The following is a 57671-nucleotide window of genomic DNA, read 5'->3' as shown; positions in this document are numbered from 1 at the left end:
ATTATGACAACAGAAAAACCAATTATCGCAATTCCAATGGGTGACCCGGCTGGTATTGGCCCGGAAATCACGGTGAAATCATTAACGAAAAAGGAAATTTATGATGTTAGTAAACCGCTAATTATCGGGGATTCAAAGGTAATCGAGCGTGCGATTGAAATCGTCAATGCAGACGTAACAATTAACGAAATCACTTCCCCGGAAGATGGGAAATATGAGTTGGGCACAATCGATGTCATCAACTTAAACAATATTGATATCGACAAACTTGAATATGGTGAAGTATCTGTTCAAGGTGGACAAGGTGCTTTCGAATACATTAAAAAATCTGTTGAGCTTGCTTTAGCTGGTGAAGTTCATGCTTTAGCAACAACACCAATTAACAAAGAATCGTTAAAAGCTGCAGAAGTACCATATATCGGTCATACAGAAATGCTTGAAGATCTTGCAGGTTCAAATGACCCGTTAACAATGTTTGAAGTACGAGGCATGCGCATCTTCTTCTTAACGCGTCACCTATCATTGAAAGATGCAATTGGTCAAATGACGAAAGAACGTGTTGCAGACTACTTAGTACGCTGTGACAAAGCATTACAACGTTTAGGTGTAGAAAATAGACGTTTCGCTGTGGCGGGATTAAACCCACATAGCGGTGAAGGCGGACTATTCGGTATGGAAGAAGTAGAAGAAATCAAGCCAGGTATTGAGATGGCTGTTGAGGCCGGTATCGATGCAGTAGGTCCAGTTCCTGCCGATTCTGTGTTTTTCCAAGCTTTAAACGGTAAGTATGATGCGGTGCTTTCGTTATATCACGATCAAGGACATATCGCTGCGAAGATGACAGACTTCCATAGAACGATTTCTATTACAAATGGTCTTCCATTCTTAAGAACTTCTGTCGATCACGGCACTGCTTTCGATATTGCAGGTAAAAATATTGCTGAGAGTATTAGTTTAGAAGAAGCAATCAAGCTTGCAGCACAGTACGCACCAAATTTCACTAGCTACAATATGTAATACCATTGGATTCTAGTAGTCATAGCAGACTATTAGAATCCATCTTTACACAATACAATAAAGGGGTTATTCGGATGGATGTTTCAGGCACACAGCTTATTGCTGGATTATTGCTAGGTATAATTGTCTTAATATTATTAGTATTGAAAACAAAGATCCACGTTTTTTTAGCTTTGCTAATTGCTGCGTCTATTGCAGGTATTATCGGGGGGATGGCTCCTGCAACAGTAGCAGATACAATTACAGCCGGTTTTGGTAGTACATTAGCTTCCATCGGGATTGTAATCGGGTTAGGTGTTATGATGGGCCGTCTATTGGAAATTTCAGGTGCGGCAGAAACACTTGCCTATTCACTCATTAAATTTGTCGGTAAAAAGAAAGAAGAATGGGCATTAGCGGTTGCCGGATTTATCGTTTCTATTCCTATTTTCGTAGATTCGGCATTCGTTATTTTAAGCCCTTTAGTTAAAGCGCTTTCACGAAAAACAGGTAAATCCGTTGTTGCATTAGGTGTGTCATTGGCTATCGGTCTTGTCATTACCCATTCATTAGTTCCACCTACTCCTGGTCCACTCGGTGTTGCGGGAATTTTCGGAGTTGATATCGGTATTATGATCGGGTTAGGTATATTATTCGGGATTCCCATGTTAGCTGCGGGTATACTTTATGCTAAATGGTTAGGAAATAAAATCTACCAGATTCCAGATGATACTGAATCCGGTTTTATTCGTCCAGATGCAAAGATGGCATACAATGAGTTTGTCGCATTAGCGGATGAGCGATCAAAAGAATTGCCTTCTTTAGCCCGTTCATTTATGCCGATATTAATACCTATTGTTTTAATTTTTTTAAATACTACATTAGGAGCGTTAGAGTTAACAGACGGATTTTATAGTTATTTAATTTTCTTGGGTAAACCGATTATCGCCGTATCTCTTGGGTTAATTGCTGCGATTTATTTATTAACAAGCAAATTAAATCGTTTAGAAACACTTGAGCGCATGGAAGAAGGTATTCAAACAGCGGGTGTTATTTTACTTGTAACAGGTGCCGGTGGTGCATTTGGATTCGTTTTACGCGAAAGCGGTGCTGGTGATTTCATTGCAACGAAAATTGCAGATTTACCACTCCCTGCTGTATTAATTCCGTTTTTAATTGCTACGATTGTCCGATTGATTCAAGGTAGTGGTACTGTAGCGATGATTACAGCTGCATCTATTTCGGCTCCTATTTTAGTGTCGATGGATGTCAATATGGCTTTGGCTGCTCAAGCTGCTGCAATGGGTGCCCTCATTTTCTCTTACTTTAATGATAGCTTGTTCTGGGTTGTAAACCGGATGCTAGGCATAAAAGAAGTGAAAGAACAGATTCTCGTCTGGTCTGTACCTACAACAATTTGTTGGTTCGTAGGATTAATTACATTACTAATCGCTAATGTTATTATTTAAATGATTGTTTGAAGGCTGTTCAGAAAGGTAATTCTTTCGAGCAGCCTTTTGCTATTTTTATTTCTCCCCTCCTCCAACACATAAAAATTTCGCCTCTCGAAAAGCTCCCAAAAAATGTTATAATCCGAATAAGATTCATTTTCACTACTATCACAACCGGTTGCACTCAGTTTTGAGTTGTTTAACAGAAAGGACTAGAAATGCTAGCAAGATTTTTTACGTATTATAAGCCGCATAAGCGATTGTTCATCATCGACTTTTCGTGTGCGGTATTTGTGGCCGTTCTGGAATTGCTGTTCCCGATGGCTGTGCAATGGTTTATCGATGATCTGCTCCCGACAAACGACTGGGGCATGATCACAAAAATCAGTGCGCTTCTTTTACTGACGTATATTTTAAGTACGGCAATGAACTTTATCGTGAACTATTTAGGCCATAAGCTCGGAGTCAATATCGAAACCGATATGCGCCAGCAGCTGTTCAATCATGTGCAGCGCCAACCTTATACGTTTTTCGATAATATGAAAACAGGTCATTTAATGAGTCGTATTACGAATGACTTATTCGATATCGGAGAGTTTGCGCACCATGGTCCGGAAGATTTGTTCATTGCAATGATGACCTTTATCGGGGCATTCACAATTATGTTCAATATAAACGCGACTTTGGCTACAATAATCCTGATTTTCGTTCCGTTTTTAATAGCGGTCATGTATTGGAGCAATAAACGAATGAAAAAAGGCTGGAGCGTTATGTACAGTGAAATTGCGAACGTCAATGGCCGTGTGGAAGATAGCTTTTCGGGTATTCGCGTCGTGAAATCTTTTACAAATGAAGAATTCGAAACGAACCGCTTCAAAGACCAGAACGCCCTATTCCGTAAAGCGAAAATTTACGCGTACAAAGTAATGGCGGGCACACATTCAAGCATTTATATTTTAACTCGTTTACTGACTTTACTTGTACTTGTCGTTGGGGCATGGCTTTCATTCAATGACCAGTTGTCTTACGGGGAATTTGTCAGCTTCGTGCTATTTACAAACGTTCTGATTAAACCGATTGATAAAATCAGCGCATTGCTTGAAATGTATCCAAAAGGAATGGCCGGTTTTAAACGTTTCTGTGATCTGCTTGACCAGGAGCCGACGATTAACGATCGTCCAAATGCGATTGATATCGATCATTTAAACGGCGATATTGAGTTTAAAAATGTAGACTTCAAATACGCAGACAGTAAGCAAGTACTGAATAATCTATCATTTAAAGTGGAAGCAGGAAAAACGGTTGCCTTTGTCGGTCCATCCGGTTCCGGGAAAACGACGATCAGTGCGCTTATCCCCCGCTTTTACGATATTACGGGCGGTGCGATTACAATTGACGGGTACGATATCCGCGATTTAACACAGCAGTCACTGCGTAAACAAATTGGAACAGTACAGCAGGATGTATTTTTATTTACAGGTACTATTCGTGAAAATATCGAATATGGTAAATTAGGCGCAAGCTTCGAGGATATTAAAGCAGCAGCCGAGCAGGCGAACTTGCTAGAATTTATTGAGAATTTACCAGATGGCTTCGAAACGGAAATCGGTGAACGTGGTCTGAAATTATCGGGTGGACAAAAGCAGCGCCTTGCGATTGCACGTATGTTCCTAAAAAACCCGCCAATTTTAATATTGGATGAGGCGACATCCGCACTAGATACAGCGACTGAACGAATTATCCAGCAGTCGTTGAATGATTTGGCGAAAAACCGTACGACATTAATTATTGCACACCGTTTAGCGACAATTCGTGATGCCGACTATATTTTCGTTGTCACACCAAATGGAATTGAAGAGCAAGGCACATATGACGAGCTTGTCGCAGAAGGCGGTATTTTTGCAGGGCTTCATCATGCATAAAAATTAAAATTAAGATGAGGTGGATGATTGCGGTCATTCACCTTTTTTTCACCAAAATGGAGGGGGATTTTTAATGAGTATTCCAGTAATTGATTTACATTGTGATGCATTATGGCGCATGCAGCAGGACGGCCACCGGTTTAATGATGGTCTGCTTGATGTAAATGCAGATAAACTGCGTGCAGGTAATGTGATGGCACAGGCGTTTGCGATTTATGTTTACCCAACGTTAACATTGGAGGAAAAACGGGCCGCTGCTTTTAAACAAATTTCACACTTTCAGCAGGAAGTGCTAAGTGAACAAGTTGTGCATATTAAAAAGTGGACGGATTTGGAGAAACTACAGCCAGGACAAACTGGCGCTTTTTTAACGATTGAAGGCGTCGATTTTTTCGGAGGCGATATTGAGTTTTGGCATCAATTCCGTGAGCTAGGCGTGTTGTCGATCGGGCTTACATGGAATTACTCTAACGAAGCTGCAGACGGTTTACATAGTACATCACAGATTGGCGTCACACCGTTTGGCAAAGAAATTATTAAGCTGAATAATGAGCACCGGCTGTTCACCGATGTCACCCACCTGCATGAACGAAGCTTTTGGGATGTCATCGAGCATGCCGATTATGTAATTGCTTCTCATTCAAATGCCATGGCTGTTTGCAACCATGAGCGCAATTTGAACGATGCACAGATTAAAGCGATGATTGAAAAAAACGCGCCGATTCATGTTGTGTACTACCCCGAATTTATAAACGGTACAAACACAGCGAGCATGACGGACTTGATTCGTCATATTGACTATATTTGCTCACTTGGCGGGAAGCATTTGATCGGGCTTGGATCTGATTTTGATGGAATCGATGCGAAGATTCCCCATCTTGAACATTCTGGAATGCATCAAAACCTCGTTAATGAGCTGTTAAAGCATTACAGTGAACAGGACGTACTTGGTTTTGGGTCTGCGAATTTCTTAAAGCACTTACCGAAATAGACTGTAACGTCAGGTCCTCTTCGGTTTCGTGCTATACTAAAGAAACTTATGAATGAGAGGACGTTTTACTATGAACGGCAAAAACCGAAGCGATGTCTATCCAGGCTTGGAAGTGGATATCGTATTGAAACAAGACCAGCGTACAGGCAAAACAACACGCGGTGTCGTAAAAGACTTACTGACAAACAGCAGCTCCCACCCACATGGTATTAAAGTAAGACTGACTGATGGACAAATCGGACGTGTGTGTCAGACTTACCCGAAGTAAACTTGAAGCAGAACTACTCCCCACCTACTTTTTAGGCTGGGGATTTTTTGTTACATAAATTCCTTCAACATCACATCGAATTTTATAAAACTCCAAAATTAGTGGATGTGTATTTTCGCTCGTGAATCTTAAATTTTTTAACCTTCTTTTGCCTAGCCTTCTATCAAACATAGCAAATGCCCGTATCAATATATTTTCAGAAGATAATGCTTCCTCAATGGATAATGAACTATATTCCATAAAGGGCTCATAAAAGTGATAACTGCTGAAAATATTCTGATCAATCATCATTTCTTCTGATTTGTCGGATGCTTTTATTAGTGCTTGTCGCTCAGGAGATTGAAACATCACTTCCCAATTCGAATTAAATGGAATGCCTTTTAAATTCTCTTCCTTTTTTATTTTGCGGTATGTTTCTTCATATCTTGTTTGATAGGTAACATCCGAAGCACTTATTATTTCTTTCTTATCAAATGTAATCCAGACCCTGCTTGGTTCATCATGAAATTTCCGGTAGACAGTCGCGTTTATTTTAATTCGTCCTTGTAACTTTTCACATATAAAGCCTTCAAGTATAGATTTAGTTTTACTCCATTTAATAACCAATCATCCTTTCTGAAAATTAATAATTAGCTAATAGAATTATAACTTTCATAACGGCTTCATCCTAACATCAACTTTAAAATTCTCATTTTCAAGATAGAGACAGAAAAGGAGCAAAAGATTCCACACTAAGAATCTCTTGCTCCTTTTCGTATATTTTTTATCTTTGAGTATCCAATGTATCCCAGAAACTAGTATCTGCCGTTTCAATTGAACGATCTGCTATCGCTCGAACCGCAGCATCGAGTGTTGTAATCGTCTGCTTGATTAAGTAACCATTACTTTTTTGACCGATAACTGCCGATTCATTGAAATGATCGGACATTCCGCGCATTTCAAAAAGGAGTGTCGCAATATCATATTGAACTGCAGCACCATTACGACCGATATTCTCACCATTGCCGCCATTATACTTCGCTAAATGCCCCCATCCCGTTGAATCAACGGCATTAAATACAACAGAACCTAGTTTTTTCGATTTCTCTAATACTTCCGGCTTCACATTTTCATTTGTAGGATAAAGCATAGATCCTGAAACGAGTTTCCCGTCACGTCTTGCCTGAGTTCCTTGATGATGCAGGTCAATCATGTAGTCGATATCATACTTTTGTAAAACATTTTTATGAAGAGCCTGCGTTTCCGGGTGCACTTTATCAACATGGTCACGGTTTAAGTCGGCCCCTACCGCATTGTATCGCGTTAAATTTCGTCCACCGTCAGCGATATAATCATCAAGAGAAAAGTCGACATCCCCCATTGCACCATCTGCATTTAACATAGGTACAATAAGAATATTGACCTTATCCAGCACACCCTTTGTTTTACCTGTGCCAAGATGTTTGATAAACTCCAATGCGCCTTCTGTCGTTAATTGTTCATTCCCGTGCTGTTGCGTCAAAAATAGGATTGTCGGGTTATTTGGATTTGTAATATATTTTGCCAAGTAAATATCTCGTTTTTTTACCGTTTGTCCGATCACTTCAAGCTGCATTGCATCTTGTTTCGCGTCTTGCTTCTTAAGATAATTCACCATTTCATCGTAAGTATATAGGATTGACGTTTGAATCGATTCATTTCCACCATAATTCGGCCCTTCACCTACAGCATAGGCAGTTAATGAAGCTGGTGCCACAGCGCCCAGTGCCAAAATGCCGGTTAAGGATAGTGCTAATGCTTTCTTTTTCATAAGACCCCTCCATTATGTTAATTTTCAAATTATTGAAATAATAATTTATACTTTAAGAATATCTATCAATTTGTTAATCGTATATAGAGGGAATCTATCAATTTACTTGCATTCAATATAGAGCGATTGTTTTAATTTTCCATTAATGGTGTATATTTATTTACTCACTCTTTCGCTGTTCGTTTCACTTTTTATAGAGTAAAAGTCACTTAGCTGTTGCCCGGAAATAAAAAAGTGCACAAAAAGCTAATCTGCTTTTTGCGCATTATCTTTATAGGTTCACTTCAAAAATTGCCTCTGTTTTTTCCTGTACTTCCTCTAGTGTTACCCCGTCCTGAAGCTCCACCAGCTGCATCTTGCCATCTTGAAAATCAAAGACCGCCAAATCAGTAATTAACCGGTGAACAACACTTTTGCCAGTCAACGGCAGTGAGCATTCACGTTTTACTTTCGACTCACCGTATTTGTTCGTATGTTCCATAATGACGATGACTTTTTTCGCACCGACAACTAAGTCCATCGCCCCTCCCATTCCTTTAACTACTTTTCCGGGAATCATCCAGTTGGCCAAGTCTCCCCCTTCGGAAACTTCCATTCCACCTAGAATCGCCAAATCAATATGCCCGCCGCGAATCATCGCAAAGCTTTCTGCGCTATCAAAATAGGTTGCGCCTACTTTTGCTGTGACCGTTTCCTTCCCGGCATTGATTAAGTCTGCATCAACTTCTGCTTCTGTCGGGTACGGCCCGATTCCGAGCAGCCCGTTTTCTGACTGCAGCATCACGTTATAATGCTCAGGAATTTCATTAGCGATCAAAGTTGGCATGCCGATACCTAGATTTACATAGGTTCCGTCCTGTATTTCCTTCACTGCGCGTCGGATAATTTTCATGCGTGCATCCATTATGCTTCCTCCCTTACAGTGCGGCGTTCAATGCGTTTTTCAAATGACTCGCTATGGACGATATGCTGCACATAAATGCCAGGCAGATGAATTTCGTCAGGATCCAGTTCCCCTGTTTCGACAAGCTGCTCCACTTCGACAATCGTCACTTTACCTGCTGTCGCACAAAGCGGGTTAAAGTTGCGCGATGTTTTACGGAACACAAGATTTCCGGAACGATCCGCTTTCCATGCTTTTACAAGCGCAAAATCCCCAGTAATCGCGCGTTCAAGCAAGTATGTTTTGCCGCCGAATTCCTTTGTCTCTTTTCCCTCTGCGATTGGCGTACCGACACCTGTTGCCGTATAAAATCCTGGTATGCCCGCACCGCCAGCACGAATGCGTTCCGCCAATGTGCCCTGTGGTGTCAATTCCACTTCCAGCTCGCCGTTTAAATATTGCTGTTCAAATGTTTTATTTTCCCCTACATATGACGCGATGATTTTCGTAATCTGCTTGTCTTGCAAAAGAACGCCGAGCCCGAAATCATCGACACCACAGTTATTGCTGACAACCGTCAAATTTTTTGTACCTTTATCTTTTACTGCCTGAATTAGATTTTCCGGAATACCGCATAACCCGAATCCCCCTACTAATAATACAGCTCCATCGTCTATTGCCTGAATCGCCTGTTGTACAGAAGCTACTACTTTATCCATGTCCTTATCCCCTTTCACATCCATACAAAATATTCTACAAAAAGACTAAATTCCCTTTAAAAATTTGTTTTTCTTAGGCGGGTGGTGGATTTTCTAATAAATCTTGAAATGTTCTAATATATTTTTATTTGTTCTAATAAAATGCCTGTTTTCTAATATATTACCGAGATGTTCTAATAAGTCCGCGCTTTGTTCAAATATCCTCAGCGCATTTTCTAATATCCATCGGCGTTGTTCTAATAACCTGCTCAACTGTTCTAATAAAATCGTTCCCCGTCTTCCCCTGCCCCGTCATGCGGAAAAAATTGAAGGCTTCTTGCCCTGAATCGAACCCATCTTCTAATAACCTCGCCAGATTTTCTAATAACACCTCAACTTCTTCTAATAACTCATTCAATTGTTCTAATAAATCCCCAACCCCACAAAAAAAGCCAAACTGCCCTAATTGAACAGTCTGACTTTGCTTTTAGTTTTGTTTTTCATGCGGTGCCTGATAAATGCCAAGTTCCTTTGTATTTGGATCGCGAACAATGCGCTGGTCGTCTTGTAACGGAATAATATCCGGATCATCGACATCACTGCTGCGGCCAAAATCTCCTGCAACTGTTGTATTCGGCAATGCTTCGTACTTTTTCTCAGGCTCAAATGGGACAGGGCGTTCATCCATTACCTCTTTATTAATGAGGTTTGATGGATTGGAACGGTTCGTAATCCAGTCATCGAGCGTATGGCCTGTCCAATCTTCTTCATCAAATGGGTCGGTACCTGTTATGAGCAGTTTTCCGCCCTCTTCAATGATCTTTTCGTATTCCAGCCGCTTATTATCAGGTAAACCGAGGCGGCGAATTTTCTCTTCAATCGGCGATTCATTTGTCAATGCGGTTTTCACTATGCTGCGGACACCATTTGTTGTAATAAGCGATACTTGCTGATCACGTGCGATGGAGTGAAATTCGTCTACATCCTTTGTTAATAAATAAATATGTGTACCTTCCAACTCATTGTCCGGTCTACGTAATTCCTGGAGTTTCTCTAGCAATTCCTGTTTCGTATAGGCAACATCAATTTTCTGCTTCGGCTCATCAAAAAACATTTGCATCCCTCCATTAAATTATTCGTAAGTACCTTTTCCCCATATCCCCCATACAAAACTTATTTTAAAATAGCATCCAGTCGTTCTAACGCTAAATCGAAATGCATTTTTTCGCTCTATTTGATTATTTACTTACTCAAAAACAACATTTTCTCCTCTCTACTCAACACCTTAAAATATTCTGTTGATTGCTTCATATGCCGATTCCTTTTAAACTAAACACAGTAATCAACAAGTTGTTCAATACTTTTTCAGGAGGAATTATATATGAATAAAAAATCAAAAATTATTTTAGCTACTTCACTTGCCATTATTGCTTTTATGATTGGAAAAGCGTTTATTTTAGATGAGTCCAGCAAGACGTATTTAATCATCTTCTCATTTGTTGGATTAGGGTTAGCTATGCTGCGTCTTTTTATTAATGGGATGATTAAAAAGATGAAAGGTAAACCTGTCGGAGTAAAAGTATTATTCTTTGCCGTTCTTCTTGGCTGTGGTATTCCGTTTCAAAACTGGTTCCGTACAGATATCCTGCTTTCAATGAACCGCGAGTACTTAGTGCCTTGTATAATCGTAACTGTTGCTAGTGTATTTTTCATGACAGTTCTTTCCGGCGTAATCTCTAACCGTAAACGTGCACCAAAGTCAGAAGAGCTTTCTATTGAAGAAATAGCCATATAAAAACAGCAAAATCCCGTTACAGAACTACTTTGTACGGGATTTTTTCACTTATCTCAAGTTAGTGTTTCGATTTTCTCATAAATTTCTTTCAGCATAATATCATAACGATCCCTGTTTAAATAAAAATTGAAAACATAAATCCCTCTTTTTCTCTCTGCAAATTCTTCCCCTATCGGTATTTCATTATGTAAATAAAGTGTTGAATGTGAACCGTTTATAAGTTTTTGAAAATGCAGTGTATCATACGTTATGTTTTCTTTTGTAAAAGCAAAATGCCCTTTTGCTGCATCATAATAGACGATTGGAATGATTGCCTCTTTATAAACTTGAATGTATTCATCCTGGGATGCCTGTCCAAATACAGTTGGCGTAATAAAAAGTGCATCAAATTGTAAAGTGGCATCCGTAACTGCTTCTTCAAGTGCGTCGAATGTAATTTCTACAATTTCTATATTTGTATTGTAATGATCTTGAAATTCCCCTAAAACAGCAATTTTTAACGGCATTCCCTCATACGCGACTATTTCCTCCGAACACCCTGCCAATAATAGAAGCCCGAACAGAAATAATACTCTTTTCATACATATCTCATCCTTTCTAAGATGAATTGTATAATAGGTTGCGATTAATCCATGCAAATTATTCGTCAGGGAATAATTAAAGGAGCTGCCAACACAATGCGGCAACTCCTTTTGCTAAATGCACAAGGAAATCATCGTTTCCTCATGCATTCCATCATATTTATTGCCCAAATTCCGTTACGAATTCAGAAAGCTCTTTTCGTGTTCTTACATTTGGCACATTATCGTAATAGCCGAACTGGAACATTGAAATGACACGTTCATGTGGCTTTGCGTTTAATGCTTCACGGAATTTCGGGTTATCTAGGAAGCCCGGTGTTTTCCAGCAAGTACCGATGCCTTTTTCCCATGCAAGTAGCTGCACATTTTGTAAATAGCAAGCGGCTGCCGCATAGTCTTCCAATCGTTCTTTTTGACGAACATCTTCTGTCACAAGCACAAATGCGTATGCACCGGCCAATGTGAATTTTTTCATTTGGATCGCAAGGGCATCTTCTGAAAGCTCCTGCCATTTTGGAACTGCCATGTCTCGTAGCAGTTCATGTACTTTTGGCAGCTGCTCCTCTGCACCTACTACAATGCGCCATGGCTGACGGTTGCCGTGGTTCGGTGCCCATTTTGCATCATCCAAAATTTTCATTACTGCCTTTTTGTCAACTTGCTGTCCATTAAATAGTTTAATCGAACGGCGTTGCAATACTGCGTCTCTTACTGATAAAGTCATCGCCAAATCCTCCTTCAATTACTACTATTACATTAGCATGAATGATCTCTATTTAACATATAACATGGTGTGAATTCTATATAAAAAAGTTCATTATCAGGCAGGCAATCACAATACGGTAAAGTAACGGCCCTAAAAAGCAGAAAAACTCCGCTTATTTCACCGCTCTCCCCACAATAAGAACGATCAAAACTGATCCGCTATATGGAAGTAATAATACTGCATATTCGGCGTGTAGGCAGTGGAGTCTTCGTACGTATAGAGGCGATCAATGCTGTTTGAGGTATGAGCATTTACATACGGAACCCCCTGCTTGATACGCGTCACAATTGTGCTGTGATCGATACGGCCGTCCCCCGTAAAATCGTAAAAAATAATATCCCCAAGCTGCAGTTCACTTGCCGAGTTTACCCTTGTCGCACGTAGGCCTTGTGTGGATGTCTCCAAATACCAGCGAAGGGAGTGTGCAACAGACCAGCTATAACTCCATCGCTCCGGTTGCCCGATCATCCACCAGCCTTGCCCTCGATTCGGTGCTCCTCGCATTGGAGCCCCTCCAGCACGTAAACATTGGGAAATAAAATTTGTACAGTCATCGCGAAATACCGGATATTCAGGATTAAAGCTGTCCCACCATCTATTTGCATAATCAACAGCAGCCGTCCGATTATAAGTAGACAACGATCTTCTCCTTTTTTCACAGCGTATGTCGAGTACTTTCTAATTATGAAAGTGTTGTGAATGTAGAGCAAAAATCCCCTGTTTTTGTAAATGTCTGCTACAATTATTTTATTGAAATTATGAAACGGTTAGGGGGAATTATGAATGACACAACATGCAGAAAGGGAAATTTTTCTTCCTATAGCCCTTTGCGATAAAAAAGGCAATTTAAACCCGGAAGCAATCGGTTTTGCACGAAGACCTATTATCGACAGTAATTTGTCAGGGCATTTTATGCGCAAGAAAAAATGGAATTACTGGTGTGTATATGGCGAGGAGATTTTATTTTCCGCGACAATCAGTCATATGGATTACGCGGCTGTATGCTTTGTCTATTTCCTCGAATACGAAACACAACGCTACTTTGAAAAAACAATTTTAATTCCGCTTGGGGCAAAAGTAAAAATGCCGACACAAGTGCTGGAAACAATTCAATATAAAAATTCCGAAATGTCCATTCAACTTACATACTTCAACCGAGAGACCCATTTAACCGTAACCGCGCCTGATTTTGACGGTGATCCTTTACACGCTGAGCTGACGATTGCACATCCGAAAGACGATGACTCCCTAAATGTAGTCATTCCATGGAATCGCCGAACTTTCCAATTCACGGCGAAACATCACACATTGCCAACTACGGGAACTGTAAAAATCGGCAATCGTACCTTTACGTTCACACCGGAAGAAAGCTTTGCTGTGCTTGATTACGGCCGCGGTGTATGGCCGCGTGAAGCAATATGGAACTGGGGCATGGCATCACAGCGTGTGCGTGGGCAGCGGATTGGATTAAACTTTGGCGGTAAATGGACAGACGGAACAGGCATGACTGAAAATGCTATCTTTATCGACGGTCAAATGACGAAAATACATGAAGATGTTTTATTTCACTATGACCGCACTAATTTCATGCATCCGTGGACGATCAAAACGAAATTTACCGGTCGCGTCAACTTAACTTTCACTCCATTTTTTGAACGTGTGGCAGAAACAAATGCGAAACTCATCGTTTCCTCGGTTCATCAGATGGTCGGTTATTACGATGGATTTATTCAACTCGATGATGGCAAAACATTGCATATCCAGCAAATGCTTGGCTGCATTGAAGAACATGTTGCAAAGTGGTAACACGTTAGGGGGAAAAATTTAATGACAGCTCAAGACTTTAAGCAGGAACAACAACGTCTGCAAGAAACAATCCATTATATGGACCGGATTTTAAATAGCTCGAAAAAAGATATTGAAACGGCACAGGAAAATATCCGTACTGCGATGGCCAATGTGGAATATTTGGACTCCAGTGACAGCTTCCTGAATATTTTAATGAATACACGTTTTTTCGAGCTTGCCCGTAATCAAAAAGAAGGGTTGGAAGCGATTCGGCAAAAACCGTATTTTGCACGAATCCATTTCCAGCGTGAAAACGAAAACGAGGAGTTTCTTTATATCGGAAAGACTTCACTTTTCCATAGTGAGACCCATGAACCGATTATTGTTGACTGGCGCTCCCCTGTCGCAAACGTCTATTACGATGGCCGACTTGGTGATATTTCTTATGATGTCCGGGATGAAACACATTCCGGTCATTTGTTTGCCAAGCGCCAATATAAAATTGAAAACGGCGAGCTGATCAATTATCGCGACGTCGATTTAACAACAAATGATGAGCTCCTGCAGGAAGCACTGGAAGGAAAAGCCGATGTCCGGTTAACTGAAATTGTCTCCACTATCCAGAAAGAACAAAATGAAATTATTCGCGCACATCTTCGTCAGCCGATCCTTGTACAAGGTGCTGCAGGTTCAGGGAAAACAACGATTGCCCTGCACCGGATTTCTTATTTCCTTTATACAATGGGCGAGCATTTCAATCCTGAACAGTTGATGATTCTTGCACCAAACCGGTTATTTATCGACTATATTGCCGATGTATTACCGGAACTTGGCGTCGATAAAATTTGCCAAACAACATATGCACAATATGTGCTTGATGCACTGAACCTGAAACTAAAACTGCAAAATCCGAATGAACAGCTCGAGCAGCTCATTGCGAACCCTTCCGTACAGCAAGAGAGCGCCATCATTTCGAAAACAAAAGGCAGTCCATTTTATGAGATTATGATGAACCGCTATATCGAGCACCATGAACAGCAGCTTGCCGCCTTGTTTGATGATGTATTCATTGAAAAATACCGCATTATGAAGGGCGAGCATTTACGAAAGCTGTTTTTGGTGGAATTTCATTATATGCCTGTCGAAAAACGGCTTGAACGTATTAAAAAGGTGATTCAAACAGAGGTAAAGCGGAAAACGGCAGCGGTGCTCGCGACACTGAATACGCGCTATGAAGATGCGATTGGCCGTGCGCTGAATGGCATGCGTGACGCAGACAAGCGCCGTCGTACAGTTACAAAACTGATCGATGAACGGGATGCCCGCGTTCCAAAAATCAAACAGGAAGCAAAATCCGTTGCAACAGTCTATATGAAAAAATTCCAGAAAGTAAAAGTGAAACAGATGTACCGTGAGCTTTTGACGAATCGGGAATTGCTCGGTGAAGTTGCTCCTGAATGGCCTTTTGAAGAAGTGGCGCATTTTATAAAATCGCATCAGAAAGAACGTTGGGTGCTGGAAGATTTGGCCGCCCTTTACTTTTTACAGGCTAAAATCAAAGGCATCGATGACAAGTGGAAAATGCGCGTCGTCTTTATCGATGAAGTTCAGGACTACAGCTATTTTCAACTTGCTGCCTTAAAAGCCGGTCTCGAAACGGATATGTTCACAATGGTTGGCGATCTTGCACAAGGGATCCACAGCTATCGGTCACTGACAGAGTGGCAGCCGGTACTCTCTCTTTTTCCGCGCGCAACATATGCAACACTTCAAAAAAGCTACCGAACAACAATTGAAATTATGGATGTCGCCAATGAAATTCTGATGCAGATGGATGAGGATTTACCGCTTGTTGAACCGGTTGTCCGTCATGGGAAAGTGCCTGAATTTATTGCCGCAGAAAGTTTTGATGCCGCTATTATTCAAGATGTCCTTGGAAAAATTCGCGCCAATCAGCATCAATCCATTGCACTTATTTGTAAAACAACAGAAGAAGCCGTCCAGTTAATCGAACAGCTGGAAAACTCGGATATCCCCGCTCAGCTGCTCGATGAAAATTCAGCAATCGATCAGCAAAAGCTTCTCGTTATTCCAAGTCACTTGGCAAAAGGCTTAGAGTTTGATGCAGTCATTCTCACATCCTTTGAAACACCTTACGATGACAATCCGCTTGACCGGAAACTGCTCTATGTAGCCTTAACCCGTGCCATGCATGAGCTTTATCTCATCGGTCCATCAAAAGAGGCTTTTTTGATGAAGTGAGCGAAGTAATAACTTAAAAGCACCAAGCGCATGCATTGAATGCGATTGGTGCTTTTTTTTATATTGCCATTAAAGTTCGTTACTTTATCAAACCTTTAATAAGCCTTGCAGATGCATAGCAAAGCTCCCCATTATCTAGCATAATCGATCTTTCTTTTAAATTGATGTTTGTTATCTTGCTTTTATTTACAATAAAAGATTTATGGCAGCGGTAAAGATCCGGATGGAGTCCTTCATAATTTTTTAAACGTCCATAAAATTCAATGTGTTCATTTTCCAAATGCAAGATCACTTTATGCGAGTCCGGGGAAGCTTCGAAGAAATAGATATTTTGAAAATCAATGTTATAAGTACGTCCAGCAGTTTTGATCTGCAGTTTTTGAATATTATCTTGTTCACCTAATTTTAAATAACGCCGATAAGCTTCCTTTAAAGTGGACAACAACTTCTCCTTTAATACTTCAGGATTATCTTTAATAATAAAATCTAATGCTGCCAGTTTATAAATAAAGGTAAGAAAGCTCATTTCCGCATGTGTTGTAATATACACTAAGCTAGCAATTGGGTCATCCTCTCGAATTTTGCTCCCTAACGTAATACCAGTAATCTCGTCTTTTAAATCTATATCTAGAAAATAACAATCTGCCTTCTCAGTTTGTAAAAAAGATACCACATCATGAGGATTAGTAGTTGCTAGTACTACTTTCATACCATTATTTTCTATCATTGCATAGTTCTCAATTATTTCTTTCGTTCTTTCCATTTGAAATCGATCATCTTCACAAATAACTATATCCATCTCATCTACCCCTTTTTAAACTCAATTTCCTGAATAAAATAAGGCGGGCTAATTTTTGTATTTAAACTAACATTTTGTAGATTGTTTTTCATTTGACGTAAATTAGCTAAGCCTAGACCTCGATTTTCTCCCTTTGTGGAAAAGCCTTCCCGGTAAATTTCATGTACTTTTATATTTGCTGATTCATTAAATTTGTTCGTTACAACTAATAAAACCGCTTCATTTAAATGAATAAAGGCTGCACGTACTTCCCCACCCTCAGTTTCTCGTGCTGCTTCGATAGCATTGTCCAGCAGAATTCCTACCATGCGGTTTAAAATAATGGGGTCAACTGGAATTTCATTAATTTCTTCCACGATTTCAATATGTAACGGAATTTGATGGGATTGAGCTTGTAAAATCTTTGTTGTTAATAATCCTTTTAAACTATTGATTTTCAGGTTATTCAATACCATCATGGAGTGCTGATTTAACTGTTCCTGGTAACTCGCTTCTAATATGTGGTCGTAAAAGTATGTATGGAGACCATCATAGTTTTTATCATCAATAAATGTACGTAAAGAAGATAAAATATTGATGTAGTCATGTTTAAACTTGCGCATATCCTGATTAATTTGCTCAAGCGATGCAACATAGGATTCAAAGTTGTTTATCTCCTGTTCACGTTGCTCTAATTTGAATTGTTTAAACGCCAAAAAGACAATAGTAAAAATACTGATTGTCAGTAATGCTAAATAAATTAAAAACATTACCAAATTATCCTGGACGCTCTCATTAAAATTCCCCTGATCAATTTTCATAATATTGATGTACATAAATAATACTGCAACAGCACCAAGGAACACGAGTATATAGGAGACATAACGATGGAATACCCATCGATTGATTAATCTTGCAATCCGTTTATAACAATAAGCAAATAGGCTGCCCAATATGATGAATAAGGAAATAAAGCTGTATTGTGTCAGTTGTTCATTGACGTCACCAAACAGATGGAAAGTCACTATACTTGAGAAATTATCCGAAATAACTAAAAAAATAAGGGATACTAACGAATGGAAAATATCAATAACCAATCGGGTTTTTCGATAAATCATCCATGTCAAAACTGCTACATAGTATAGAATCGATAGGGCACCAATAAACGGAAACAATATAGAAGTTGGTATAAATATAACTAATGCAATCATTAGTAATTGTTTTTTTGACCATGCCAAGTCTAAAACATATGTGTTAAAAAATAGTACCATCAAATATTGAACGAGAAATAAAATAATCACATCAATAGTTAGTCCGTCCATTCATTTACACTCCGTTATAAATTTACTTTATAACCATTATATACTAAGTGCTAAAATTAAAAAGTCTTCCCAAAAGAGACATAGCTTTTGAGAAAACTCTTAAAACATTATAAAATTTGGAACAGCTATAATTTAAATTGAATTAATTGTTTTAATGTTAAACTATCTGATTTTAAAACACCTTTTGGATAGATTCTCGCAGCTATACCGGCAAACAACCCAATAAATAAAATCATAACAAACAATGAAATAATAATTTCTGCCGGGGCAATCGTATTATAGACAATTCGGATCAGTACACTCATTGGTGCTGTAAATGGGATGTATGATGTTACCTTTGTCAAAGTGCCTTCCGGATAATCCATAACAAACAACATTTCCACTGTTAAACTGACCATCAATAAAATTACAATTGGCATCGTGGCGCTTGATAAATCGTCCGGACGACTTACCATTGACCCAACAATTGCAAATAAAGTCGCATAGGTGAAATACCCGATGATAAAGAAAATAAGAATATATGCGGCAGTCCCCCACGTTATTGTCTCAATTACAGTCTGTACAAACGACCCTTCAGGAATCTCAAAAATACCCAATTTCGCCCATAAGAGAAGGCCCCCGATAAAGATGAATAATTGCATTAAGCTTGCTAAACCAATCCCTAAAATTTTCCCGTACATCATTGGAACTGGTGCTACTTTTGTAATCATGACTTCCATAACTCGGGAAGATTTTTCAGATGCAATAGCTGTTGCAACATTATTCCCGTATGTGGAAATGGCCAAAAACATAATGGCAATCAATCCATAAATAATAAGTAAGGCATTCGGCTCTGTTTCGTATAATGATACAAAGCTTGTGTGTAAAGGGGCGTTTAGTGCCTGAACAACCGTCGGAGGAATAGATTGAGCTTCTACAATAGATGCCACTCTCTTTTGTTCAATATAGGATTCTATCCTGAGAAGGAATTCATTGTTCACTTTTGGCATAAAAACATTCAGCTGCATCTCATCTAATTGATTTTCCAAAACAAAAAAGCCTGCCAGTTCTTCTGATTTAATCTCTTCTTTTAAACTTTCAATCCTTGCATCATTTAAAATCTCAACGTTCCAATCTACTTTAGCTAATTCTTGTTCGGAAATTTCCAGTGATGTTCGATTGACGAGTTTATAGGTTTCTCCCGAGCTATCCTTCGCAAATATACTAAATATCGTTGGGGATGCAAAGAGCAATACACTTAATACGAGCAAACCGAGCGTAATATATACATATGCTTTTGTTTTAATCGCTTCTTTGAACACGGTGCTGAACACAATGCTGAAATTACGCAATGACATCTCCCCCTGTCCGCTCGATAAAAATTTCATGCAGGCTCGGTTCTTTTAATGAAATTCCATGCAGCTCGAACTTCTCTCCGAACTCCTGGATGAGCTGATATATTTTTTCGCTTCTTGGAATCCGTAGCTTATAGCGGTTGTTTTCCTCAGTAAAGTCGTATTGTTTAAGCATAAGGTAATCCTTTAAATCTGCTGCTGATGTTTCCAGTTCCAAGTAGCGGTAATCATAGGAACTCTTAACATTCGCTAATTCATCAGAAACAATCAGGTTGCCGTCCTTTAAAATACAGATTTGGCTGCAAAACGATTCAACCTGTTCCATTTGATGACTGCAGAAAATAATGGTTTTCTTTTTAGCGATCAACTCTTTTACAACGCTTTTCAACATATCTGCATTCACAGGGTCTAACCCGCTGAACGGTTCATCTAAAATGATAAAATTCGGATCATGTATAATAGCAGTAATTAATTGTACTTTTTGCTGGTTCCCCTTCGATAATTGTTCGGTACGCTTTTTAGCTGCATAAGAGATTTCAAGCTTCTCCAACCATTTTAGGGCCTCTCTTTTCGCTTCTTTTTTGCTCATACCTTCCAACATACCAAAGTAGATGATCTGATCTAAAACGTTCATTTTTGCATATAGTCCACGTTCCTCCGGTAAGTAACCAATTTTTAGATTTTTCTTGGAGAAAGGCTTTCCTTTCCATAAGATTTGTCCGCTGTCTTTAGGAATCAGTTCTAACATCATTCGAATGGTTGTTGTTTTTCCAGCGCCATTTCTACCTAGCATGCCGAGGATTTGCCCTTCTTCTAAGTGAATTGAAATATTGTTCACCGCTTTTTTACTGCCAAAACTTTTACTTAAATTTTGAATCTGAAATGTCATTATGCAACGCTCCTTCCTAACTGAACATCTTTACAATAGAAATTACGATGACTCCAATAACTACTCCCACAACAGCCCTTAAAATGTTTTTCATTCTTTTTGCCTCCTTATAGGTTTAATACGCAATGATTTTCTGCTCAAATGCTTTACTTATCGACTCAATATAATTCGGGACTTTAAAATAGGTCGTAATCCGGTAAAGAGCCTGATCGATTTCTTCGGCCGTCAATCCTCTTGTACGCTGAATAAATTCAAATGTATGGCCTACCGCTAAATCTTTTAGAATTTTTTTATCCAACTCTTTTAAAGAAACTTCAACTAAATGTGGTGTGTTACTTTTAAACGATTCCATTAGTAATAAAAATTCGTCCAGCCCTGTATTTTTTGTGACACTTGCCCAGCGCTCTTCATTCTTTAAGTGGTGGTAAATCTCACCCATTCTAGAATCTACAAGGAGCATGATATCTATTTCGGGACCCTCCACTTTCTTTAAGCTTTCAATGATCAGTGCGAAATGCTGGTTTGTTGTTTCAATCACCACAATATCAACGCACTGTTCTTTAATTAGTTTTAGTAATGTTTGATTGAATATAGGCGCTTGAATAGGATAAGTATCTACTTGCCAAGCAGGTCGCTTATCCCGAACCGCTATTTGTAATGTTTCAATAAACAATGTAGACATTGAAACAATCAGTACTTTCAAAATATCCCCCCTTCCTTGAAAATTGTTTAATTCAACTATAATTCCATACGACTTATTCATGTTTAAAGGCTCTTGAAAACGAATAAACCATTCATAACCGTTCTTTTTCCACATAAAAAAAACGCTCAGATAATCCTGAACGTTTACTTTGTAAGCCGTTGAATCTTCTCGCTTACGATCCAATATAAATGTAATAATCAAGCTGGGATGACTTCATAAAGCCGGCTTTTTCATATACGTGAAGGGCTGCCATATTTTCGACTTCCACATCGAGTAAAATGGTTTTGTCACCCGACCGAAGCGCATAGTCTTTCACCAAATTTAAAATTTGCGTGCCGATTCCTTGGCGCTGTCTGTTCGGGGATACCGCAAATGCCGTAATCCACTGTACTTCGCCTTCTTTACGGGTCGTCACGGTTCCAACAACTTCCCCGTCTATTTCAGCTGTCCACATAACTAGGCCTTCTGTCGTTGTATTAAATTCAATCAGTTCCAGCGATTCCTCACGAATATCACCAAACGCTTCGCTGAAAATCGAGACAAGTGCTTCCGTGTCCTTTTGCATGAACGGGCGTAAAGTAACAGGGCCTTCTTTTGCCAGAACTTCCGCCTGGGCTTCCAATGTGGCTTCGGAAAAGCTGTATAAATACCCGTTCTTTTGAAGAAATTCTTTACCATAATGCGAGCCTTCCATGATTAATGCAAGCTCCCCTTCACTTTCACGCATCATTAGTCCTTCTTTCAGCACGTTCAATATCGCTTTTCCGATTCCAAGTTGACGATACATCGGTGCAACGAGCATTGACCATTCATACGTATTTAACCCCATTAAATCGACTGCAGTACCTGCTCCGACAAGCAAATTCTTTTCATCATCATATACAAGAACATAAAATCCTCGCATTTCATAGCTTTTTGCTATCGGTAAATTCATGACTTGATTTAATAGTACGCCATCACAAACGGCCGCAGTTTTACATAATTGCTGTACTTCTTCATATGTTTCTTCATCTAAAGGAAACGACACTGTTATTGCCGATAAATTCATTCTTTCTACTCCAATTCTAACTACTATAATTTCTTTATTTTAGTAAAGCTATTGAAGTAACGCAATACTCACGCCTAAATCCGTTAAATTTCTCTTTTCTTAAATATTATTTTCATTAAAAATAAAACAAATTCATGATACAATTTTTCTAGTAAAGATGCATAATTTTAACTACTTATTACCCAATAATAAGGTATAATAATCCTATGCATGATTATTTTTTTCAAATAAAAATTCATCTTAAATGACTAAACGAGGTTATTTAATTATAATTGCAATAATGAATCAATTAATTAAGGAGACTTAACTTATGACAAAAGAACAAATCTATTCTACTAGTACTGAGCCGCTACTAGATACCCCTTTCCCTTCTTTTGTACTTTTACCTAATGGTACACTCGTTCATGGAAATCTCCATCATTTAGACTATCCGACAAAAGAGACAAAAGAACTAATCGGGAATTCCATACATGACACGCTATTCTCAGAAGTAGGTGATGATGTTATTGAATCCATTTTAACAAGTTCGGCAGCGTTATGTTTACACAACATTCCTCTTTCGCTAAAAGGGCAATCTCCCACAACATGCACCCTTTATACGAAGCCGACAGTCTTTGCGAAAGAGCAGGCAATTTCTGTTCTTTGTATTCCAAATGATGAAGTTCGTTTGATGGATGAAGAACAGCAGCATTTAGTCGACCTTAAAAATGGGATTCACCAATCATTCATGACTGTTACACTTGACCAGGACGGCTTTATTACTCAAACAAACCAGTCATTTTTAACAACAAGCCGCTGGACACCGAAACGGGTTATCGGTAAAACATTGTGGCAATTGTTCCCGCAAAATCCTGAATCGGAAAAGCTTGTGCTGGAGATTTGGAAAACGTTGCAAAACGGACAAATATGGCAAGGTGAAGTTGAGAAATTGACAAAGGATGAGCAGCTTTACTGGGTACATTTAACAGCCATACCAATGTTGGGTCAAACATCTGAAAAAAACGAGTATTTGCTAATTGAGCGTAATATTACAAACGAAAAAAATATCCAGTTCCAACTGGAAAAAATCGCCTATATCGATACAGAAACCGGAATGATGAATGTCCACCGTCTCGAACAAATTATCGGGGAAATGATTGAAGAAGAGCGCCATTTTTCATTCGTTTACTTAAGTATCGATAAGTTTTATACAATTAAGGATTTACATGATGGCGTAGCCGAAAAGTCCCTTATCTTAGAATTTACGAAGCGCATGAAAATGTATTTCCAGGATAGTACGATGGCTCGTATTAATGAAAGTGAATTTGTCGTGATTACACCATTACCAGAATGGTTTACACAAGGTTTTCTTAATTATTTACAGCAAAATCCAATATACAACGGTAACGTAGCAGTACCACTTTCATTAAGCGGCGGGATTACACGCTTCCCGGAAGATCAAATAACATTCTCCCAATTGATGAAGGCATCTTTGGCTACGATCGCTTCTGTACGGAGCGCGGGCGGTGACAGCATCGTTTCCTTATCAAAATCTTCGCATGCTGCATTAAACCGCAGATCGATTGTCGAAAAACGATTACTGCTTGCATTAGATCAGAAAAACCTGCATGTTCTCTACCAGCCTCAACTTGATTTAAGAAGCGGTAAAATTACTGCTGTCGAGGCATTAGTCCGTTGGGATGATGAAGAAATCGGCACTGTTTCGCCTGATGAACTGATCCCTATCGCGGAAGAGACAGGTCTCATTAATAATATCGGTTCGTTTATGCTTGATAAAGCATGTGAACAAGCGGTCCTATGGAAAAATGCGGGCCATCCGATCAAAGTGAGTATCAACTCTTCTGTACGCGAGTTCCGTGATAAAAATATGGCCAAGTCCATTTTGGAAACACTTGAACGTACTGGATGCCCGGCGAATTTACTGCAAATCGAAATTACCGAAAAGTTTGCATTGGAAGCTGAAGCTGAAACAGGCATTATTAAGCAAATGCGGACACTTGAAAATGAAGGCATCGTCTTTGCGCTAGACGACTTCGGTACAGGTTACGGTTCGTTCCGCTACATGCAGCTTCTGCCGATTTCGATTTTAAAAATCGACCAGACATTTATCCGCTCGCTGAAATCGGAAAAAAACCAGCAGCTCGTAAACGGTATGGTACAGCTAGGAAAATCAATGAATCTTACGGTCGTTGCAGAAGGTGTGGAAACAGAAGAACAAATGCAGTTCCTGACAAGCATCGGCTGCGAGGTCATCCAAGGTTACTACGTAAGCAAACCAAGCTCTACAGAAGAAATTTCATCATTATTAGGATAAATAAAAGCTCGTAAGGCAACTGTATATTCAGTGCTTTACGAGCTTCTCTTTTTTACTTTTGTAAAAGATTGAATCGAAGTTCTCCCTTTTCTCATTAAGCGCAGGATAATCTGCATCATGACTTCCGCAAATACAAGTCCCATCGCAATTGCGCCCGAAATCATAAATGCCCGGATTCCATTTTCCAGCCCTGCAATATAGTCAAGCTCCATCACATTGCGCATCGTACTGTATGCAATGCCTCCCGGTACGAGCGGAATTATTCCGGAAACACTAAATATGATCATCGGCATCCTAAATTTACGCGCAAAGAAATATGCTACTAATGAAACGACAAATGCCCCAAGAAAGGATGCGCGAACATCATCCAGTCCGCCTTCGAACAGAACATAATATACCGCCCACCCGACAGCGCCGACGAAACCACATGCCGGAATTGTTTTAATTGGGGCATTAAAAATAACACCAAAACAGGCGGTCGCAATAAAACTGATAAAGATTTGAACTAACACATGCTCCACCAACGAACGCTCCCTTCCAATCGATCATACCTTGGAATGATCACACTCCGAATTGATCCAAAAATTTATAGCGAAAGCACAAGTGCAATACCTGAACCGATCGCAAACGCCGTTAAAAAGGCTTCGGCACCTTTTGCCATCCCAGCCGTGAAATGTCCCGCCATTAAATCGCGGACTGCATTCGTAATGAGCAGACCCGGCACGAGAGGCATGACCGAACCGATAATAATTTTGTCTATTTCCGTACCGACATTAAAATGTACTGCGATATATGCAACAGCACCTACCCCTACCGATGCTAAAAACTCGGAGAAAAATTTAACACGTGTCATATTATGAAGAATCGTCACAATATACAGGCCGACACCACCTGCAACAAAGGCTGCCGGGATATCCGAAATCGTCCCTTTAAACAGCAGTAAAAAGGCACTACTCGCTAAACATGCCGCCAAAACTTGAACAAAAATCGGGAGGAAATAATTTGTTTTTTCTATCTTCTTTAACTCGTCATACGCCTGCTCTAATGTTATCATTTGAGATGTAAGCTTACGTGAAACATTGTTTACAAGCACAATTCGATGTAAATCCGTAATTCGTGTTGGAATCGATGTAATTTGTGTAGGCTGCGTTTTACCTAGAGAGAAAATAATACCTGTCGGCGTCACATAGCTTTGTGCATTCATCATATTTTGAGAACGGGCCATTCTGAGCATTGTATCTTCCACTCGATACGTTTCAGCACCGCTTTCAATCATAATACGACCTGCAAGCAAAAAGCAGTCGAGCGCCAGTTCCGTATTTTCAGCATTCATTCAAGGGACCCCCTTCCACTTCTTAGCTCATATTACTTGAAGCAATCGGAAAATAACAGTCTTTTTTCGTACAATTTATGCTGACAGAACAGTGTATTTCCTTAAAATTCACAATGACTTTCATTCTGGAAACAGATAATAGATTATCCCAATTAGAAAGGAACCCGGTACATCATGACAAACCCTTACAGAAAACGGCGTGGTCCTTGGATTGACTTACTTCTTATTGGCGCGATCGGTGTTTTAGGTGCCATTATCGTGTTTTTAACTTTTATAAGCGATGACCCGATTTTCCGGCAAACCGATAAAACATCCGCTAAAGAACATACGATCACAGAGGAAGCATCAAAATTCCCTGGAATAAAAATTGTCACTGACCAGTCAGATGACAAGAAAATGCCCTATACCGTTCAATATCCACTAACGGATTATGAAGCTTTTAATAGCGCGGTAACGACATATATAGAAAAATCAAAGCAATATTACATAAGCATGATGCGCCTGCAGCAGGACTCAAAGAAGTTAACAGGCGACCTTACGATAACTGTTGAAACATTCGAGCATGATCATTATTACTCCTTTGTTTTAACGAATAATACGGTTTTAACTACCGAAGAGAAGCAAACAATGATTGAAACATTTCTCATTGATTATGAAACAGGCGATTTGTTTGATATTCGCGACCTTTTAAATGAGGATTTAGAAAGCCTGAAAACTTTTGCTGCTCATATCCAATCGGAAATGCTTAAAAGTCCAGCTTATAAAGAGTATGTATTAGAAAAGGAGCTCGCATTCGCTACCGAGCCAAAATGGCGTTTATTTAAACGTTTTGCATTGAAAGATGAATCCCTTTTCATTTACTTTAATGAAGGTGAAGTGGCAAAACCGGAAGCAGATGTACCGGTAGTTGAAATTCCTTTATCATTCATCAACCCGCTTTTAGCATCTGATTTCCAAATAGCGATGCAATCCGAAAATACGATTATTCCTATTGATAAGGAATCATCAAAAAAACGGATTGCCCTTACATTTGATGACGGTCCACACCCGGAAGTAACGAAACAAATTTTAGCGCTTCTGGAAAAATACAATGCCAAGGCTACATTCTTTATGCTTGGAAGCCGGGCGCAATATTATCCGGGCTTAGTACGTGAAGTGCTGGATAGTGGGCATGAACTCGGTAATCATACGTGGTCACACCCTGTTTTAACGAAAATGACTCCAGCTGAAATTGAAAAGGAGTACAATTCTACCGAGGAAGCAATTATCCATGCGACGGGTGAAAATTCAACTGTTTTCCGTCCTCCTTATGGGGCGATTAATGATGATGTGCGAAACACGATTCCATGTAAATCGGTCAACTGGACGATTGATACACTTGACTGGAAATACCGCGATTCAGAAAAGCTGTTCCCGATGGTGAAAGAGGCATTGCATAATAACGCGATTGTGTTAATGCATGATATCCACCAATCTACAGCAGATGGACTGGAGCCTGTCCTTGCCTACTTACAAAAGGAAGGCTATGAATTTTTAACCGTTTCTGAAATTTTGCCGTATCATTAAAAGTGACTTAAAAAGAGTGACGATATATAATCGCCACTCTTTTTTGCATAAGCTTGAACTTATTCCTCAATTAAGAGTAATTAATCCTCACTTTTATTGGGTTAATCCTCAAATTCTTACACTTAATCCCCAATTGAGATCAATTAATCCTCACTTAAATGCTTTAACCGCTACCCCCTGCTGTTCCAGTTCCAGACGTGCGCGTTTTGCAAATTGCACGGCATGTTCACCGTCTCCATGTACACAAATACTATGAGCCTGCAATGCCACTTTCGTATGATGAACAGAGGTAACGGTCCCCTCCTTCACCATTTCAATAATTTGAGCAATCGCTTTTGCCTCATCTGTAATGAGCGCATTTTTCATAGAGCGGGATGTTAATGTACCATCCGCCTGATATGTACGATCCGCAAATACTTCATGGATTGTTTGTAAGCCGTATTTTTCACCGGCAGCCGTTAACTGACTTGATGCCAAACCATATAAAAGAAGTTCCGGTGATACATCATGAACAGCCTTTGCGATAGCATCGGCAAGCTCCTCATTTACCGCCGCCATATTATAAAGCGCTCCATGCGGTTTCACATGTTGCATCTTCGCGCCTTTTGCCGTCAAAAAACCTTGTAGTGCACCAATTTGATAAACAACCAGATCATATGCTTCCTGCCATGAGATTTTCATTTCTCTTCTCCCGAAACCGTTTAAATCCGGTAGTCCTGGATGCGCACCGATTTGTACATTATTCTTAATCGCAAGCTCTACCGTTTCACGCATGACAGACGGATCTCCTGCATGAAATCCGCAGGCAATATTGGCGGACGTAATATAACGAAGAATCTCCTCTTGCTCCCCCAGCCTATAGCGTCCAAAGCTTTCTCCCAAATCACAATTAATATCTACTTGAAACATAATGTCTCCCCCAACTTTGGAATTATCTGAATGTTATGCTATTATCATGCCATACATAAGGATTCATTCCAATAATGAGGTGACATTTCAATGCCGGCACTGCAATTTAAACAACTTAGCGACCAAGCACTGTTCGTTCAGTTCAGTTCGACGATTAATGAACAAACCCACCAGCAAATCCAGCAGGCAATTGCGATTTTACAGGAGCATCCATTCCCGGGACTAATGGAAATTGTGCCAAGCTATACAAACTTCTGTGTGTATTACGACCCGTTTACAGTGCGGAAATCTTTGCACCAGGAGCATAATACAACGAGCGCCGAAAAAGTTCAGCATTATATTAAGAGTCTGCTTGAGCATCAACATCAGGAAGCTCCCCATGAAAGCCGGTTAATTGAGATTTCCGTACTTTACGGGGGTGAATATGGACCCGATTTAAACGAGGTTGCGGACATCAACGGCCTAACACCTGAAGAAGTCATTGCAATCCATACATCTCAGGAATATCTTGTCCACATGCTCGGCTTTGCACCAGGTTTTCCGTTTTTAGGCGGGATGGACAAAAGAATCGCTACACCGCGCCGGGCTATACCAAGACTTGAAATTATGGCTGGTTCAGTCGGTATCGCAGGTGAGCAGACAGGCATTTACCCGCTCTCAACACCAGGAGGCTGGCAAATAATCGGTCGTACGACGACACCATTATTTTTACCGGAACAAAATCCGCCGTCACTACTGCGAGCAGGTGACCGTATACGCTTTGTCGCTATTAAGGAGGGACCTTCATGCTAAAAGTAATCAAACCCGGATTGTTCAGCACTGTTCAAGATGCAGGGCGTACGGGATATCAGCAATACGGTGTTATTGTAAGTGGTGTCATGGATGCAGTCGCTTTTCGTATCGGAAATGTCCTACTGAAACAGTACAATAAAGCAGCAATTGAAATGACATTAATTGGCGGCACATTCGAATTTCTGAAAACGACTGCAATTGTATTGGCGGGCGGAAAAATGCACGCAACAGTTAACGATAACCCGGTCCCGATGTATAAAGTAATCCCCATCAGAAGAGGTGATGTATTAAAATGCGGTGCCATTGAAAACGGCGCAAGAAGCTATTTATGTATTGCGGGCGGCTTTTCTGTTGAGGAAATACTCGGCAGTTGCAGTACTTATATAAAAGCAAGCTTTGGTGGTTTTCTTGGACGAACGCTTCAAGTGAATGATTTGATTTCTTATGAAGAATCGTTCAATCCGTATCATACATATCAAGTAAACACAGATCAGTTTTATGAACGAAAGCACATCCGCCTATTAAAAGGGACCGAATGGCATGAATTCAGCCCTAAAATGCAGCAGCGCTTCATCGAACAGCACTATACAATTTCGCTTGAAGCCGATCGAATGGGTTACCGGCTGGAAGGACAAAATGTAATTTCATTGGAAAAACCATTTAATTTGCTTTCTGAAGCCGTTACAATTGGGACAATTCAGCTCCCTCCAAGCGGACAGCCTATTTTACTGATGGCAGATCGACAAACAACAGGCGGCTATCCAAAAATCGCTCAAATTATTTCGGCCGATTTACATAAAGTTGCACAGCTTAGACCGAAACAACCACTCCATTTTGAACTGGTTACACTCGAACAGGCAGAACAAGCGTATTTTCAGCTCGAACAACAGCTGAGATTATTGGAAACCCTTTTGAATAACTAACTATTTCTCAAAAATTCACGTGTATAATCGCTATCTTCTATAAGACTTTTGTAACTTTTTTTCATTTTATGTTTTAAAGTGTTGAATAAAGGTTATAAAACACTATCGCGAAATAGTTACAATAAAAAATAGGAGATGAAAATTATGAGTTTTCTTTGGTTTTTAATTATTGGTGGAGTTATCGGTTGGCTTGCAGGAGTTATTTTAGGTAAAGATATCCCAGGCGGAATTATTGGTAATATTATTGCAGGTATTATTGGTGCATGGATTGGTGGTATGCTTCTAGGAAGTTGGGGACCTAAAGTTTCTGATTTCTATATCTTCCCTGCTCTAATAGGTGCGATTATACTTGTATTCATTGTAAGCTTTATCATGAAATCAATGCGTAGAGCTTCATAACAATTATTGAAGCAGCTTAAAGCGGTCCTTCCCAAATTTGGGAGGACCGCTTTTTGCATTCATGAATTTCTGACCACAGTATAGTAACTGTAACTTTTTTGTAACCCTTTCTCCAAAACCATTTCCTATTATTAAGAGGCGATATTATATCCAATAAACCGCTGAATGGAGAGAATTTAAGATGAAAAACTTAACAATTTTAATAATGGCCCTTGTTTTTATAGGGAGCCTTTTTGTCATGAACAATGAAAATGCTCAAGCCGCTGATTTTGAAAAAGCTTTTGCAAAGAAAACAATACTTGTAAAATCTGCACCAGGCGAATCCTATAAAACGCTCGGTAAACTTAAAGCGAAAACTTCTGTAAAAGTATACGGCGGTGTTCCAATCGGTACGGATCAGGAAGACGCATCATCAGCTGATCAGTATGGATGGTCAAAAATTAAGTACAATGGCAAATATGCATATGTTCCAACACATGAGCTAAAATTTGAACATCCATCTGCTTGGGCGCCGGGTGTAAAAGCAAAGGCCATCGCCGAAATCAAGGAACAATTCGTTTCGAAAAATGATAAAATCCGTTTAGTGTATGATAGAAATTCTTATTATGAACTGTTTATTCAAAAGGATGGCAAAGGCGAGTATCAATATTTAGTCTATATCAATTGTAAAACCGGTTGGTGGCACGGGTGATTTGTATTCGGTCCTGGCCCGCTTCATGGTAATAAACGGTGTTCCCTCTTGAAAGGAACTTATATTAGAAGAAATTTTGGTTTTTTAGTCAATGCCGACTCGATATTAGAACATCAGAAAGCGATATTAGACAACCGGGGACACTTATTAGAAGAAGCGCGGGATATATTAGAAAATCGAAAATTTATTAGAACAAATAAAAATATATTAGAACATTTAAAGATTTATTAGAACTTTCAGCCGCCCAGCACCAGCTTTTTCCAAATACGTAAAAGGACCAAACAATACTGATGTTTGGTCCTTAAATCCATTCTATAATTCCTGTCTTAACGCCTGCATAACTTCAATTTTCGTTGCTTTACGTGCGGGGCGTAAACCTGAAATCATTGCCACACCAATACTGATCGCTGCTGCAATCACTACAAGCTGCCAAGGAATTGCTGAAAATTGAACATTATTGAATCCATCTTCGCCAGTTGCTGCCTTTAAAATAATCGGCAATAGCGCATTCGATGCAAAGCTTACAACATATGAAATTGCAATTGCAAGAACAGTTCCAATAACCCCGATAAACGTACTTTCCATTAAAAACAGTCGTTGAATCAGTTTCGGGCTGGCACCAATCGCTTTTAATACACCGATCTCACGCGTACGTTCTGTTACCGCCATTGTCATCGTATTGAAAATGCCGATCGATGCAATCAGTACAGCGATTGTTCCTACAAAAACAAGTCCGGCTTTCAATACTAGGAAGAAGACATTCAACTCATCCAACTGTTCGGTAACGGAATACACACCGTAGCCTTTTCCGCGTAATTCTTCTAAAATCGGCTTCACATATTCCAAGCTCTCCGCATAAATATCGAAGCGCTCTGAAAACAGTTCAAATTCACTGGCTACCTCTAGATCGGCAATTGCTTGGCTATACATATTTTCAATCACTTCACGTTGCTCATCCATCATATAAATTCTGTTTTCAATTGCCCACTCGTAAGCCGGCTCAGGCATAACACCAACAATCGTATATGTCTTACGATCTGACAGTACATCTGGTTGTTCATGGGTACTTAAAGCAATTTCCACTTCCTTGCCGATAAGCGAATCCTTATAGCCTTCTTCAGCACCATCGTAATAAGTGCCTTCTGCTTCTGCTGCCTTTGATTTTTCCTCAACTAATTTGCGGTCCGCTTCATTCAATAATGTTTGGCCGAAATGATAGCCGACAATAATTTCATTTTCATTTTCGGGGTATTTCCCTTCAGATAACGGTTTCGATACCGCTGCATAATCAGTAAAGTCTACTAAACGCAGTGATGTAGACGTGTCACGGTCTTCCATATAGCCTGCTACATTCGCATCCACACTTGTCGTTTTTAATACCGTCTGGACATTTTCTACCCCTTCGATATCTGCTACTTCCTCTTCAGTAAACAACGCTTGGCTGCCAAGCACTTCAATTTTAGTCACCGTTTCACTCGATAGAATCTCATCTTCAATTGAATCCTGTAAGCCAAAGCCGATCGAAGCAAGTACGATTAAAAATGCACAGCCCATCGTTGCGGCAAGTACCGTCATAAATACACGCAGCTTATTTTTCTTAATATGCTGCATCACAAAATTTACCTGATCTTTAAAAAGCATTGCGTTCACCTTCTTTCACCAATTGACCATCGTGCATGCGATAGCGCTTGTCCGCAATCATCGCAACTTCCTCATCATGCGTAATAATAATGAATGTCAGATCCAATTCGCGGTTCAGCTGCTGGATCAGCATTAAAATATCCTGCTCTGTTTCTGAATCGAGGCTCCCTGTCGGCTCATCCGCCAACAATATCGGTGCATTCGTCACAAGGGCACGTGCAATACTAACGCGCTGTTGTTGTCCGCCTGATAATTCATTCGGATAATGGTCCGTCACTTCAGTTAACCCGACCTTTTTCATAATCACTTCAACCCGTTTTCTGCGCTCCGATACATTCATCCCTTGCAGCTTTAACGGTAGTTCAATATTTTCAAATGCCGTCAAGCTTGGCATGAGCTGAAAGTTTTGAAAAATAAACCCGAAGTTTTCTAAACGGAATTTTGCACTCTGAACTTCATTAAATGCTGCAATTTCCTGTGCATTTACTACAATCGAACCGTGTTCCGGCTTCATAAAACCCGCCAAAATCTGAAGCAGTGTCGATTTACCTGATCCACTTTTCCCGACGACTGCCACGATTTCCCCCTTCTTAACATCAAATGATACATCTCTCAGTACCGGAACCTGTCTTTCCTTTCCGCGTTTACCGATGGAAAATGTATGTTGTAAATTCGTTACTTTAATCATCATCGTTCACTCCTTTTCACTTAACTTCATTGTAAAGGGCAAATCTTAATATTTAGAAAGGCTAAATATGAAGAAATTCTTAAGAAATCCTGAATACCCCCCCTTTATGTGAACATGAAAAAACCACAAGCACCATTCCACCTGTGCTTGTGGTTGAATCTTTATTAGAAACCTATCACCTGTTGCTTTTCAAATGTTTTCCCGTTGAAGCTCGTCACTTTCGAACGAGATACGGTAAACAGCTCATCATCAATATAAAGAAGACGCTGTACAACATTATACGCATCTTCATATTGTTCATCTGGACGTGCCTTTTCGATCATGTCCGCCGCAAGTTCGATTCCTTTAGGCGTTACTTTGTAAATATAAGCACCTGTTCCTTCGTATTTCAGCTGGTCTTCCTCATCTGTTGGCGAATAAATCGTAACCGGGAAGCCGTAATAGTTTTGCCGTGAATCTCTGAATAAAGCTTTATGGTCATACTGTACAGGAGAATAAGTTCCACGACCCCCGATTACAACCGCCTGCTGTTCTTTCGGGTTATTGAAATCCGTCACATCAAACAGGCTCAATTTCATGCCTTTTGTATAGACAACCGGCTCTTTTATCCCTTCCTCCATCCGCACTTCCGTATCGTAGCCAATACCTAACAAGTGATTTTCGCCAATTGGATGCAAGTAATTACTGAAGCCAGGAATTTTCAGCTCTCCCAATACTTTCGGCGCTGTCGGATTTTTCGTATCAATGACAAAGAGCGGATCCGTTTCTTTAAATGTTACTAAATACGCTTTGTCTCCCATAAAACGAGCGGAGTAAATGCGTTCCCCTTTCGCCAGATCATTGACCGCACCTACTTGTTTTAAGTTTTCATCCAAAATGAAGAGGTGGTTTTTCGAATTGGCCGTTGTTCCCCATGCACTGCCTTCTGTAGTAGCGATACGAACATACCCGTCGTGTTCATCCATTGAAAATTGATTCAAAACAGAACCAGACACTTTACCTTGCGCTGTCATTTTTACCGCTGTTTTATCAACTGAAATTTTATAAATTGTCGTTTCATCGTTTTGATTTACCGGCATTGTACTGGATACCGTGTCTTCAAGAGACGTGCGCTCCATTAATGGCCAGAAACGAGTATGATTCATCGAAGCAATATAGATGGCGTTTTCCGACATATACATTTGCCCGCTGTTCCCTAGGAAGCTCTCTGTTTTCCATGCGTTCGACTTTACATTGCTCACATCGATTGCTGATACGATTAAATAATTCGGTTCATTGCTTTCAGGCAGCATACGAATTTTATCGACCTGCATAACAGTTTCCTTCTCCCCGTCATAAGTAGATGGACGGAGCTCTACATCCGGTGTTTCCTGCAGCAGCCAGTAGTTCGGCATACGACTTGATACAACGTACAAATAGTTGCCTGCTTTACGAATACTCGTAATATCCCCATCATGCCCCACTTCGCGCACTAATGTAGGATTTTTTGCGTCTTTCACATCATAAAAGGCAATTTTTGTTACGGATTTCCCGTCATAATGCGGCTCTCTTTGTGTTTCCACATACTTTGTGTACCCGACTATTAATGTTTGATCATGCAGCATTAAATGGGTTGGATATATATCTTTGCCGATCGTTAAACGCTTTACTGCCTGCAAAGTTTTAGCATCAACAATGACTACTTTATTGTCGACAATCGTATAAATTGATTGGCCGTCCGTTATTGTAATATCGCCTTCTTCAATGCCCTCAACCTGATTGTTTGTAGTAGAATAACTCGGTCCGCTACTGCCCGAATCCTTGTTTTCCATCGACATCGCCGATTCCTCTTTTGCCATATCATTAGAGCGACTCGATACCGCATTATCTTGTGCTATAAACGCCCTAAAATAATCTTTCAAATCTTCCGTTGTAGTAAGTTTTTCCACTTTCCTTACAACTTCAAGTGCAACCGACTGTTCCTGCTGGGACTTTCCTTTCTTCGCGTATGCAGTTTGCTTAATTTGGAGCATATATTTCCCTAAGCTAAGTCCATCGACAGATAAAGTAGACCCTTCTTTATCAACCGAAAATTTCACTTTAGCGTTTTTACCGTTTTCATCGACAACTAGAATGGACCCATCTGTTAAACTTTTTTCCGTAACTGGCTGCTTTAACGTAATGGAATACGTTTCCCCTTCGAATAAAATACCTGTCGCCTGCACTTCCGTATTTTTAGCGATCATAAAATAACCGAGCGCTAAAACCGCAACGAGTGAAGCGACAAGCCCAATCCCAAAAAGTTTGCCGTTTTTCATGTAAACCCCTCCTTTTCCATACTTTGTATTGAATTAGACTGAGGTAGAGTGCAAAAGTTACAGAATTTTATAAATTTTAAAGACAAAAAATTTCCCCACAATAACTCATAACTTTATTCCTAACCGTTCACATTATCGTAATATTTTCAACCAACTTATTACTTTACAGGTAAATTACTAATATTATAGAATACTAAAAGCAAAGTACTTTAATTAGAGTACCCGAAATAAAGTTTATATAAGAGAGGAAACAATACGTGAAATTTAAACAGTTTTTAAAATCACGAGGAGCAATTGCTTCTATTTTTATGGGAATATTTTATGCGGTAGCGATGCTCGGGATCTTTTTACCTGGATATACTGCAATACCCGGCAATATGGATGAATTAAAAATAGCCATTGTAAATGACGACAAAGGCGAAGCTGGCAGTCAAATTGCCGGTCAGTTAGGCGAAAGTTTACCATTTAAGACAATTGAGACAGATATAACAAATAAACAAGCTCTGAAAGATTTAGAGCATAATGAACTTGCATTAGTTATTCATATCCCTGAAAACTTTTCGGCGGATGCACAGAGCGGTAAAGGAACTAACATTGATTTCACAGTAAATGAAGCATCATCAACAATGGTTTCATCTTCTATGTCATCTGTAGTTACTCAAATTAATAACGAATTAAGTGCAAACTTCTCACAGCAAACAGCTCAAGGAATTTTAATGAACTTTAACCTCCCGGAAGAACAGGCAGCTGAATTGGCTGCACAAATCGAAAACAGCTACACTGGAAACTATGTCATTATGAATGATGTGCCAACGGGTATGCATAACAGTATGCTGCCAATGTTTTTAACAATGGCTTGTTATGTAGGTGCGATGATTGCAGGAATGCAGTTAGTCGGTTCGTTTAAAGCGAGCCGTGGTAAAGCGAGCAAAATACGATTATTTATGTATGTACAATTGACTGCATTAATGATTGCGGTACTTTCAACTATTGCTTCATTAACTGTTGCCTTTTCAATTGCAGATGTCGACATGGCAGTATTGTTGCCTGTAGCAGGTCAGCAGATTTTATTGTATATGGCTGCATTTAATGTTTGCGCAATTCCCATCTTTATCCTTGGTGAAGGTGGTATGATTCTTAACATTCCGATTCTGCTTATGCAAACATTGGCAAACGGTGCAACAATTCCACGTGATATGATGTACGCACCATATGAATGGTTCAGCTATATTACACCGATGTACCATTCGGTTCAATCGTATTTAGCGATTATGTTCGGTTCAGTCAGCCCTGCCCCGTATCTATGGGGATTGGCTGCAGTAGGTGCCGGAGCAATGCTTATAAATGTCCTTATTGTTTGGATTTTCCACAAGCCTCTGCCAGTTGACGCACCGGCTGAACAACCATCTACTGTAAATAAAGCGGATGAAGTTATCGCATAACTTTGTTAAACTAAGAAAAAATACAACTCGTGCTATCTTCAGGCACGAGTTGTATTTATGTAAGTGAAAATTAACATGTATAAAGTATAGGAGAATACTATGTCCATCCAAATTTATATATTGAGCAAGTTAGCGAAAGAAAGCAGTTATCCATACAAACTAAAAAAAGAGCTGTCAGAACCGATTCCTTTTGATAAATTGGCGAACCTGACGGAAAGCAAGCTCTATTATCATTTCGAGTCTTTGACAAAACAAGGACTTATCGAGCCTACTGAGATTATTAAAGAAGAGAACCGACCGGATAAGCAAGTTTACGCCATTACAGAACAGGGTCTCGCCTTGCTTCCAAATAAAATTTACCAGCTTTTCGAAAAAGCCGATTCTCTATCAGATACAATTGTAGGTTTAATGTATCTGGAATTTGTTGATCGAGCAAAAATTATTATGATTCTTGAAGAGAAACTAAGAAAGCTTGAAAAGAAAAGGGATCATATTAAAAGCCTAAATATGCAGGTTAAGCTTGAAGGTCCCAAAAAAGAAAGTGGCGATTTTTTAACCGGCTATTTTATAAGTCGTATAGAAAATGAAGGTGAATGGATTACTTCATTAATTGAAAAATTACGGAATCAATCTATTTAAAAAAGCCTCGCGTCTAGATGAATTTAATCATCTAATTGCGAAGCTTTTTTGTATATTGACATAGAACTCACCAATCAATTTTTAAAGAAAAGTTTTAAAATCGGTGTTGTAATCTCTTCAAATGACAAGGAATTCTTCCCACGCCTGTTATACCACTTTCGAACGGTTTCAACTACCGCGACCGATACAGATTTCCCGTCAATTAAATGATAGTATTGCTCATAACCTTTTTTTAAATGTTCCCAGCGAAAATCATTACCGGATATCACATATTCGGAAACATCGATGATTTTGGCTCTCCCGTTTTGCAGCAGTACATTTTTCAAATGAATATCACGCGGGTTCAGTCCCTTGCTGCGCGCATACTCCCTTGCTTCGTCTACATCCTGAATTACCTGTTCCGGAATATGGATGCCTTCAAGAATGCAGTCAAAGAGGGTTTTTCCTTCCTCGTAACTTAATATGAGGCAATTGCCGTTTGAACCGTAGCATGTTGAAAAGAAAGGGGAATCCCCTAACTGCCGGTAAACACTCTCTTCCGTCCTTACTTTGGCTGCTTTGTCTTTCGCATATAGTTTGAATGCATACGAAGGGGCATTTTCGGACCGAAAAACCGCCGCATCCGTCCCAATCCCTACACATTTCATATCTTCTGCATTTCCAATAATCGTTACGGGCTCATTATTCGAATTGGATAAAACATTTATTTTAGAAAGAGAATCCATTACACTTTCGAAGTCCTTTACCATATCATTTCTCCCTTCATCAGCGTTAAAGAAAACTACATTATCAATTACTTTTAAAGGGATTCTATAAAGCTCATAATAAAATTCGTTTTTTTCTATTAACTATATGTTGTATATAATGAGTTTAACATTGAAATCGCAAGTTCATGTAATCTCCCGCTTTATCCAATATGTAAAAAGCCCTTCACACCATTATGTGAAGGACCTTCCCTATTTATTAACTACGCCATCATTATTTTTACATTTTATTGTACAGGGGAAAGTTCACTTTCTGTTACCCACTTATGATGCGTTACTTCCTCACCTGTTTCTGTATCATTATAGCTCACCATATACACGGTTGTTTGCTCAGCCGAATCGATTGTAGCTGTCGCGCCATCCATCCCTTCCATATGGTCCGCATTTAAAATAACCTCTTCACCCGTAGTGAATGGTTTTTCCCCGGCATTTTCAAGTTCTTCATGGATGACCCATTTATGATGTTCAACCGGCTCACCGCCCGTTGTTGGGGTATACGTAACCATATATACAGTTGTATCAAAGGCACCGGTAATCGTTGTTGTTGCACCGTCCATGCCACCCATATGATCTGCGTTAATCACCGCTTCACTGCCTACTGGATATGTAGGGTTTTTCGCCTCGGCCAATCCTTCTGGTACTTCACCTGAACTTGAGTGGTCCATTTGGGCGTGATCCATTTGCGAATGGTCCATTTCTCCCTTTGATTTTGACTCTTCATCATTTCCACCACAAGCCGCTAAAAAGAACGCCGTGCATAAAACCAGCGCACCTTGTACTAAACTTTTTCTATTCATCGCTTCATTGCTCCCTTTTTTCAATTTTATCCCCAACTTATTATACCCCTATAAGGTATAATATAACCTTACATTTTTTTAGGAATTCTTTATGTAAGTTTACCGGACAGAATTAAGGGAAATTTAATGGGGACAAACTGTAATGAGGAGGAATAGGCTATGTCACATGAGCAACATCAACAATTGCTGCAAACTTTACATGAATGTATGGCAGCATGCAACCACTGTTTTGACGCCTGCTTAAAAGAGGATCATGTTCAGATGATGACGGAATGTATCCGTTTGGACAGAGAATGCGCAGACATTTGTAACTACTTGGAACAGGCGATTACTAGAGGTACACCGTTTCTTTCTGAGCTGGCTGCCGTTTGCGCTAAAATTTGTGAGGCATGCGGAAATGAATGCAAAAAGCACGATCACGACCACTGCCAAAAATGTGCGGAAGCGTGCTTTAAGTGTGCAGAAGCATGTAAACAAGTTGCCTAAACATACAAAAAGTTGCTCCCGGTTCATTTACCGAAGGAGCAACTTTATATGATTAAATACTAATTTCCGCTGAACACTTTTCACAAATAAATTTGCCTTCCAGATTTAGATAGGCTTTGATTTCCGTAAACCCTTTTCGCTTCGGGTAACGCATTTGAACAAAAACTTTTTCATCTTCTTTAATTTCATTATTACATTTCATACATTTAGGAATGATTAGGGCCACTCGATCCCCTCCAGCAATTTATACTTCAGTTACACTTATTCCACCTTAGGATTAGAATATCCTGCCTGTTATTTCTTTCGAACAGGAAGCCAAATTTCACTGTAAGCATACCCTTCTTTATTTTCATCCATTTTAGTAAATAAAAATGTAGGTGCTTGAATAATTTCATAATCGGAAGAAGGAAGCCATTCCGAATATGTTTTGGCCATTGTTTCCTGTAACGTGGCAGGAAACGGTCCTTCATTAGGAAATACCGCCCACGTACATGCTTCCACAGGCACTTTGTCTAATTGATCACTTACCTCCGTTTCGGTCGTTAATACACCGATCAAATGCGTTAACTCCCCTTCTTCTTTCAGGAAATTTTCATCAGCATGATAAGAGGCATTCACAATTTCACAAGGCTCCATATTTTGCAGTGTGCGCATTTCTTTTCTTTGTTCTTCCGTTATACTTTGAGCCAGCTTTACGATTTCCTGATTTACCCCTTCAAACTGCATCGGCACACGTTTACTAACCCCTGCTAAATTAAACGCTTGTTTATCTTCAATTCTCCATTCCATCGAAATTCCTCCTTTTACTGTAATAACGAATGTGAGTTTAGGAAATGATTTGCTTATTTTCTTTTTGATAACATCTGAAGGTAAGCAATCACACCATTTTTTGAACGCTCTCGTAAAACCGTCGACTGACTGGTAACCATATTTAAACGCAACATCCGTTACCTTTTCTCCATTTAATAAATCCTTATTTGCTTCCGATAGTTTTCGGTTCTTTACATACTCATTTAATGTCATCCCTGAAAGATGAAAAAATACTGTTCTAAAATGGTAGTCGGAAACCCCGGCATACTGCGCAATACTTTCAAGAGACAAGTCCTCGGTTAAATGTTCTTCAATATATTCAATCACCTGATTTAATTCTTTTAGCACAAAATCCCCCTCCTTCATGGATACATATTAGCAAAGCAAATATAAAAATACTCGACATTTCCAGCTGAAAAAAATCGCATTAAATATGTCCAAATTATGACACTCATTGTTTATTAGCGAAACTAAAAGGGTATTCACACTTATTAGTAAGATACTTAGCAAAATAGATTACAGAAATACATGAGAGGAGTTGATACGTAATATGCGGTTGGAAAAAAAGTTAATATTGATTTTCAGTTTAATCGCGGCCTGCTTCTTATCTGCTTGTGCGGAGAAGGAAAAGCTTGCCGACGGATCTGAACTGATACATAAAGATCAGTTTGTTTTTGCTGCATCTGGCGAGTTTAAACCATTTAGTTATGTAAATAATGAGGACCTTACGATGTCTGGCTTTGATATCGAAGTTGGCGAAGCGATCGCAAAAGAACTCGGCCTTGAACCGGTTCAAAAGCGGATCAAGTTTAAAGGAATTGTAGAAGGAGTCAAGACTGGCCGTGCTGATGTAGCTGTTGCCAGCCACACGATTAATCCACAGCGAAGCAAACATGTTGCTTTCTCTACCCCCTATTATTATTCTGGACCGCAGATTTTTACCCGACCAGATAGTGAAATTAAAACTGTTGATGATTTAGCAGGAAAGGAAGTTGCTGTAGCGAAAGGATCAACCTATGCCGATACAGCTTCCAGATATACCGATAATGTTAAGACCTATGACAGTGATATCACTGCTTTGCAGGCGTTAAACAGCGGTCGTCATGATGCGGTCATCACCGATTTTGTTACCGGTAAAAATGCTGCAAAAGAAGGGTTTAAAGTTGAAGGACAACAGTTAATCGAACGCAGTGAGCAAGCGATTGTACTGCCTCAAGATAACCCTAACCTATTAAAGCGAGTAAACGAGGCGCTGGAAAAACTCCGGGAAGATGGAACACTTACTCGGATAAGCATGAAGTATTTTGGTGAGGACATTACAAAAAAACCTGAATAATTCAATCCTCTAAATAAGAAAGGAAGTAGTTACAGTGCCAAGTTTTTCACATTTTCTAGAAGTATTAGTAGATACTAAAGATGTTTTCCTTAAAGCCATGCTCTTAACATTGGAACTGACCCTTGTCTCCATCTTGATCGGTATCGTCATCGGGCTTTTCTTTGCGTTAATGAAAATTTCCAAATTTAAAGTATTAGAAATCATATCAGATATATATGTCTTTTTAGTTCGCGGAACACCGCTGATTGTTCAAATCTTTATCCTCTACTTCGGACTAAGCGGTATTTTCCTTCTTCCCGATTTCTGGGCTGCTTCACTTGCCTTGGCGCTTCATAATGGTGCATACATTTCTGAAATTCTTCGGGGTACTATCCAAGGAGTCGATAAAGGGCAGATGGAGGCAGGACGTTCTTTAGGGATGACAAAAGTTCTGACATTAAGAAGAATTATTCTTCCGCAGGCATTCCGCCGTGCGCTCCCGCCATTGGGCAACCAATTTATTATCGGTTTGAAAGATTCTTCGTTAGCCGCATTTATCTCGATGAATGAACTCTTTAATGTAGCAACAACGCTTGGATCTAATAACTTTGACGAAATGACCTATTTACTTATCGTAGCGATTTACTACTTAGTGCTGGTGGCATTATTAACATTCTTAGTAAACCGTTTCGAAAAGAAATTAGCAATTAGCGACAGGTAGGAGGCGTAAGTAATGGAAGCAAGAGAAATGATTAAAGTTAATCAATTAAATAAGTCATTTGGAGACTTACATGTATTAAAAAATATCGATATGACCGTTTTTGAAAGTGATGTTGTTTGTTTAATAGGATCGAGTGGTTCCGGAAAAAGTACTCTTCTCCGATGTCTTAACTTTTTGGAAAGAAAAGATAGCGGCAGTATTACTATCGGAGGCAAGGAAGTCGACCCTAAAAACGATAACCTTAATAACATAAGGGAAAGAGTAGGAATGGTATTTCAACATTTCAATTTATTCCCCCACAAAACTGTTTTGGAAAATATTATTGAAGCACCGGTAATGGTTAAGGGTACTGACAAAAAGGAAGCTGCTGCGAAAGCAAAACAACTCCTTGAAAAAGTCGGTCTGGAAGATAAGGCCGATGTCTACCCGAATAAACTATCCGGCGGGCAAAAGCAACGGGTAGCAATTGCTAGAGCACTTGCAATGGAACCGGACATTATGCTTTTCGATGAACCGACATCAGCACTAGATCCAGAGCTTGTTGGAGAAGTTTTAACAACGATGCAGGAACTGGCTCAAGAAGGGATGACAATGGTTGTTGTTACCCATGAGATGGGCTTCGCTAAAGAAGTGGCTGACTGGATCGTATATATGCATGACGGGGAAATTATTGAGCGCGGTACCCCAGATCAATTTTTCAACAATCCGAAAGAAGAACGCACAAAAGAATTTCTTAAGACGACAATGCTGAAATAACTGAACGAGGGTCCTGTCAACGTACTTAGACAGGAACCTCGTTTTATGATTTATACCGGCGATTTATTCAGATACATAAACCATTGTTTGCATAACTCTATCGAACTTTTCATTCTCCATTTTTATTGATTTCTCGTTCATTAATCGGCTGAACAGGACGGTGGTTGTCCGGGAAAATTTGCTGGAATGCTTTTATTTGCGCTTTTGACATTTCAATCGGCTGCTCAAAAACTACCCATTGTACTTCTTCTGTACAAGGTGGTGTCGTTAATGAACCGGCATATTCAAATGTTGTTTTATTTTCTGGCAGTAGAGCCTGTAAGTCCATATCATATTTTTCAGAATTCCCTTTTGCCGTTTTATCGGTCGGTAATTCACTCCATATTTCAGCAAGCAGTTCATTTTCATTTCCTTCTTGAATCATCAACCCAATCACAGCCAGCTTTCCATTCTCGTCACTATGTACGAGATGCAGTTCCATCTCATAGTTTTGACCGTTAAACTGGTGCTCGCTTGGTGTATGGAAATGGAATTGTGAAAGCTTGTACTCATTATTTTCAATAATAATTTTATTGCTTTCTTCTGTAGGATTTGCCTGTATTGTATGACCATTATTTTCAAGTGTAAACGATGTAGATTCATAGTGAATTTCAGTACCTTTTAATTTCCTATCTTCTTTTACTTCTGGAAATTCAACATTAATCGGTGATTGCTCACTACCGTTCACACATGTTAAATTACTAGGATCGAGTTCTCCCCAGCTTTCAGGTCCAGTCGGTTCCTCATATGACCAGTCACTCTGATCAGCACTTGTTGTAATAACTTCTTTTTCTTTTTCCTCACTTTTTTGTTGTGCGCATGCAGCAAGCATCAAACTTGAGAACATCGCTAAAACTAAGTATCCAAGTTTCTTCATCTTCTGTAGCCCCTCTTATCTCTAGAATAATAAAATTATTCCATATATAATTATTTTATCCAAATAAATATACTGGAATATTAAAATTCGGTTAATATAACCTATCGTTAGTCCATAAATAGAATCATTAACTACATCGTTTTTAGTCATTTCTACTTCATTTAGCATTCGCTCTTTTTGCTTATTTATAACTTCATGTGCAAATTTGCTTCTTCAATTAAAAAGAGCAAGCTCCGTTTTCGAAGCTCACCCTTTTCGCAAGATATATTTTGGAGCCACTTGAACTCCCCCTAATTTTCATATTTCCAAGCTAATCGTTTTTTTACCTGTTCCACCATTTCGTGATCCTCTTAAAAATCAGTGATACCTTTATTTATTCGCCAATTTCTAGATGATATTCGCCATTTGGAACGACTTATTCGTCAACTTCTTTCTCATATTAGCCAATTCACCTAACATATTCGCCAACTCCAGCAAAATATTCGCCAAACCTCACCCCTCGACCACATTACAAAAAAGCGAAAGGTCACAACAACCTTTCGCCTCATCATTTTATTCAAATGGCCAGCTTGGCAGCATACAGCGCAACTTTTTATCTGCCCGCTTACCCAGCACATAATCTGCCTGCATCATTGTGTGAATTTCACGTGTGCCTTCATAAATGACCGGTGCTTTGGAATTTCGTAAATAGCGGGCTACCGGATATTCATCGGAATAGCCGTATGCACCGTGAATTTGGACCGCGTCATCCGCAGCTTTATTCGCAAAGTCGCATGCCTGCCATTTGGCGAGCGATGTTTCCCTCGTATTGCGGACGCCTTTATTTTTCAGTTCTCCCGCACGATACACAAGCAGGCGGCTCATTTCGTAGCCGGCTTCCATTTTTGCGAGCATTTGCCCGACTAGCTGATGCTCGCCGATCGGTTTACCGAAAGTTTCGCGTTCTTTGCAATACTTGACGCTCGCTTCGATACAGGCCTGAATTAAGCCGACCGCACCTGCCGCAACAGTAAACCGACCGTTATCCAGTGCGGACATCGCAACTTTAAACCCTTCGCCTTCTTCACCGAGCAAGTTTTCTGCCGGAATTTTGACATCCTCAAAGAACAGTTCACCTGTATTGCCTGCACGAATACCATATTTACCCTTAATCGCCTTTGAGCTAAAGCCGGCCCATTCACGTTCGACGATAAATGCCGAGATGCCGTGATGCGCTTTTTCCTTATCTGTATAGGCAAATACAAGGAAATGATCTGCAATATCGCATAAGGAAATCCACGTTTTTTGACCGTTTAAAATATAGTAGTCCCCATCACGTTTTGCAAATGAACTCATCGCCGCAACATCCGAGCCGGCACCCGGTTCTGTCAGACCAAATGCACCGATTTTCTCGCCCTTTGCCTGGGGAAGCAAATATTTTTCCTTCTGCTCTTCAGTTCCCCATTGCATGAGCGTCATACTATTTAAGCCAGTATGAACGGAAACCGCCGTACGGAATGCCGTATCCCCGCGCTCCAGCTCTTCACAGACAATCGCAAGCGAATTATAGTCCATTCCTGCTCCGCCGTATTTCTCCGGTACACAAACGCCCATCAAGCCCAGTTCGGCAAGGCGCTTCCATAACTTCGGATCAAAACCGCCGCCAGCATCCCAATCGGCAATATAAGGGATAATCTCTGCATCAACAAATTGCCTTACTGTTTTTCGTAAAAGTTTCTGTTCTTCCGTAAATTCGAAGTTCATCCCTTCACTCCTACCACTTTACAATCATTGATGAACGGTGTGACGTTTCCTTTATATCAACACCTCGCTTCGCCATTTCCCGAATAAACTCACGACCTGGCACAACTGTTTCCGGTGCAAATACACCGCGCTCCCCAATTAGCCCTTTGCCAACCATTTGAGCTACAATGGAAATCGTATTCGCTGTCGCACGTGCCATCGCCGTCACGTTTTGCTCAGTATCTTTACGCACGACCATCTCATATTCGTACGTAATTTGCTCTTCCGACTTTTCGCCTGAAATAATTGCACGTAATAATACGGCATCGACATTATCGCCGATATCCAGCTTTTTCTCTAATACTTCCCTCGTTACTTCCCGGACATTTACTTCACGACCGCCAGCTTGAACGGTATTATTTTTGTCAAGGAAACCTAGTTCAGCAAGCAGTTTGAACTGCTCCGCATGACCTTTATAGCGGATCGTCTTGTATTCGAGCGTTTTCACATGGGGGAACGTTTTATATAAAGTTGAAATTCCGCCTGACGTGTAGAACGCCTCTAATACACCGAACTCGTCAAAGTAAATCGGCTCTAGCCCTGTTAAAGACTCGACCTCTGTAAGAACACCTTTTTGAATCATTTTCGAAGGCTCAGTATAGTGGTCAAATACCCCATCCAGCGAGAATACACGAATATAGTGCAGTGGAGGCTGTGGCGTTGTTGGAATACCACCTACATAAAGTTTAATCGAATCTACAGAATCAAACTTTGTCGCCCCGTAACCCGTCAAAATATTGATCATTCCCGGTGCTACACCTAAATCCGGAATAATCGTCACGCCATTATCGACTGCCTGACCGTGCATTTCGAAAATAGATTCTGTAATTCCGCCAATGTGGCCTCCTAAGTCTACCGAGTGCACCCCTGCATCAATTGCAGCTTTGGCAACACGTTCATTGAACTTATAGAACAGTGCATTCACTACTACATCACCACGGCTGATGACATCGCGCAATGCTTTGTCATCTTCTGCATCAAGCTGAATTACTTCCACCTTATCTGTATTCAATGTATTAACGAATTCCTTTGTAGGATCTGTTGAAACATCGGCTAAATAAATCTTTTTCACATCTTCACTAAGGACTAAATCGCGCGCTACTTCTTTCCCCATCAACCCTGCACCTAACACTACTACTTTCATGTAAACATCCCCTTTTTTATTAAGTCAATTACGCATCAGCGTGATTGCGTCCAGAATTTTGAGATGTGATGATTCTTAAAGATGAATCATCAAGCGTTATTATCGATTTGGGCACGTTGCAACTTGCCGCTGTAGTCTACATAAATACTCTTCCATTCCGTATAAACATCAAGCGCTGCCTGACCGGAATCGCGGTGACCATTTCCTGTACCTTTCGTCCCGCCAAACGGCAAGTGAATTTCCGCGCCTGTTGTTCCGGCATTTACATAAACAATTCCTGTATCAAGCAACTGCTGTGCTTTGAAGATTGTGTTGACATCTTGCGAGAAAATCGAGCTTGATAAGCCAAACTTTACACCGTTGTTCACTTCAATTGCCTCTTCCAAACTGCTGACTTCAATAATACTAATGACAGGACCGAAAATTTCCTCTTGTGCGAGTATGCTTGATGCTTCCACATCGGTGAAAATTGTTGGGGCATAGTAATAACCTTTTGCCAATTCACCTTCAGATAAAATTTCTCCGCCAATCAGCAAATTCGCACCTTGCTGCTTACCGATCTGTACATAATGATTGATTTTTTCAAGGGCAGCCTTATTAATGACCGGCCCTACTTTAACTGAAGGATCCAACCCGTCTCCGATTGTCAGCTGCTTCGTTGCCTCCACAAGACGATTTTCCAACTCCTGTTTTACATTTTTATGCACAATTACACGGCTGCATGCTGTACAGCGCTGTCCTGCCGTACCAAATGCGCTCCATAAAATACCTTCAAGCGCTAAGTCCAAATTGGCATCATCCATGACAATGACTGCATTTTTCCCGCCCATTTCCAGCGAAACTTTTTTCAGATGCTTTCCGCCAAGCTCAGCTACTTTGCTGCCTGTCGTTGTAGATCCCGTAAAGGAAATGACACGGATGTCCGGATGCTCGACAATCGCTGTACCGACTGTAGGACCGGAACCGAACACAACGTTCACAACGCCTGGCGGCAAGCCGACCTCTTCAAATATTTTTGCAAGCTCGTAAGCCATAAAAGGTGTTTCGTTGGAAGGCTTCCAAACAACTGTATTTCCGGCAACGAGTGCAGGGAATGATTTCCATGTCGCAATTGCAATCGGGAAATTCCACGGCGTAATGAGTCCTGCCACCCCAATCGGTGCGCGTACACTCATCGCAAACTTATTCGGCAATTCCGACGGGACCGTTTCTCCAAATAAACGTCTCCCCTCCGCTGCCATATAAAGTGCCATGTCGATTCCTTCTTGTACTTCTCCTCGTGCTTCTTCAATGACCTTGCCCATTTCCTTCGTTAAGATTTGCGCAAGATGTTCTTTCTTTTCTTTCAGTTTAAATGCAATTTCATATAAATAATCTGCTCGTTTTGGCGCAGGGACAAGCGCCCATTCTTTTTGAGCCGCTTTCGCCTTTTGAGCAGCGAGTTCGACTTGGAATTTTGTCGAAAGTGGTATCGTTCCTAACTGTTCACCATTTGCAGGATTGATCACAGGCATCGTTTGCAATGAATCGTCTTCTATCCATTCTCCACCAATAAAATTTAACAGCTTCATCTCTCCACCTCACAAATTCTCATTTACCTTTTAATTATTCGACATTCTCTACTTTATTCCCTTTTTTTCTCAAAAAGAATAACAGAATAATATTATTCAGTGACAAATATTATTTTCGTCATTTTGAAACTTTTGGAATTTTCAAGCGTATCTATAATCGTGAGTATAAAATTGAATTGTAAGGAGACATAAAAATGAAAAATCATGAAATCGATTACGTCTTACACGGCGATGATATGCAGTTTGTAGAGGTGGAGCTTGACCCGCAGGAAACAGTTGTGGCGGAAGCCGGCAGTTTAATGATGATGGAAGATCAGATCCAGATGGAGACCGTATTCGGGGACGGCTCGGCAAATCATGGCTCCGGTTTAATGGGGAAATTACTTGGTGCAGGAAAACGTTTAATTACAGGCGAAAGCTTATTCATGACGATGTTTACAAATAACGGCATGGGCAAACGTAAAGTATACTTTGCTTCCCCATATCCAGGTAAAATCATTCCGATGAATTTAAGCGAATTGGACGGCAAAATCATCTGCCAGAAAGATGCATTTCTAGCTGCTGCAAAAGGTGTATCGGTAGGCGTAGAATTCCAGAGAAAATTAGGTACAGGTTTCTTCGGTGGTGAAGGTTTCATTATGCAGAAGCTTGAAGGTGACGGGATGGCTTTTGTACACGCTGGCGGCACAATTTATGAACGTAAACTTCAGCCAGGCGAAACATTGCGCATTGATACAGGCTGTTTAGTAGCAATGACACAAGATGTAAATTACGATATCGAAATGGTCAGCGGCATTAAAACGGCTTTATTCGGTGGAGAAGGATTATTCTTTGCAACGCTTTCCGGCCCTGGTACAGTTTGGGTACAATCATTGCCATTCAGCCGTCTGGCAAGCCGTGTATTTGCTGCAGCACCAGTTACTCAAGGTGGTGGCGGCAAAGACGCAGGTGAAGGCGGTATCGGCGGATTATTCGATCTGTTCAATAAATAAGCAATCGAGTAGGAGGGAGTGATTAACTCCCGACCTCTCACACCACCGTACGTACGGATCCGTATACGGCGGTTCAATTAAGATGAATAACGCAAAGTTTCATAACGAACTTGCAGACTTTTCAGCCCTTGGCTTTCCCAATAGGAATTGCCGAGGGTTCTGTGTAATATGGGGCTTTTTGAAATGCGCCAGTACCCTTTTCGGGTGTTTCCCCATTCGTATGCTTTCCCATAAGGTACTTTTAAACGAATAAGATTTCTGACTCTTGTTCGGGGGTTCTTCCAATTCTTCCATAGACACATACGTAATCTCCGTTTAATCCATCCATCTAACGCTTTAAATATTGAAGGAGTATCCGCTAAAGCGAAATATCCACACCACCCTATCAGATATTGGTTCAACTTTTCAATTCGGTATTCTATGGAATAAGGCATCTTTCTTGAGGTAATTTCCCGTATTTTCTTCTTCATTCGTACGAGACTTGATTTCGCAATGCGAACTTTCGGTTCTTTATGATTCGTAAAACTAAAACCAAGGAATTTACGATTCCATGGGCGGTCTACTGCTGATTTCTTTTCATTTACTTTTAAACGAAGTTTACCCTCGATGAATCGCTGTACACTTGCCATAACCCGTAATCCAGCACGTTCGGTTTTCACATAAATATTGCAATCATCTGCGTAGCGAACGAATTTATGTCCTCGTTTCTCTAGCTCTTTATCAAGTTCATCTAAGACGATATTAGAAAGTAGCGGACTTAAAGGACCACCTTGAGGGGTCCCTTCTTCTGTACTTGAAATTACTCCATTTATCATGACACCCGCTTGGAGATATTTACGAATAAGTTTTATTAACGGTTTATCCGAAATTCGTTTTGCTAATGTTGCCATTAGGCGGTCATGATTAACCTTATCAAAGAATTTCTCTAAATCCATATCAATTACCCATCGGTATCCCTCTTTTAAATAGCCTTTTGCCTTTCTCACCGCATCATGAGCACTCCGATTTGGACGGAATCCATAGCTGTGGTCCGAGAATGTTAGGTCATATTCTTTTGATAAAATCTGCGAGATGGCTTGCTGAATCAAACGGTCAGTCACGGTTGGTATGCCTAATAGTCGCACGCCACCGTCCGGTTTCGGGATTTCGACCCGGCGTACCGGCTGCGGTTCATAGGTTCCAGTCAAAATCTGCGATTTAATGGTATCCCAATTTTCGTGAATGTGCTGTCGTAAGGTTTTTACGGGCATCATGTCTACTCCATGGCTTCCTTTATTCGCTTCTACTCGCTTTAAGGCTTGTATCATGTTTTGCCGTTCCAGAATTTGATTCAACATCACCATTTCGTTCCTTTCCGTGAATAGCTTTTTTCTTCTTTTGCCCAACTAGACTACACCCTCCGCAAATACCCTCGTGGAATTCACCACTTCTTTCTAAGCGTGAGGTTACTTCTGTTTTCTGTGTTCATTCATCCAAGTTGGAAAGCCAAGGGCTATTCTCTCTTAATCGTTCAGTCCTTCCAAGTAATTCTAGACTTACTTGTACTATGACCTCTGCTGACTTCTGACAGTTCAATTACTTGTCACCAAGTAGGTTATGAAGAGTACTTCACGTTTCTATCAGACCTCCCCGGGTAAGAACATGCACTTTCACACCATCTATCCGCCTCATTTACTCGATATGACCTTCGACAGAAAGGATTTTGTTTTGTTTGGCAAACTCATCCAATCATATCTAGCCTTATATGAGATTCGTGTTCCTCGGACCGGTGCTTTGCCTCCAGCTTCCTTCAGATTCCGCATCACCACGGACACCCTTGCTCTTGGCTAACCTCTACTTCTGTCTTCGGGGTTCGGGACTTTCACCCTATAGTTCATGCACATGCCGGGCGCACCAAAAAAGGAGCGGTCCCGAATTCAGGACAGCTCCTTTTCCTTTTTATACAGCTAAAACAATAATTAAGATTAGTGCCAGCACGATTCGGTAAATCGCAAATGGCGTTAATTTCACTTTTGAAATCAGCTTCAGGAAGAATTTAATTGAAATAAGTGCAAATACGAATGCGCTCACAAAGCCGACTACATAAAACCAAAAGTGATCGGCATTAATTTGGTCCCAGTTCTTAACAAGCGACAAACCGCTAGCCCCCGCCATAATTGGTACGGCCATTATGAACGTAAAGTCCGCCGCTGTTTTATGATCCAGTCCAAGAAGTACCCCACCTGAAATCGTCGAGCCTGATCGTGAAAACCCTGGCCAAAGCGATAAACATTGGATAAACCCTATTTTCAATGCTTTACTGTACGAAATATCATCCAATGACGTGATGGCCGGTCTTCGCGGACCAAACTTGTCGGCAATAATCATAAAGATGGCACCAATGATCAGTCCTACAATGACAGTTTTGATACTGAATAAATTTTCATCGATAAAATCTTCAAACAGCAAGCCGAAAATACCTGCTGGAATGATACCGACGATTACATGTCCTAAATTAAACCGCGTTTTTTTCTGTCCTTCTATTTTATATAATCCAACTAGGCTCAGTAATCGTTTCCACATAACGAAAACGACTGCCAATATCGATCCAAGCTGAATTACAATTTTAAATGTATTTGCCGAACCGGAACCTAAAAATTCCTTTGTTTGCAGCCACATATCATCAACGATAATCATATGTCCTGTTGAAGAAACCGGTGCAAACTCGGTCATTCCTTCGACAAATCCTAAAATTAAAGCTTTTAAAAGCTCAATCCATTCCATTTCACGTTCCCCTTTTTCCTATCCTATTCGCTAAATTTCACATCTATAACCCATAATTCGGAGCGACTGCCAAGCCGTGTCGGTGGCCCCCAAAAACCAAAGCCGCTCGAAACAAGCGCGTGCATCTGCTCTTTTTCAACCAGGCCATAATCCAACTCAAAAACTCTTTCCGTTATGAGATGGTTTGGCCACATTTGACCGCGATGCGTATGTCCGGAAACATGAAAATCCACACCTAAATTAGCTGGCTCATCCAAATCCAACGGTGTATGGTTCATGACAAACCAAGGCAGGTCAACATTTTCTGGCTGCATTTCATTTAAGGCTAGGCGGTTCTTGTTCGTCGCATCTTCACGCCCTGTTAAATAAAAACGATTTGCCACTAAAATGGTTTCATCCATTAAAATTTCAACATTTGCCTCAGCCATTTCCTTCTTAAATTCCGGAATTTCATTGCCGTAATATTCATGGTTACCCAGTACTCCGTATACACCATATGTCGCCTTCAAATTTTTCATTACTTCGCCCATATCTTTTTCGACAAAGCGCTTTGGACTATCATCGACAATATCACCCGGAAGAAGTACTAAATCGGGATTTTGTTCATTGGAAAGCGCGACAAACTTGTCCAAATGGCCTTTCCCCGACAACAAACCGAGGTGGAAATCCGATGCCATAACGATACGCATATCGTCTCCAGGCTTATCGATATTTATCGTAGCTTTTCGAACTACCGGTGAATATGCAAAATATGTACCTGCAATCAATAAAATGATCAGTAAACCAACCACTCCTGTACCGACCATTCTTGTTGTAAGCGGCGTAAACTTAATAATCAAGTTTGCCACGATACAAAGGATGAGCCCGTACTGCAAAAAGAACATCCAATAACTGCCGAGCACCGAAAATGGCGTCAACAGTGGATGGAGCTTTCCTATAAAATAACCGTATGATACGAGAAACAGCACTGTCCAATAAACAATCGGCCAGCGAAATTGATGAATCGACAACAGCCATGCTCTAAAATTCCACCCAAGATAAAATGTAAGACCGCTATATATCGCTAATGCTACCATGCCCCAAAGTATACGCATTGTCATGTTGCTCCTAACTTATTTTGTCATCTACAATGTTGCCATTTTACTATATTTTGAGTAAATGGCGTTAGTCAATAAGCTTTTACATTGTGACTGTGGATGGGGTTGGGGTTTTCTAATAAAATCTGTTTTTGTCTAATACAACATTCAGTTGTTCTAATAAATCCTTGAGTTTCTAATATCCTGGCCCGTTCTTCTAATATGTGTGTAACATTTTCGAATAACCGGTTCACATCTTCAAATATCCGGTACACTTCTTCTAATAAAAAGTTTTTTCTTCTAATAAGTACTCGCCTGCACCCGTCCCCCCAAAACAAAAAACTGCAGCAAGGTAATCTCCCCCTCACTGCAGTTCAATCGTTATCTTTCTGTGGGAATACTAACCGTTACTTTAAACAGATCCCCATCAACGGCGATGTCCAATTGTCCGTCATGCAAATCAACGATCGACTGTGCAATCGCTAGCCCCAGCCCTGAGCCTTCTGTATGACGTGATGTATCGGCACGTTTGAAACGCTCGATTAATTGGGACGCTTCCTCGTTCAGTTCGTATTTCGCCACATTTTTTACAGTCAACTCCGCATTTCCTTCATAGGACTTTAAATTGACGTAAACACGTGTGCCCTCCAACGAATATTTCCTTGCGTTAATAATTAAGTTATCAATGACACGCCACCACTTTTGCCCGTCCACATAAGCATAAATCGGCTGCTCCGCAATATTGATACGCAAATCCAGATTGGCTGCTGCAAAGTCTTCCCCATGCTCACCGACCGCCTGCTGCAACAGTTGTGCTAAGTCGATGCGCTGTTTCGTAATTTCTACATTGCCGCTTGCCATTTTCGATACTTCAAATAAATCTTCTATTAATGTTTTCAAACGATTCGATTTCGCATCTAAAATCTCGATATATTTTTTTCGCTCTTCCTCTGAGATCGATGGATTTTTCAGTAAATCCGTATACGTAATGATCGACGTAAGCGGTGTACGCAAATCATGGCTGACGTTCGTAATCAACTCCGTTTTCATCTGCTCACTTTTCGCCTGTTCATTCATACTGTTACGGACACCTTCACGAAGACCATTTAAATTTTCTGCGTGTCTCGCTAAAGGAGATTTTCCTCTTACCTTTAAATCCTTTGTAAGACGGCCATGTGCCATGTTCTCAGTATGCTGCATAATACGGTTCAGGTAGCCCATACGACGCATAAAAATGAAAAGCGCTGGAATGAAGAACACTACAAATAAAAACATATAAAACAGGAAAACACCGAAACTTGCTGCTGCCATTACAACAGCAAATCCAAAACCACCAAGGAAAACAACAACTAACAATATTAATGACTGCATTCCGATTGAACGATTTTCAAACATTGAGATGGCACCATCTACGAACTTCGCCGTAAATGTCTCCGGCCAGATTTTCTCCAGATCATGCTGTCCTTTTAAGCTTACCCATATGGAGACAACCATAAAGACGACCGCGGCAATAAGCGCAAAACTGATAACACCTGTTACGATGAAATCCATTAAAAAGTCGAAACGATTATCGGTAAAGTAATAGATTAGCCCATGGATGGATCTTGTAAAAGAACCGTTAAACATAAACGCGAAGTATGTTGCAATAAGCGTTGCTACGATGCGAATATCAATCGGTAAACGTTCAAATAGTTCACGTAGCTGGAACTTGCAATTGAATTGTTCAAGCGTCGGTTTTAAAGACGTCATCAATAAAATGAAACTGATAATCCCTGCAAGAATAATCCCATAATAAACATATTTCGTAATAATAAATGCACTTTTTTCATTGCTATGATTGTTTTCAATCCAACTAGCCGGGACTGTTACAACACCCGAAATATCCGATAAATCCTGCTCAAGTGTGTAGCTATCCTGCAAAATCCCCATGGTATCTTGCTCATAATAATTAAGCGGATAGAGACCTGAGAGGTTTTTCCCTAAGTTGTTAATTGTTTTTTTAAAGACGCTCTTTTCACTAATATCGCCATTGCGGTAAACTTCTCCGGTTTTCTCATCTTTAAATTCATAAGCAAAGTGATCATATTTGCTCAAAACTTCTTTCTTTTCTCTTTCAATTTCTTTCAGCTTCTGCTGAATCGCTTTTTTCTTAATTACTAGAATTTTTTCTTTTACATACTCATCATCTTCAAAGTTTTTCTTAATGTCGGCAATTTTAGCATCCCGTTCTTGTTTAATTGCCTCGATAACTTCCTGATCTTGTGTTGAGTCTATTTCACCTGCATACTGCTCTTTAATATTTTGAATTTGCTCAGCAAGGGAACCGTAATATGTACGGTAATCTTCCATTTCCTCCTCCGATACTGTTAAAGCCCCTTCAAAATCCTTTTCTGTCGGCGTATTAAACACATACTGCGAAAACTCAAATACTAAGTTCTCCGCTTCATTATTATAATTTTGCGATTCATAAAAAGTTTTCCCTAAATAACGACCGCCATTAGTAAAAATTAAACTGACTGCCGTTACGACTACAAATATAAGAAAAAGCTGGAGGTATAATTTATTGTTTTTCATTTTTCTTCCTCCTTACTTAATTATAGAAAGTATAGAAATTGCTTTACTAAAGGCACAAAACGTCCTGTCAAATAGTCGATAAAATATGTCCCGAGAAAATAAAAACCGAATGCCGCGCCGAGTGCTCCAACCCATGAGAAAATTTTACTTTTCAATTTTGTAACCTAGTCCCCATACGACTTTTAAATAGCGAGGGTTTTTCGGATCTGCTTCAATTTTTTCTCGGATTTTGCGGATATGCACCGCAACGATATTCTCGGCATTATAAGCGGGTTCATTCCATACGAGCTCATAAATATCACTGATCGAGTAGACGCGCCCCGCATTCTTTAGAAGAAGCTCGGTAATTTTATATTCGGTCGGTGTCAGCTTGACAGGAGTTCCGTCCACACGGATTTCCCGAGCAGCCGCATCCAGCTCAAGTCCTTCGACAAGAGGCGCAGATTCCCCAGCCGTGCCGAGATTCACATAGCGTCTTAGCTGCGACTTCACACGTGCCATCAGTTCTAGCGGGTGGAACGGCTTTGTAATATAATCGTCCGCTCCTACTGAAAGTCCGTGGATCTTATCGGTTTGTTCCGCCTTTGCACTGAGCATAATAATCGGGATATTGCGTTCTGCACGAATTTTGAATGTGGCTGTAATCCCATCCATATTCGGCATCATAATGTCTAAAATAATGCAGTGTACTTCATTTTGTTCAAGCAGTTTGATTGCCTCAAGCCCGTCCGCCGCTTTCAACACCCGGTAGCCTTCATTTTTCAAATAAATTTCTATGCCGTCCCGGATATCCTGATCATCATCTGTAACGAGCACCGTCAGCTGATTCATCTTGCTCACCTCACAACTTTTTCTTATAAGTTTATAATAAAGCCCAATTCTTAACATCTCTCTACTGTAAATCTGAAGAAATTCTTAAGATTTCTTATTTAAATTAATAAGGTTCCACTTTCCCAGCATTAGGTTCTACTTTTCATTTAAAAAGTTCTACTTCTCACACAGAACTTTCCACTTTATGGTCAGTTCATTCCACTTTCACCGCGTACTTATACCAATAAAAAAGCTGCCTCCTATGAAGCAGCTTTCTTTGTGCCGAATGTCAGCACTAATATTCCACCTAATAACAAACTAACACCGAGCCAAGCAACAAATGTTAAATGTTCCCCTACTAAAAACACACCGAGTAATGCGGCTGTTAAAGGTTCGGCTAGGCTCAATGTTACTGCGGCGGACGAACTGATTTTCTTTAAACCGCCTAAAAATAGTATGTATGCCAAACTTGTAGCAGCAAGTGCCATAAAAAGGA

At 40.1% G+C, this 57671-nt stretch carries 56 protein-coding genes (1 of these 56 running past the window's edge); 21 read left to right on the top strand and 35 right to left on the bottom strand.

Going from position 1 to position 57671, the window contains the following annotated elements; genetic code table 11:
- Positions 1 to 3: 3 nt before the first annotated feature.
- The 5 genes from pdxA to MKY71_RS01915 all read left to right on the top strand — a co-directional run bounded on the left by pdxA (position 4) and on the right by MKY71_RS01915 (position 5628).
- Positions 4 to 1017, top strand: a complete 1014-nt coding sequence (pdxA, locus tag MKY71_RS01935) for a 4-hydroxythreonine-4-phosphate dehydrogenase PdxA (protein WP_340731416.1) — start codon at positions 4 to 6, stop codon at positions 1015 to 1017.
- A gap of 74 nt (positions 1018 to 1091) precedes the next feature.
- Positions 1092 to 2465, top strand: a complete 1374-nt coding sequence (locus tag MKY71_RS01930; protein ID WP_340731415.1) for a GntP family permease — start codon at positions 1092 to 1094, stop codon at positions 2463 to 2465.
- 200 nt (positions 2466 to 2665) lie between these two features.
- Complete coding sequence (locus MKY71_RS01925) at positions 2666 to 4369, top strand: ABC transporter ATP-binding protein (protein WP_340731414.1); 1704 nt, start codon at positions 2666 to 2668, stop codon at positions 4367 to 4369.
- Positions 4370 to 4442: 73 nt separating this feature from the next.
- Complete coding sequence (locus tag MKY71_RS01920; RefSeq protein ID WP_340731413.1) at positions 4443 to 5360, top strand: dipeptidase; 918 nt, start codon at positions 4443 to 4445, stop codon at positions 5358 to 5360.
- Between the two features lie 70 nt (positions 5361 to 5430).
- Positions 5431 to 5628: a YwbE family protein gene (locus MKY71_RS01915; RefSeq protein ID WP_340731412.1), complete on the top strand. Its 198-nt coding sequence runs from the start codon at positions 5431 to 5433 to the stop codon at positions 5626 to 5628.
- 24 nt (positions 5629 to 5652) lie between these two features.
- Here the strand turns inward: MKY71_RS01915 and MKY71_RS01910 are convergent, their stop codons facing one another.
- The 6 genes from MKY71_RS01910 to MKY71_RS01885 form a co-directional block, all read right to left on the bottom strand.
- Positions 5653 to 6228 (bottom strand): SF0329 family protein, encoded by a 576-nt coding sequence (locus MKY71_RS01910; RefSeq protein WP_340733601.1) that lies wholly within the window; start codon positions 6226 to 6228, stop codon positions 5653 to 5655.
- A gap of 163 nt (positions 6229 to 6391) precedes the next feature.
- Positions 6392 to 7417 carry a M14 family zinc carboxypeptidase gene (locus MKY71_RS01905; RefSeq protein ID WP_339197301.1) on the bottom strand — a complete coding sequence of 342 codons (1026 nt, stop codon included), beginning with the start codon at positions 7415 to 7417 and terminating at the stop codon, positions 6392 to 6394.
- Between the two features lie 271 nt (positions 7418 to 7688).
- Positions 7689 to 8321 (bottom strand): 3-oxoacid CoA-transferase subunit B, encoded by a 633-nt coding sequence (locus MKY71_RS01900; protein ID WP_445683727.1) that lies wholly within the window; start codon positions 8319 to 8321, stop codon positions 7689 to 7691.
- Positions 8321 to 9019, bottom strand: a complete 699-nt coding sequence (locus tag MKY71_RS01895; RefSeq protein WP_340731411.1) for a CoA transferase subunit A — start codon at positions 9017 to 9019, stop codon at positions 8321 to 8323. Before MKY71_RS01895 ends, MKY71_RS01900 begins: the two co-directional genes overlap by 1 nt.
- Positions 9020 to 9212: 193 nt before the next feature.
- Positions 9213 to 9416 (bottom strand): hypothetical protein, encoded by a 204-nt coding sequence (locus MKY71_RS01890; protein ID WP_340731410.1) that lies wholly within the window; start codon positions 9414 to 9416, stop codon positions 9213 to 9215.
- A gap of 69 nt (positions 9417 to 9485) precedes the next feature.
- Complete coding sequence (locus tag MKY71_RS01885) at positions 9486 to 10112, bottom strand: general stress protein (protein ID WP_340731409.1); 627 nt, start codon at positions 10110 to 10112, stop codon at positions 9486 to 9488.
- A 267-nt stretch (positions 10113 to 10379) separates the two neighbouring features.
- Between MKY71_RS01885 and MKY71_RS01880 the strand changes: the two genes are divergently transcribed.
- On the top strand, positions 10380 to 10793 hold the full coding sequence (locus MKY71_RS01880; RefSeq protein ID WP_340731408.1) for an MFS transporter permease: 414 nt from the start codon (positions 10380 to 10382) through the stop codon (positions 10791 to 10793).
- Positions 10794 to 10846: 53 nt separating this feature from the next.
- On the opposite strand, the gene MKY71_RS01875 is transcribed toward MKY71_RS01880, so the two are convergent.
- From MKY71_RS01875 to MKY71_RS01865, 3 genes are all read right to left on the bottom strand, one after another.
- Positions 10847 to 11374: a hypothetical protein gene (locus MKY71_RS01875; protein ID WP_340731407.1), complete on the bottom strand. Its 528-nt coding sequence runs from the start codon at positions 11372 to 11374 to the stop codon at positions 10847 to 10849.
- 160 nt (positions 11375 to 11534) lie between these two features.
- On the bottom strand, positions 11535 to 12098 hold the full coding sequence (locus tag MKY71_RS01870) for a nitroreductase family protein (protein WP_340731406.1): 564 nt from the start codon (positions 12096 to 12098) through the stop codon (positions 11535 to 11537).
- A 186-nt stretch (positions 12099 to 12284) separates the two neighbouring features.
- Positions 12285 to 12779, bottom strand: a complete 495-nt coding sequence (locus tag MKY71_RS01865; RefSeq protein WP_339174962.1) for an amidase domain-containing protein — start codon at positions 12777 to 12779, stop codon at positions 12285 to 12287.
- 144 nt (positions 12780 to 12923) lie between these two features.
- On the opposite strand from MKY71_RS01865, the gene MKY71_RS01860 reads away from it, so the two are divergent.
- Together MKY71_RS01860 and helD are read left to right on the top strand one after the other, a co-directional pair.
- Positions 12924 to 13946: a DUF2804 domain-containing protein gene (locus tag MKY71_RS01860; RefSeq protein ID WP_340731405.1), complete on the top strand. Its 1023-nt coding sequence runs from the start codon at positions 12924 to 12926 to the stop codon at positions 13944 to 13946.
- Positions 13947 to 13967: 21 nt separating this feature from the next.
- On the top strand, positions 13968 to 16190 hold the full coding sequence (helD, locus tag MKY71_RS01855; RefSeq protein ID WP_340731404.1) for an RNA polymerase recycling motor HelD: 2223 nt from the start codon (positions 13968 to 13970) through the stop codon (positions 16188 to 16190).
- 79 nt (positions 16191 to 16269) lie between these two features.
- Here the strand turns inward: helD and MKY71_RS01850 are convergent, their stop codons facing one another.
- The 6 genes from MKY71_RS01850 to MKY71_RS01825 form a co-directional block, all read right to left on the bottom strand.
- Complete coding sequence (locus tag MKY71_RS01850) at positions 16270 to 16989, bottom strand: LytR/AlgR family response regulator transcription factor (RefSeq protein ID WP_339174958.1); 720 nt, start codon at positions 16987 to 16989, stop codon at positions 16270 to 16272.
- Positions 16990 to 16994: 5 nt separating this feature from the next.
- Positions 16995 to 18290, bottom strand: a complete 1296-nt coding sequence (locus MKY71_RS01845; RefSeq protein ID WP_339174956.1) for a sensor histidine kinase — start codon at positions 18288 to 18290, stop codon at positions 16995 to 16997.
- A gap of 125 nt (positions 18291 to 18415) precedes the next feature.
- Positions 18416 to 19621, bottom strand: coding sequence for an ABC transporter permease (locus MKY71_RS01840; protein WP_339174955.1), 1206 nt, complete (start codon positions 19619 to 19621; stop codon positions 18416 to 18418).
- Positions 19614 to 20513 (bottom strand): ABC transporter ATP-binding protein, encoded by a 900-nt coding sequence (locus MKY71_RS01835; protein ID WP_339174954.1) that lies wholly within the window; start codon positions 20511 to 20513, stop codon positions 19614 to 19616. Before MKY71_RS01835 ends, MKY71_RS01840 begins: the two co-directional genes overlap by 8 nt.
- A 115-nt stretch (positions 20514 to 20628) precedes the next feature.
- Complete coding sequence (locus MKY71_RS01830; protein ID WP_339174952.1) at positions 20629 to 21216, bottom strand: glycosidase; 588 nt, start codon at positions 21214 to 21216, stop codon at positions 20629 to 20631.
- 172 nt (positions 21217 to 21388) lie between these two features.
- Positions 21389 to 22264 (bottom strand): GNAT family N-acetyltransferase, encoded by an 876-nt coding sequence (locus MKY71_RS01825; protein WP_340731403.1) that lies wholly within the window; start codon positions 22262 to 22264, stop codon positions 21389 to 21391.
- Between the two features lie 310 nt (positions 22265 to 22574).
- Here MKY71_RS01825 and MKY71_RS01820 point away from each other — a divergent pair, with 310 nt between their 5' ends.
- Positions 22575 to 24578 carry a sensor domain-containing protein gene (locus tag MKY71_RS01820; RefSeq protein ID WP_340731402.1) on the top strand — a complete coding sequence of 668 codons (2004 nt, stop codon included), beginning with the start codon at positions 22575 to 22577 and terminating at the stop codon, positions 24576 to 24578.
- Positions 24579 to 24613: 35 nt separating this feature from the next.
- On the opposite strand, the gene MKY71_RS01815 is transcribed toward MKY71_RS01820, so the two are convergent.
- Positions 24614 to 25099 (bottom strand): threonine/serine exporter family protein, encoded by a 486-nt coding sequence (locus MKY71_RS01815; RefSeq protein ID WP_339174946.1) that lies wholly within the window; start codon positions 25097 to 25099, stop codon positions 24614 to 24616.
- A gap of 65 nt (positions 25100 to 25164) precedes the next feature.
- Positions 25165 to 25911 carry a threonine/serine exporter family protein gene (locus tag MKY71_RS01810; protein WP_339174945.1) on the bottom strand — a complete coding sequence of 249 codons (747 nt, stop codon included), beginning with the start codon at positions 25909 to 25911 and terminating at the stop codon, positions 25165 to 25167.
- Positions 25912 to 26085: 174 nt separating this feature from the next.
- On the opposite strand from MKY71_RS01810, the gene MKY71_RS01805 reads away from it, so the two are divergent.
- Complete coding sequence (locus MKY71_RS01805; RefSeq protein ID WP_340731401.1) at positions 26086 to 27477, top strand: polysaccharide deacetylase family protein; 1392 nt, start codon at positions 26086 to 26088, stop codon at positions 27475 to 27477.
- 150 nt (positions 27478 to 27627) lie between these two features.
- On the opposite strand, the gene MKY71_RS01800 is transcribed toward MKY71_RS01805, so the two are convergent.
- Positions 27628 to 28386 carry a LamB/YcsF family protein gene (locus MKY71_RS01800; RefSeq protein ID WP_340731400.1) on the bottom strand — a complete coding sequence of 253 codons (759 nt, stop codon included), beginning with the start codon at positions 28384 to 28386 and terminating at the stop codon, positions 27628 to 27630.
- A 90-nt stretch (positions 28387 to 28476) separates the two neighbouring features.
- On the opposite strand from MKY71_RS01800, the gene pxpB reads away from it, so the two are divergent.
- The 4 genes from pxpB to MKY71_RS01780 all read left to right on the top strand — a co-directional run bounded on the left by pxpB (position 28477) and on the right by MKY71_RS01780 (position 31191).
- Positions 28477 to 29178, top strand: coding sequence for a 5-oxoprolinase subunit PxpB (pxpB, locus tag MKY71_RS01795; RefSeq protein WP_445265733.1), 702 nt, complete (start codon positions 28477 to 28479; stop codon positions 29176 to 29178).
- Complete coding sequence (locus tag MKY71_RS01790) at positions 29172 to 30101, top strand: 5-oxoprolinase subunit C family protein (protein WP_340731399.1); 930 nt, start codon at positions 29172 to 29174, stop codon at positions 30099 to 30101. The genes pxpB and MKY71_RS01790 overlap by 7 nt, the downstream gene beginning before the upstream one ends.
- Before the next feature lie 144 nt (positions 30102 to 30245).
- Positions 30246 to 30500, top strand: a complete 255-nt coding sequence (locus MKY71_RS01785; RefSeq protein ID WP_339174940.1) for a GlsB/YeaQ/YmgE family stress response membrane protein — start codon at positions 30246 to 30248, stop codon at positions 30498 to 30500.
- A gap of 181 nt (positions 30501 to 30681) precedes the next feature.
- A complete protein-coding gene (locus tag MKY71_RS01780) occupies positions 30682 to 31191 on the top strand; it encodes an SH3 domain-containing protein (RefSeq protein ID WP_340731398.1) in 510 nt (169 codons plus the stop codon).
- Positions 31192 to 31503: 312 nt separating this feature from the next.
- Here the strand turns inward: MKY71_RS01780 and MKY71_RS01775 are convergent, their stop codons facing one another.
- The 3 genes from MKY71_RS01775 to MKY71_RS01765 form a co-directional block, all read right to left on the bottom strand.
- Entirely contained in the window at positions 31504 to 32832 is a 1329-nt protein-coding gene (locus tag MKY71_RS01775) for an ABC transporter permease (RefSeq protein ID WP_340731397.1), read from the bottom strand.
- Positions 32822 to 33520 (bottom strand): ABC transporter ATP-binding protein, encoded by a 699-nt coding sequence (locus tag MKY71_RS01770; RefSeq protein WP_339176553.1) that lies wholly within the window; start codon positions 33518 to 33520, stop codon positions 32822 to 32824. Before MKY71_RS01770 ends, MKY71_RS01775 begins: the two co-directional genes overlap by 11 nt.
- 164 nt (positions 33521 to 33684) lie before the next feature.
- Entirely contained in the window at positions 33685 to 35817 is a 2133-nt protein-coding gene (locus MKY71_RS01765; protein ID WP_340731396.1) for a beta-propeller domain-containing protein, read from the bottom strand.
- Between the two features lie 257 nt (positions 35818 to 36074).
- On the opposite strand from MKY71_RS01765, the gene MKY71_RS01760 reads away from it, so the two are divergent.
- Together MKY71_RS01760 and MKY71_RS01755 are read left to right on the top strand one after the other, a co-directional pair.
- Positions 36075 to 37259, top strand: coding sequence for a YhgE/Pip domain-containing protein (locus MKY71_RS01760; RefSeq protein WP_340731395.1), 1185 nt, complete (start codon positions 36075 to 36077; stop codon positions 37257 to 37259).
- 99 nt (positions 37260 to 37358) lie between these two features.
- Positions 37359 to 37898 (top strand): PadR family transcriptional regulator, encoded by a 540-nt coding sequence (locus MKY71_RS01755; RefSeq protein WP_339174932.1) that lies wholly within the window; start codon positions 37359 to 37361, stop codon positions 37896 to 37898.
- A gap of 74 nt (positions 37899 to 37972) precedes the next feature.
- On the opposite strand, the gene MKY71_RS01750 is transcribed toward MKY71_RS01755, so the two are convergent.
- Together MKY71_RS01750 and MKY71_RS01745 are read right to left on the bottom strand one after the other, a co-directional pair.
- Positions 37973 to 38647 carry a serine/threonine protein kinase gene (locus MKY71_RS01750; protein ID WP_340731394.1) on the bottom strand — a complete coding sequence of 225 codons (675 nt, stop codon included), beginning with the start codon at positions 38645 to 38647 and terminating at the stop codon, positions 37973 to 37975.
- A 242-nt stretch (positions 38648 to 38889) separates the two neighbouring features.
- Positions 38890 to 39459 (bottom strand): YdhK family protein, encoded by a 570-nt coding sequence (locus MKY71_RS01745; RefSeq protein ID WP_340733598.1) that lies wholly within the window; start codon positions 39457 to 39459, stop codon positions 38890 to 38892.
- 159 nt (positions 39460 to 39618) lie between these two features.
- Between MKY71_RS01745 and MKY71_RS01740 the strand changes: the two genes are divergently transcribed.
- Positions 39619 to 39945, top strand: a complete 327-nt coding sequence (locus tag MKY71_RS01740; protein ID WP_340731393.1) for a four-helix bundle copper-binding protein — start codon at positions 39619 to 39621, stop codon at positions 39943 to 39945.
- A gap of 52 nt (positions 39946 to 39997) precedes the next feature.
- Here MKY71_RS01740 and MKY71_RS01735 read toward each other — a convergent pair whose 3' ends face one another.
- On the bottom strand, positions 39998 to 40171 hold the full coding sequence (locus MKY71_RS01735) for a Fe3+ hydroxamate ABC transporter substrate-binding protein (protein ID WP_340731392.1): 174 nt from the start codon (positions 40169 to 40171) through the stop codon (positions 39998 to 40000).
- A gap of 68 nt (positions 40172 to 40239) precedes the next feature.
- A complete protein-coding gene (locus tag MKY71_RS01730; RefSeq protein ID WP_340731391.1) occupies positions 40240 to 41103 on the bottom strand; it encodes an AraC family transcriptional regulator in 864 nt (287 codons plus the stop codon).
- Positions 41104 to 41305: 202 nt separating this feature from the next.
- Here MKY71_RS01730 and MKY71_RS01725 point away from each other — a divergent pair, with 202 nt between their 5' ends.
- The 3 genes from MKY71_RS01725 to MKY71_RS01715 are packed head-to-tail and all read left to right on the top strand — an operon-like array spanning position 41306 to position 43547.
- Positions 41306 to 42091, top strand: a complete 786-nt coding sequence (locus tag MKY71_RS01725; RefSeq protein WP_340731390.1) for a transporter substrate-binding domain-containing protein — start codon at positions 41306 to 41308, stop codon at positions 42089 to 42091.
- A gap of 34 nt (positions 42092 to 42125) precedes the next feature.
- On the top strand, positions 42126 to 42791 hold the full coding sequence (locus tag MKY71_RS01720) for an amino acid ABC transporter permease (RefSeq protein WP_340731389.1): 666 nt from the start codon (positions 42126 to 42128) through the stop codon (positions 42789 to 42791).
- A 12-nt stretch (positions 42792 to 42803) separates the two neighbouring features.
- Complete coding sequence (locus tag MKY71_RS01715) at positions 42804 to 43547, top strand: amino acid ABC transporter ATP-binding protein (protein WP_340731388.1); 744 nt, start codon at positions 42804 to 42806, stop codon at positions 43545 to 43547.
- A gap of 109 nt (positions 43548 to 43656) precedes the next feature.
- Here the strand turns inward: MKY71_RS01715 and MKY71_RS01710 are convergent, their stop codons facing one another.
- From MKY71_RS01710 to MKY71_RS01695, 4 genes are all read right to left on the bottom strand, one after another.
- Complete coding sequence (locus MKY71_RS01710; protein WP_340731387.1) at positions 43657 to 44463, bottom strand: carbonic anhydrase; 807 nt, start codon at positions 44461 to 44463, stop codon at positions 43657 to 43659.
- A gap of 552 nt (positions 44464 to 45015) precedes the next feature.
- A complete protein-coding gene (locus MKY71_RS01705; protein ID WP_340731386.1) occupies positions 45016 to 46206 on the bottom strand; it encodes an acyl-CoA dehydrogenase family protein in 1191 nt (396 codons plus the stop codon).
- Between the two features lie 10 nt (positions 46207 to 46216).
- Positions 46217 to 47389 (bottom strand): saccharopine dehydrogenase family protein, encoded by a 1173-nt coding sequence (locus MKY71_RS01700; protein WP_340731385.1) that lies wholly within the window; start codon positions 47387 to 47389, stop codon positions 46217 to 46219.
- 89 nt (positions 47390 to 47478) lie between these two features.
- Positions 47479 to 48960: an aldehyde dehydrogenase family protein gene (locus MKY71_RS01695; protein ID WP_340731384.1), complete on the bottom strand. Its 1482-nt coding sequence runs from the start codon at positions 48958 to 48960 to the stop codon at positions 47479 to 47481.
- A gap of 194 nt (positions 48961 to 49154) precedes the next feature.
- Between MKY71_RS01695 and MKY71_RS01690 the strand changes: the two genes are divergently transcribed.
- Positions 49155 to 49952, top strand: a complete 798-nt coding sequence (locus tag MKY71_RS01690; protein WP_339174914.1) for a TIGR00266 family protein — start codon at positions 49155 to 49157, stop codon at positions 49950 to 49952.
- Between the two features lie 77 nt (positions 49953 to 50029).
- Here MKY71_RS01690 and ltrA read toward each other — a convergent pair whose 3' ends face one another.
- From ltrA to MKY71_RS01660, 6 genes are all read right to left on the bottom strand, one after another.
- On the bottom strand, positions 50030 to 51292 hold the full coding sequence (gene ltrA / locus MKY71_RS01685; RefSeq protein ID WP_340733596.1) for a group II intron reverse transcriptase/maturase: 1263 nt from the start codon (positions 51290 to 51292) through the stop codon (positions 50030 to 50032).
- A gap of 598 nt (positions 51293 to 51890) precedes the next feature.
- The gene (locus MKY71_RS01680) at positions 51891 to 52715 is read right to left on the bottom strand and encodes an undecaprenyl-diphosphate phosphatase (RefSeq protein ID WP_339197198.1); all 825 of its coding nucleotides are present in this window, start codon (positions 52713 to 52715) and stop codon (positions 51891 to 51893) included.
- Positions 52716 to 52738: 23 nt separating this feature from the next.
- Complete coding sequence (locus MKY71_RS01675; protein ID WP_340731383.1) at positions 52739 to 53809, bottom strand: metallophosphoesterase; 1071 nt, start codon at positions 53807 to 53809, stop codon at positions 52739 to 52741.
- A 363-nt stretch (positions 53810 to 54172) separates the two neighbouring features.
- A complete protein-coding gene (locus tag MKY71_RS01670) occupies positions 54173 to 56365 on the bottom strand; it encodes a histidine kinase dimerization/phospho-acceptor domain-containing protein (RefSeq protein WP_340731382.1) in 2193 nt (730 codons plus the stop codon).
- 144 nt (positions 56366 to 56509) lie between these two features.
- A complete protein-coding gene (locus MKY71_RS01665; RefSeq protein ID WP_339174909.1) occupies positions 56510 to 57196 on the bottom strand; it encodes a response regulator transcription factor in 687 nt (228 codons plus the stop codon).
- A gap of 239 nt (positions 57197 to 57435) precedes the next feature.
- Positions 57436 to 57671, bottom strand: the 3' end of a protein-coding gene (locus tag MKY71_RS01660; protein WP_340731381.1) for a DMT family transporter. The gene runs 631 nt beyond the window's last position; the window shows 236 of its 867 coding nt (coding positions 632–867); the start codon falls outside the window, past its right edge; its stop codon occupies positions 57436 to 57438.

The sequence above is a fragment of the Solibacillus sp. FSL W7-1324 genome (assembly GCF_038008025.1).
Lineage (GTDB): Bacteria > Bacillota > Bacilli > Bacillales_A > Planococcaceae > Solibacillus.
This window is presented reverse-complemented; position numbering and strand designations above follow the sequence as displayed.

Bases quoted from the DNA above. Each gene is read 5' to 3' on its own strand.
- MKY71_RS01800 (WP_340731400.1), bottom strand. From the start codon at position 28,386: ATGTTTCAAGTAGATATTAATTGTGATTTGGGAGAAAGCTTTGGACGC.
- MKY71_RS01885 (WP_340731409.1), bottom strand. From the start codon at position 10,112: ATGTTTTTTGATGAGCCGAAGCAGAAAATTGATGTTGCCTATACGAAA.
- MKY71_RS01850 (WP_339174958.1), bottom strand. From the start codon at position 16,989: ATGGATATAGTTATTTGTGAAGATGATCGATTTCAAATGGAAAGAACG.
- MKY71_RS01690 (WP_339174914.1), top strand. From the start codon at position 49,155: ATGAAAAATCATGAAATCGATTACGTCTTACACGGCGATGATATGCAG.
- MKY71_RS01930 (WP_340731415.1), top strand. From the start codon at position 1,092: ATGGATGTTTCAGGCACACAGCTTATTGCTGGATTATTGCTAGGTATA.
- MKY71_RS01925 (WP_340731414.1), top strand. From the start codon at position 2,666: ATGCTAGCAAGATTTTTTACGTATTATAAGCCGCATAAGCGATTGTTC.
- MKY71_RS01810 (WP_339174945.1), bottom strand. From the start codon at position 25,911: ATGAATGCTGAAAATACGGAACTGGCGCTCGACTGCTTTTTGCTTGCA.
- MKY71_RS01745 (WP_340733598.1), bottom strand. From the start codon at position 39,459: ATGAATAGAAAAAGTTTAGTACAAGGTGCGCTGGTTTTATGCACGGCG.
- helD (WP_340731404.1), top strand. From the start codon at position 13,968: ATGACAGCTCAAGACTTTAAGCAGGAACAACAACGTCTGCAAGAAACA.
- MKY71_RS01740 (WP_340731393.1), top strand. From the start codon at position 39,619: ATGTCACATGAGCAACATCAACAATTGCTGCAAACTTTACATGAATGT.
- MKY71_RS01915 (WP_340731412.1), top strand. From the start codon at position 5,431: ATGAACGGCAAAAACCGAAGCGATGTCTATCCAGGCTTGGAAGTGGAT.
- MKY71_RS01880 (WP_340731408.1), top strand. From the start codon at position 10,380: ATGAATAAAAAATCAAAAATTATTTTAGCTACTTCACTTGCCATTATT.
- MKY71_RS01695 (WP_340731384.1), bottom strand. From the start codon at position 48,960: ATGAAGCTGTTAAATTTTATTGGTGGAGAATGGATAGAAGACGATTCA.
- MKY71_RS01770 (WP_339176553.1), bottom strand. From the start codon at position 33,520: ATGATTAAAGTAACGAATTTACAACATACATTTTCCATCGGTAAACGC.
- MKY71_RS01765 (WP_340731396.1), bottom strand. From the start codon at position 35,817: ATGAAAAACGGCAAACTTTTTGGGATTGGGCTTGTCGCTTCACTCGTT.
- MKY71_RS01755 (WP_339174932.1), top strand. From the start codon at position 37,359: ATGTCCATCCAAATTTATATATTGAGCAAGTTAGCGAAAGAAAGCAGT.
- MKY71_RS01820 (WP_340731402.1), top strand. From the start codon at position 22,575: ATGACAAAAGAACAAATCTATTCTACTAGTACTGAGCCGCTACTAGAT.
- MKY71_RS01725 (WP_340731390.1), top strand. From the start codon at position 41,306: ATGCGGTTGGAAAAAAAGTTAATATTGATTTTCAGTTTAATCGCGGCC.
- MKY71_RS01895 (WP_340731411.1), bottom strand. From the start codon at position 9,019: ATGGATAAAGTAGTAGCTTCTGTACAACAGGCGATTCAGGCAATAGAC.
- MKY71_RS01705 (WP_340731386.1), bottom strand. From the start codon at position 46,206: ATGAACTTCGAATTTACGGAAGAACAGAAACTTTTACGAAAAACAGTA.
- MKY71_RS01805 (WP_340731401.1), top strand. From the start codon at position 26,086: ATGACAAACCCTTACAGAAAACGGCGTGGTCCTTGGATTGACTTACTT.
- MKY71_RS01670 (WP_340731382.1), bottom strand. From the start codon at position 56,365: ATGAAAAACAATAAATTATACCTCCAGCTTTTTCTTATATTTGTAGTC.
- MKY71_RS01780 (WP_340731398.1), top strand. From the start codon at position 30,682: ATGAAAAACTTAACAATTTTAATAATGGCCCTTGTTTTTATAGGGAGC.
- MKY71_RS01860 (WP_340731405.1), top strand. From the start codon at position 12,924: ATGACACAACATGCAGAAAGGGAAATTTTTCTTCCTATAGCCCTTTGC.
- MKY71_RS01845 (WP_339174956.1), bottom strand. From the start codon at position 18,290: ATGGACGGACTAACTATTGATGTGATTATTTTATTTCTCGTTCAATAT.
- MKY71_RS01710 (WP_340731387.1), bottom strand. From the start codon at position 44,463: ATGAAGAAACTTGGATACTTAGTTTTAGCGATGTTCTCAAGTTTGATG.
- MKY71_RS01680 (WP_339197198.1), bottom strand. From the start codon at position 52,715: ATGGAATGGATTGAGCTTTTAAAAGCTTTAATTTTAGGATTTGTCGAA.
- MKY71_RS01790 (WP_340731399.1), top strand. From the start codon at position 29,172: ATGCTAAAAGTAATCAAACCCGGATTGTTCAGCACTGTTCAAGATGCA.
- MKY71_RS01750 (WP_340731394.1), bottom strand. From the start codon at position 38,647: ATGGTAAAGGACTTCGAAAGTGTAATGGATTCTCTTTCTAAAATAAAT.
- pxpB (WP_445265733.1), top strand. From the start codon at position 28,477: ATGCCGGCACTGCAATTTAAACAACTTAGCGACCAAGCACTGTTCGTT.
- MKY71_RS01875 (WP_340731407.1), bottom strand. From the start codon at position 11,374: ATGAAAAGAGTATTATTTCTGTTCGGGCTTCTATTATTGGCAGGGTGT.
- MKY71_RS01700 (WP_340731385.1), bottom strand. From the start codon at position 47,389: ATGAAAGTAGTAGTGTTAGGTGCAGGGTTGATGGGGAAAGAAGTAGCG.
- MKY71_RS01715 (WP_340731388.1), top strand. From the start codon at position 42,804: ATGGAAGCAAGAGAAATGATTAAAGTTAATCAATTAAATAAGTCATTT.
- MKY71_RS01920 (WP_340731413.1), top strand. From the start codon at position 4,443: ATGAGTATTCCAGTAATTGATTTACATTGTGATGCATTATGGCGCATG.
- pdxA (WP_340731416.1), top strand. From the start codon at position 4: ATGACAACAGAAAAACCAATTATCGCAATTCCAATGGGTGACCCGGCT.
- MKY71_RS01665 (WP_339174909.1), bottom strand. From the start codon at position 57,196: ATGAATCAGCTGACGGTGCTCGTTACAGATGATGATCAGGATATCCGG.
- MKY71_RS01675 (WP_340731383.1), bottom strand. From the start codon at position 53,809: ATGCGTATACTTTGGGGCATGGTAGCATTAGCGATATATAGCGGTCTT.
- MKY71_RS01785 (WP_339174940.1), top strand. From the start codon at position 30,246: ATGAGTTTTCTTTGGTTTTTAATTATTGGTGGAGTTATCGGTTGGCTT.
- MKY71_RS01905 (WP_339197301.1), bottom strand. From the start codon at position 7,417: ATGAAAAAGAAAGCATTAGCACTATCCTTAACCGGCATTTTGGCACTG.
- MKY71_RS01835 (WP_339174954.1), bottom strand. From the start codon at position 20,513: ATGACATTTCAGATTCAAAATTTAAGTAAAAGTTTTGGCAGTAAAAAA.
- MKY71_RS01775 (WP_340731397.1), bottom strand. From the start codon at position 32,832: ATGCTTTTTAAAGATCAGGTAAATTTTGTGATGCAGCATATTAAGAAA.
- MKY71_RS01870 (WP_340731406.1), bottom strand. From the start codon at position 12,098: ATGACTTTATCAGTAAGAGACGCAGTATTGCAACGCCGTTCGATTAAA.
- MKY71_RS01900 (WP_445683727.1), bottom strand. From the start codon at position 8,321: ATGGATGCACGCATGAAAATTATCCGACGCGCAGTGAAGGAAATACAG.
- MKY71_RS01825 (WP_340731403.1), bottom strand. From the start codon at position 22,264: ATGAATTTATCGGCAATAACAGTGTCGTTTCCTTTAGATGAAGAAACA.